This window comes from Bradyrhizobium sp. P5_C12, assembly GCF_054049735.1.
On record NZ_JBFULU010000064.1, the window covers coordinates 1 to 42,346 of the forward strand.

Annotated in this window: 44 protein-coding genes and 2 pseudogenes; 25 read left to right on the forward strand and 21 right to left on the reverse strand. The window is 64.1% G+C overall.

The genetic code is table 11. The features are described from left to right. The first annotated feature begins 2 nt into the window (after window positions 1–2). Complete coding sequence (locus ACXJMY_RS34070) at window positions 3–344, forward strand: winged helix-turn-helix domain-containing protein (protein WP_456623736.1); 342 nt, start codon at window positions 3–5, stop codon at window positions 342–344. 6 nt (window positions 345–350) lie between these two features. On the opposite strand, the gene ACXJMY_RS34075 is transcribed toward ACXJMY_RS34070, so the two are convergent. Continuing rightward, window positions 351–728, reverse strand: coding sequence for a hypothetical protein (locus ACXJMY_RS34075; protein WP_456623737.1), 378 nt, complete (start codon window positions 726–728; stop codon window positions 351–353). A gap of 180 nt (window positions 729–908) precedes the next feature. Between ACXJMY_RS34075 and ACXJMY_RS34080 the strand changes: the two genes are divergently transcribed. After that, window positions 909–2,318: an aldehyde dehydrogenase family protein gene (locus tag ACXJMY_RS34080; protein WP_456623738.1), complete on the forward strand. Its 1,410-nt coding sequence runs from the start codon at window positions 909–911 to the stop codon at window positions 2,316–2,318. Between the two features lie 68 nt (window positions 2,319–2,386). Beyond that, window positions 2,387–2,947: a DUF2478 domain-containing protein gene (locus tag ACXJMY_RS34085; protein WP_456623739.1), complete on the forward strand. Its 561-nt coding sequence runs from the start codon at window positions 2,387–2,389 to the stop codon at window positions 2,945–2,947. 11 nt (window positions 2,948–2,958) lie between these two features. On the opposite strand, the gene ACXJMY_RS34090 is transcribed toward ACXJMY_RS34085, so the two are convergent. Continuing rightward, entirely contained in the window at window positions 2,959–3,537 is a 579-nt protein-coding gene (locus tag ACXJMY_RS34090; RefSeq protein ID WP_456623740.1) for a hypothetical protein, read from the reverse strand. A gap of 151 nt (window positions 3,538–3,688) precedes the next feature. On the opposite strand from ACXJMY_RS34090, the gene ACXJMY_RS34095 reads away from it, so the two are divergent. Together ACXJMY_RS34095 and ACXJMY_RS34100 are read left to right on the forward strand one after the other, a co-directional pair. Continuing rightward, on the forward strand, window positions 3,689–4,627 hold the full coding sequence (locus ACXJMY_RS34095; protein ID WP_456623741.1) for a LysR family transcriptional regulator: 939 nt from the start codon (window positions 3,689–3,691) through the stop codon (window positions 4,625–4,627). 156 nt (window positions 4,628–4,783) lie between these two features. Next, window positions 4,784–5,731 (forward strand): helix-turn-helix domain-containing protein, encoded by a 948-nt coding sequence (locus ACXJMY_RS34100; protein WP_456623742.1) that lies wholly within the window; start codon window positions 4,784–4,786, stop codon window positions 5,729–5,731. A gap of 38 nt (window positions 5,732–5,769) precedes the next feature. Here ACXJMY_RS34100 and ACXJMY_RS34105 read toward each other — a convergent pair whose 3' ends face one another. From ACXJMY_RS34105 to ACXJMY_RS34125, 5 genes are all read right to left on the reverse strand, one after another. Continuing rightward, window positions 5,770–6,354, reverse strand: coding sequence for a TIGR00645 family protein (locus ACXJMY_RS34105; RefSeq protein WP_456623743.1), 585 nt, complete (start codon window positions 6,352–6,354; stop codon window positions 5,770–5,772). 34 nt (window positions 6,355–6,388) lie between these two features. Next, the gene (locus tag ACXJMY_RS34110; protein ID WP_456623744.1) at window positions 6,389–7,027 is read right to left on the reverse strand and encodes a YjbE family putative metal transport protein; all 639 of its coding nucleotides are present in this window, start codon (window positions 7,025–7,027) and stop codon (window positions 6,389–6,391) included. Next, window positions 7,024–7,383: a hypothetical protein gene (locus tag ACXJMY_RS34115; RefSeq protein WP_456623745.1), complete on the reverse strand. Its 360-nt coding sequence runs from the start codon at window positions 7,381–7,383 to the stop codon at window positions 7,024–7,026. Before ACXJMY_RS34115 ends, ACXJMY_RS34110 begins: the two co-directional genes overlap by 4 nt. Window positions 7,384–7,385: 2 nt before the next feature. Continuing rightward, window positions 7,386–7,859: a TerB family tellurite resistance protein gene (locus ACXJMY_RS34120; RefSeq protein WP_456623746.1), complete on the reverse strand. Its 474-nt coding sequence runs from the start codon at window positions 7,857–7,859 to the stop codon at window positions 7,386–7,388. 398 nt (window positions 7,860–8,257) lie between these two features. Further along, on the reverse strand, window positions 8,258–8,638 hold the full coding sequence (locus ACXJMY_RS34125; RefSeq protein ID WP_456623747.1) for a nuclear transport factor 2 family protein: 381 nt from the start codon (window positions 8,636–8,638) through the stop codon (window positions 8,258–8,260). A 65-nt stretch (window positions 8,639–8,703) separates the two neighbouring features. Between ACXJMY_RS34125 and ACXJMY_RS34130 the strand changes: the two are divergent. The 3 genes and pseudogenes from ACXJMY_RS34130 to ACXJMY_RS34140 form a co-directional block, all read left to right on the forward strand. After that, a pseudogene (locus ACXJMY_RS34130) lies at window positions 8,704–8,868 on the forward strand (class II glutamine amidotransferase); the annotation flags it as partial. Window positions 8,869–8,888: 20 nt separating this feature from the next. Beyond that, window positions 8,889–10,115, forward strand: coding sequence for a carboxylate-amine ligase (locus tag ACXJMY_RS34135; protein WP_456623748.1), 1,227 nt, complete (start codon window positions 8,889–8,891; stop codon window positions 10,113–10,115). Window positions 10,116–10,179: 64 nt separating this feature from the next. After that, entirely contained in the window at window positions 10,180–10,365 is a 186-nt protein-coding gene (locus ACXJMY_RS34140; protein WP_456623749.1) for a hypothetical protein, read from the forward strand. 12 nt (window positions 10,366–10,377) lie between these two features. On the opposite strand, the gene ACXJMY_RS34145 is transcribed toward ACXJMY_RS34140, so the two are convergent. Next, window positions 10,378–10,686: a hypothetical protein gene (locus tag ACXJMY_RS34145; RefSeq protein ID WP_456623750.1), complete on the reverse strand. Its 309-nt coding sequence runs from the start codon at window positions 10,684–10,686 to the stop codon at window positions 10,378–10,380. Window positions 10,687–11,105: 419 nt separating this feature from the next. Here ACXJMY_RS34145 and ACXJMY_RS34150 point away from each other — a divergent pair, with 419 nt between their 5' ends. Beyond that, entirely contained in the window at window positions 11,106–12,245 is a 1,140-nt protein-coding gene (locus ACXJMY_RS34150; protein WP_456623751.1) for a hypothetical protein, read from the forward strand. Between the two features lie 224 nt (window positions 12,246–12,469). On the opposite strand, the gene gor is transcribed toward ACXJMY_RS34150, so the two are convergent. Genes gor through rpiA form a run of 3 tightly spaced genes read right to left on the reverse strand, consistent with a single transcriptional unit; the run spans window position 12,470 to window position 15,172 of the window. After that, entirely contained in the window at window positions 12,470–13,858 is a 1,389-nt protein-coding gene (gene gor, locus ACXJMY_RS34155) for a glutathione-disulfide reductase (protein WP_456623752.1), read from the reverse strand. 46 nt (window positions 13,859–13,904) lie between these two features. Further along, complete coding sequence (locus tag ACXJMY_RS34160) at window positions 13,905–14,456, reverse strand: DUF2059 domain-containing protein (protein WP_456623753.1); 552 nt, start codon at window positions 14,454–14,456, stop codon at window positions 13,905–13,907. Further along, window positions 14,453–15,172, reverse strand: coding sequence for a ribose-5-phosphate isomerase RpiA (rpiA, locus tag ACXJMY_RS34165; protein ID WP_456623754.1), 720 nt, complete (start codon window positions 15,170–15,172; stop codon window positions 14,453–14,455). Before rpiA ends, ACXJMY_RS34160 begins: the two co-directional genes overlap by 4 nt. A gap of 153 nt (window positions 15,173–15,325) precedes the next feature. On the opposite strand from rpiA, the gene ACXJMY_RS34170 reads away from it, so the two are divergent. The 6 genes from ACXJMY_RS34170 to ACXJMY_RS34195 all read left to right on the forward strand — a co-directional run bounded on the left by ACXJMY_RS34170 (window position 15,326) and on the right by ACXJMY_RS34195 (window position 21,914). Beyond that, the gene (locus ACXJMY_RS34170) at window positions 15,326–16,012 is read left to right on the forward strand and encodes an HAD family hydrolase (protein ID WP_456623755.1); all 687 of its coding nucleotides are present in this window, start codon (window positions 15,326–15,328) and stop codon (window positions 16,010–16,012) included. Between the two features lie 154 nt (window positions 16,013–16,166). Continuing rightward, window positions 16,167–16,637: a hypothetical protein gene (locus ACXJMY_RS34175; protein ID WP_456623756.1), complete on the forward strand. Its 471-nt coding sequence runs from the start codon at window positions 16,167–16,169 to the stop codon at window positions 16,635–16,637. Window positions 16,638–16,756: 119 nt separating this feature from the next. Continuing rightward, window positions 16,757–17,809, forward strand: coding sequence for a GTP 3',8-cyclase MoaA (gene moaA / locus ACXJMY_RS34180; RefSeq protein WP_456623757.1), 1,053 nt, complete (start codon window positions 16,757–16,759; stop codon window positions 17,807–17,809). Between the two features lie 399 nt (window positions 17,810–18,208). Then, the gene (locus ACXJMY_RS34185; protein ID WP_456623758.1) at window positions 18,209–18,748 is read left to right on the forward strand and encodes a TRAP transporter small permease subunit; all 540 of its coding nucleotides are present in this window, start codon (window positions 18,209–18,211) and stop codon (window positions 18,746–18,748) included. Beyond that, window positions 18,745–20,346, forward strand: a complete 1,602-nt coding sequence (locus tag ACXJMY_RS34190; RefSeq protein ID WP_456623759.1) for a TRAP transporter large permease — start codon at window positions 18,745–18,747, stop codon at window positions 20,344–20,346. The genes ACXJMY_RS34185 and ACXJMY_RS34190 overlap by 4 nt, the downstream gene beginning before the upstream one ends. A 290-nt stretch (window positions 20,347–20,636) precedes the next feature. Continuing rightward, window positions 20,637–21,914 carry a M20/M25/M40 family metallo-hydrolase gene (locus ACXJMY_RS34195; protein WP_456623760.1) on the forward strand — a complete coding sequence of 426 codons (1,278 nt, stop codon included), beginning with the start codon at window positions 20,637–20,639 and terminating at the stop codon, window positions 21,912–21,914. A 272-nt stretch (window positions 21,915–22,186) separates the two neighbouring features. On the opposite strand, the gene ACXJMY_RS34200 is transcribed toward ACXJMY_RS34195, so the two are convergent. From ACXJMY_RS34200 to ACXJMY_RS34230, 7 genes are all read right to left on the reverse strand, one after another. Further along, window positions 22,187–23,503 (reverse strand): sensor histidine kinase, encoded by a 1,317-nt coding sequence (locus tag ACXJMY_RS34200; RefSeq protein ID WP_456623778.1) that lies wholly within the window; start codon window positions 23,501–23,503, stop codon window positions 22,187–22,189. 52 nt (window positions 23,504–23,555) lie between these two features. Then, complete coding sequence (locus ACXJMY_RS34205) at window positions 23,556–24,230, reverse strand: response regulator transcription factor (RefSeq protein ID WP_456623761.1); 675 nt, start codon at window positions 24,228–24,230, stop codon at window positions 23,556–23,558. A 315-nt stretch (window positions 24,231–24,545) separates the two neighbouring features. Next, window positions 24,546–25,634: a TRAP transporter substrate-binding protein gene (locus ACXJMY_RS34210; RefSeq protein ID WP_456623762.1), complete on the reverse strand. Its 1,089-nt coding sequence runs from the start codon at window positions 25,632–25,634 to the stop codon at window positions 24,546–24,548. A 295-nt stretch (window positions 25,635–25,929) separates the two neighbouring features. Then, window positions 25,930–26,379 carry a hypothetical protein gene (locus tag ACXJMY_RS34215; RefSeq protein WP_456623763.1) on the reverse strand — a complete coding sequence of 150 codons (450 nt, stop codon included), beginning with the start codon at window positions 26,377–26,379 and terminating at the stop codon, window positions 25,930–25,932. Window positions 26,380–26,950: 571 nt separating this feature from the next. Then, window positions 26,951–28,039 carry a TRAP transporter substrate-binding protein gene (locus ACXJMY_RS34220; protein WP_456623764.1) on the reverse strand — a complete coding sequence of 363 codons (1,089 nt, stop codon included), beginning with the start codon at window positions 28,037–28,039 and terminating at the stop codon, window positions 26,951–26,953. A 207-nt stretch (window positions 28,040–28,246) separates the two neighbouring features. Next, window positions 28,247–29,389 (reverse strand): Mrp/NBP35 family ATP-binding protein, encoded by a 1,143-nt coding sequence (locus ACXJMY_RS34225; RefSeq protein WP_456623765.1) that lies wholly within the window; start codon window positions 29,387–29,389, stop codon window positions 28,247–28,249. Window positions 29,390–29,442: 53 nt separating this feature from the next. After that, a complete protein-coding gene (locus ACXJMY_RS34230; protein ID WP_456623766.1) occupies window positions 29,443–29,880 on the reverse strand; it encodes a VOC family protein in 438 nt (145 codons plus the stop codon). Between the two features lie 199 nt (window positions 29,881–30,079). Here ACXJMY_RS34230 and ACXJMY_RS34235 point away from each other — a divergent pair, with 199 nt between their 5' ends. From ACXJMY_RS34235 to ACXJMY_RS34255, 5 genes are all read left to right on the forward strand, one after another. Then, window positions 30,080–30,952 (forward strand): NAD(P)-dependent oxidoreductase, encoded by an 873-nt coding sequence (locus tag ACXJMY_RS34235; protein ID WP_456623767.1) that lies wholly within the window; start codon window positions 30,080–30,082, stop codon window positions 30,950–30,952. A gap of 21 nt (window positions 30,953–30,973) precedes the next feature. Then, window positions 30,974–32,251 carry a sodium:proton antiporter NhaD gene (nhaD, locus tag ACXJMY_RS34240; protein ID WP_456623768.1) on the forward strand — a complete coding sequence of 426 codons (1,278 nt, stop codon included), beginning with the start codon at window positions 30,974–30,976 and terminating at the stop codon, window positions 32,249–32,251. A gap of 136 nt (window positions 32,252–32,387) precedes the next feature. Continuing rightward, window positions 32,388–33,983, forward strand: coding sequence for a sensor histidine kinase (locus ACXJMY_RS34245; RefSeq protein ID WP_456623769.1), 1,596 nt, complete (start codon window positions 32,388–32,390; stop codon window positions 33,981–33,983). Between the two features lie 44 nt (window positions 33,984–34,027). Continuing rightward, window positions 34,028–34,231, forward strand: coding sequence for a DUF1289 domain-containing protein (locus tag ACXJMY_RS34250; RefSeq protein ID WP_456623770.1), 204 nt, complete (start codon window positions 34,028–34,030; stop codon window positions 34,229–34,231). Between the two features lie 28 nt (window positions 34,232–34,259). Continuing rightward, window positions 34,260–34,814, forward strand: a complete 555-nt coding sequence (locus ACXJMY_RS34255; protein WP_456623771.1) for a TIGR02281 family clan AA aspartic protease — start codon at window positions 34,260–34,262, stop codon at window positions 34,812–34,814. 24 nt (window positions 34,815–34,838) lie between these two features. Here the strand turns inward: ACXJMY_RS34255 and speB are convergent, their stop codons facing one another. Continuing rightward, on the reverse strand, window positions 34,839–35,801 hold the full coding sequence (gene speB / locus ACXJMY_RS34260; RefSeq protein ID WP_456623779.1) for an agmatinase: 963 nt from the start codon (window positions 35,799–35,801) through the stop codon (window positions 34,839–34,841). Window positions 35,802–36,045: 244 nt separating this feature from the next. Here speB and ACXJMY_RS34265 point away from each other — a divergent pair, with 244 nt between their 5' ends. Both ACXJMY_RS34265 and ACXJMY_RS34270 read left to right on the forward strand, forming a co-directional pair. Beyond that, window positions 36,046–36,960, forward strand: coding sequence for a polysaccharide deacetylase family protein (locus tag ACXJMY_RS34265; RefSeq protein WP_456623772.1), 915 nt, complete (start codon window positions 36,046–36,048; stop codon window positions 36,958–36,960). 252 nt (window positions 36,961–37,212) lie between these two features. Continuing rightward, window positions 37,213–37,875 (forward strand): outer membrane protein, encoded by a 663-nt coding sequence (locus ACXJMY_RS34270; protein WP_456623773.1) that lies wholly within the window; start codon window positions 37,213–37,215, stop codon window positions 37,873–37,875. A gap of 63 nt (window positions 37,876–37,938) precedes the next feature. Here ACXJMY_RS34270 and dusA read toward each other — a convergent pair whose 3' ends face one another. After that, window positions 37,939–38,934: a tRNA dihydrouridine(20/20a) synthase DusA gene (gene dusA / locus ACXJMY_RS34275; protein WP_456623774.1), complete on the reverse strand. Its 996-nt coding sequence runs from the start codon at window positions 38,932–38,934 to the stop codon at window positions 37,939–37,941. A gap of 133 nt (window positions 38,935–39,067) precedes the next feature. Here dusA and ACXJMY_RS34280 point away from each other — a divergent pair, with 133 nt between their 5' ends. Together ACXJMY_RS34280 and ACXJMY_RS34285 are read left to right on the forward strand one after the other, a co-directional pair. Continuing rightward, window positions 39,068–39,910 (forward strand): site-specific integrase, encoded by an 843-nt coding sequence (locus tag ACXJMY_RS34280; protein WP_456623775.1) that lies wholly within the window; start codon window positions 39,068–39,070, stop codon window positions 39,908–39,910. Continuing rightward, complete coding sequence (locus ACXJMY_RS34285) at window positions 39,835–40,161, forward strand: tyrosine-type recombinase/integrase (RefSeq protein ID WP_456623776.1); 327 nt, start codon at window positions 39,835–39,837, stop codon at window positions 40,159–40,161. Before ACXJMY_RS34280 ends, ACXJMY_RS34285 begins: the two co-directional genes overlap by 76 nt. Before the next feature lie 802 nt (window positions 40,162–40,963). Here ACXJMY_RS34285 and ACXJMY_RS34290 read toward each other — a convergent pair. Beyond that, complete coding sequence (locus ACXJMY_RS34290) at window positions 40,964–41,866, reverse strand: GNAT family N-acetyltransferase (protein WP_456623777.1); 903 nt, start codon at window positions 41,864–41,866, stop codon at window positions 40,964–40,966. A 235-nt stretch (window positions 41,867–42,101) separates the two neighbouring features. On the opposite strand from ACXJMY_RS34290, the pseudogene ACXJMY_RS34295 reads away from it, so the two are divergent. Continuing rightward, a pseudogene (locus tag ACXJMY_RS34295) lies at window positions 42,102–42,346 on the forward strand (glyoxylate/hydroxypyruvate reductase A); the annotation flags it as partial.

Sequence of the window (42,346 nt, forward strand, 5' to 3'; positions counted from 1 at the left end):
AGCTGAGCGTTCGTATCGACCTCGACAGCGAGGATCGGATCGGACCCGGCAAGATCGAGCTTTTGGAGCAGATCCGGGAGCAGGGCTCGATTTCGGCGGCCGGCCGGGCCATGGACATGTCCTATAAGCGCGCCTGGGACCTCGTCGACGAGATCAACCGCATCTGCGGACATGCTGCGGTCGAACCGCAGGCCGGCGGCAAGAACGGCGGCGGCGCGATGCTGACGCCCTTCGGTGAGAAACTTGTTGCGCGCTACCGCAAGATCGAGCGCGATGCCGCGCGCGCGGTGCACAAGGAACTCGAAGCGCTCAGAAGCGACATCGCGCGGTCCCGCAAATCCTGATGGCCGCTAGTTCGGCCGCACCGACATCTCCGGCATCGGCTGGGTCAGGGCTTCGCCGAGCAGGCTCTGCTCGGCCTTCGGGATCGAGAAACGGACCTTGAAGCCGTCCTCGGTTTCGAGCGTCATGATGCGCTGGGTGGTGTCGGTCGATTGTTCCAGCACCCAGGACGCCAGCGGATAGGCGTAGCGCAGGCTCTGGTCGCCGTAGCGGGTCCGGAGCGCGGCCTCGAGCAGACCCGGAAGCGTCATGATCAGCGCGCCGACCTGGTTCAGCGAGACGCTGACAGCGGCAGGATTGCCCGTCACATCCTCGAAACCCAGCGAGATCGCACCGCCATCGGACGCTACCTCGCAGGTCGTCAGCGACCTCACCTTGATTTCCATGGCAAATCCCGGAACACTCTTCGCTATATCCAACAGGATATATCGATATGTCCACCAACGTCCAGCTCGCTTTTCTGGAATTGATCGAGCCGGCTGCCATGGCCGGTTCGACCGTACCGTGATATACAGTTAGATATAACGAGGCCAGAACGGCCCGTTCTTCAAGGGAGCGCAAAGCCAATGAGCGACTACAATCTTCTCATCGACGGCAAGATGGTGCCCGGAGACCTGACCATGCCGGTTCTCAATCCCGCGACCGAAGAGGTGCTGGCACAATGCCCGCGGGCTTCGAAGACGCAGCTCGATGCGGCGGTTGCCGCGGCGAAGGCCGCCTACCCGGCATGGGCCGCGACGTCGATGGAGGATCGCCGCAAGGTCGTGATCAAGATGGCCGAAATCATCGAGGCGAATTCCGGCGAGCTCGCGCGCGTGCTCACGTCTGAGCAGGGCAAGCCGCTGGCGGACGCGAGCGGCGAAGTGCTCGGCATGGCCGCCTTCTTCCGCTATCTCGGCTCACTCGAATTGCCGATGAAGGTGATCGAGGACTCCGGCGACCGCAAGGTCGAAGCCTATCGCCGTCCGCTCGGCGTCGTCGGCGCCATCATTCCCTGGAACTACCCGCTGCTGATCCTCAGCTTCAAGCTGCCGTCCGCGCTGCTCGCCGGCAACACGCTGGTGGTGAAGCCTGCCCCGACCACGCCGCTCGCCACGCTGCGCTTTGCCGAGCTGATCAAGGACGTCGTGCCGAAGGGCGTGCTCAACTTCATCACCGACGCCAACGATCTCGGCGGCGAGATGACCAAGCACCCTGACATCCGCAAGATCTCCTTCACCGGCTCGACGGCCACGGGACAGAAGGTGATGGCGAGCGCAGCGCAGACGCTCAAGCGCATCACACTCGAGCTCGGCGGCAACGATGCCGGCATCGTGCTAGACGACGTCGATCCGAAGAAGGTCGCGCCCGGCATCTTCGAAGGCGCCTTCCAGAACTCCGGCCAGGTCTGCCTCGCCATCAAGCGGCTCTATGTGCACGAATCCGTCTATGACGAGCTCTGCGACGAGCTGGTCGCGATCGCCAAGAACACGGTGGTCGACGACGGCTCCAAGCAGGGCACCAAGCTCGGGCCGCTCCAGAACAAGATGCAGTACGAGAAGGTGAAGGCGTTCCTCGCGGACGCGCACAAGAACGGCAAGGTGGTCGCCGGCGGCGCCGCGATGGACCGTCCCGGCTATTTCATCGAGCCGACCATCGTGCGCGACATCCAGGAAGGCTCGAAGCTGGTCGACGAGGAGCAGTTCGGTCCCGTGCTGCCGCTGATCAGATACTCCGACAAGGATGACGTGATCCGCCGCGCCAATGCCACGACCTACGGCCTCGGCGCCTCGGTGTGGTCGTCCGACATCAAGCGCGCCCACGAGGTCGCGACTCAGCTCGAGTCCGGCACGGTCTGGATCAACAAGCATCTCGACATGGCCCCGCACATTCCGTTCGGCGGCGCCAAGCAATCGGGCATCGGCACCGAATTCGCCGAGGAAGGCCTCGCCGAATTCACCCAGCTCCAGATCATCAACGGGCCGCCGGCGGCCTGATCCAAAACCCGGGGTCGCGGCGAAACCGCCGCGGCCCCGATCTTCTTGCAGCGAAACGGAGGCCGACCATGTTCGATGCGCAATGCGATCTCGCCGCCCTGGTCTATGAATCGCATCAGGATCCCGACGCGGTCCTGCGCAGCTTCGCGGCGGACTTGAATGCGCGCGGCTTTCGCGTTGTCGGCATGGTGCAGGCCGGCCAGTGCGCGGACTCCAGCCTCTCTGCGGTGCTGCTTCACAGCGGCGAGACGCTGCTCCTGGCGCAGGATTTCGATCCGGCCGCGCAGGGCTGCCGGCTCGACCTTGCCCGGCTGCAAAACGCGGGCGAGCGGATCGCGGACGCGCTGGCGCACGGCGCCGATCTCGTCATCATCAACCGCTTCGGCAAGCGCGAGCGCGGTGGCAAGGGCCTGTTCTACCTGATCGAGCGCGCGCTCGATGCCGATATTCCGGTGGTGATCGCGGTCGGCAAGGACCATTTCGCCGACTGGATCAACTTCGCCGGCGGCATGAGCGTCAAGCTCGGCTGCGAGCGCCATTTGCTGGACGCCTGGTGGCAGCGCATCTCTGCAGGCGAGCCGCAGCCTGCCCCCGGAGCGCATCAGACAGTTTGCGAGGTTCTCAAATAGGCCGCGCCCGGTCAGATCACGGGCTCGTCCTTCAGCGCCGACACCACCTGCTCGCCCTGCGCGGTCAAACGATAAGTCACGAGCGGTCGGCTCGACGGCGGCTTGCGCGCGACTTCGACGATGTAGCCGCGGACCATCAGGGCCTCGAAACTTCCGTAGTAGCCGAACATGCTGATCTGGTTCTGCTTCAGCACCTTGAATTCGCGCAGGAGATTGATCTCGTTGCCCGACAGCAGTGACCTTCGGACACGCTCGACGAATCGCGCGCGCTGCTCGAACCACGCCTGGTCGGGAAGCTCGCGCGAAGGCGGCGCGGGGTCCCGTTCACAGGGACGCATCTCGGCGGAGACATCGACCGAGACCGGCGGCAGGCACGGGATGCTGCTGCCGACCGCTGCTTTCGCGACATCGAGCAGAGCAATCGGCCAGCGCCGCTTGTTGTCCACCATGACCGGCGGCGGCACGACGTTGTCGCGCACCAATTGCTCGAAGCGGCCGGCGGTCACGCCGACATAAGCGGCCGCGCGGCGGCGATCGACCAGACGGGTGTCCGGCCCGTGCTCCAGCTCGCGAGCGATATTCTCGTTCACCCCAATAGTCCCCTGGCGCGTCGTTGCGCAGGCCTGGCGCCCCCGCCCAAACCGCGCGCGAACCTAGGTGGTACCAGCGCTCTCGAAAAGCACAGAATTTCGTACATGTTGATGCCGTTTCGGCAACGGCTATAGTCCGGCTGGGGGTCCCATGCGATTTCACTCACCTTCTATCCAGTACTTCCACGCCGTCCGTCGCACCGGCTCGATCCGGGCCGCGGCGCGGGTCCTGAACGTCGCCTCCTCCGCGGTCAGCCGCCAAATTCTCAAGCTTGAACAAGAGGTTGGATCGCCCCTGTTCGAGCGCAATGCGCGCGGCCTGACGCTGACGACGGTCGGCGAGATGCTGGCGCGGCACGTCATGAACGTGCTCCAGGACCTCGACCGCTTCCGCTCCGACGTGCAGTCGCTGTCAGGCACCTGGCACGGCACCATCAGCATCGCCTGCATCGAGTCGCTCACCGAATCGGTGCTGCCGGACCTGATCGCCGCGCATCGCGGCCGCGCCCGCCGCGTCAGCTTCACCACCGAGGTGAAGGGATCATCGGACGTGCTGGAGGCCCTGAGCCGCGGTGAAGCCGACATCGGCATCGCCATGGCGCTGCGGCATCCGCCGGATCTGCGCCAGGTCGCGTTGAAGCGCTTTCGGCTCGGCGCCGTGGTCGCGCGCGAGCATCCGCTGGCACGCCGCAAGACGGTCACGCTGGCCCAATGCCTCGCCTTCCCCGTCATTCACGCGCTGCCGGAGCTGTCGATCTATCATTTGCTCCAGCCGCTGATCGCGCAGCTCTCCGAGGCGCCGGAGCCGGCGATCCAGGCCAATTCGATCGACCTGATGCGCGAGCTCGCGGCGCGCGGCGTCGGCGTCGCCTTCCAGACCCAGCTCGGCATCGGGCGGCTGTCGCGCGACAGCCAGCTCGTCTTCCTGCCGCTCGACAATGCCGGCAGCCCGGTGTGGTCGGATCTCGGCATCTATGTCCGCGCCGAACGCACCCTGCCCGCCTACACCGACTCGTTTCTTCAGGAACTGGTGCGTGAATTGGGCGAGCGAGAGCGAAAGGAAAACGCGGCGTACCCGCAAGTTGCGTGATGAAGCAAACCAACTCTCGATGCGCTCAGACGTGATCGCGCACACCACGGAGCATCGCTGAACTGGCAGTAGTTTTCCGGAATATGGCCGATGGTCGGCCATCTGTTAGCTTCCGCGGGTTCAGCCCGCTCACCCCGGACGTCCGAGGATTCCGAAATGCCGGTACGTCGGCTGACGCCTTCGCGGGTCCTCGGCATCGAGCGCTTCTCGGATTTCAGCGAGTTTCGCGCCAACGAGGTGCTTGGCCTCGGCACCAGCACACCGCTCCGCCCGCGCGATTTTTCCTTGTCCCGTGCCATCCTTCCACTCCAGGACGGGCTCTTCGTGTTCCAGCGCGCCTTCGCCCGCCGGCTCGAGGTCGATGTCGGCACCGACCATGGCATCGGCCTCGTGGTCCCGTTCTGCTTTCATTCGATCAGCAACGGCCGCGAGATCGGCAATTCGACGGTGGGCGTCGTACGCGGCAAGGTCCCCGTCCTGTCTGTCGAGCACCACCCCAACACTTACCTGATGATGCGCTTCAATTCGGACATGCGCCATCGCGGCTGGGCGGATTACGACCACGGGCTCGGGTACTTCCGCTCCCATGACGTGCCGCTGGAGCGCCTGCGCGCCGCGATCCTCAACATGTTCTGCCTGGCGTCGGAGCACGACGATCCCAGACAATTCGAAGCGCTCAACCGGCCGATCCAGGAGACGCTGCTCGCCTGCCTCGACGCCACGCTCGTGCCGGCCGGCGCGCTGGCCGCGCGACGCGGATCATTCGACAAGCACCGCAAGCTGATTGCCCACCTCGACGAGGTCGTCGCGCTGTTCGGCAGCAAGCCGCTCTACAGCGACGATCTCGCCGGCGCGCTCGGCGTCTCCGTGCGCACGCTTCAGATCGCCGCGCACGCCGTGCACGGCGTCAGCCTGCATCACTACCTGCGGCTCAAGCGGCTGTGGTCGACCCGTATCCAGCTCATGACCGGAAGCGCTGGCGCGACCGTCAAGGCCATCGCACTTGGCAACGGCTTCTGGCACATGGGTGACTTCTCGAAAGGCTACCGCATGACGTTCGGCGAGACGCCCTCCGAGACGCTGGCGCGGGGCCGGCGCCTCTGAACACGGCCTTTGGCCGTCCGACGCGCCGGATCGCACGCTCAGCCGTGGCCGGCCTCCTTGCGGTGCCCGCTCTCACCGAGGCGGTCGACCCAGGCGATGCCGATCGCGGAGATGATGAAGGTCAGGTGGATCAGCACCTGCCACATCACGCCGGTCTCGGTGAAGTTGCTGCGTGTCGTGCCGAGATTGCCCGCCTCGATAAAGGTTCGAAGCAGCGAGATCGAGGAAATGCCGATGATCGCCATCGCGAGCTTGATCTTGAGCACGCTGGCATTGACGTGACTGAGCCACTCAGGCTCGTCCGGATGACCGCTCAGGTTCAGGCGCGAGACGAAGGTCTCGTAGCCACCGACGATCACCATGATCAGGAGGTTCGAGATCATCACGACGTCGATCAGCCCGAGCACGACGAGCATGATCTGCTGCTCGCTGGCGTCGAACGAGTGGAGGACCAGGTGCCAGAGCTCCTTCAGGAACAGCAGCACGTAGACGGCCTGTGCGATGATGAGGCCGAGATAGAGCGGCACTTGCAGCCAGCGCGAGCCGAAGATCAGCTGGGCGACCAGGCCGATCGCCGGCGGCGGCAGGGGCGCCGCCGAAGCTGCTTTGGGTTCAGACGTCATTGATCACTCCGGATTGCGCGCAGGAAGCGTCGCCTTAGAGACTTGCGATCACCGGCGCAAGCTCGAGCGAGCCGCGATAGATCATCTCGAAGGCGACGTAAATGATGATGGCGAGGCCGACATAGGCAATCCAGCGCTGCTTCTGGAGCACGCGGCCGAGCAGATCGGCGGCGACGCCCATCATCGCGACCGACAGCAACAGGCCGAAGGCCAGGATGTAGGGATGCTCGCGCGCGGCGCCCGCGACCGCGAGCACGTTGTCGAGCGACATCGAGACGTCGGCGGCGACGATCTGCAACGCCGCCTGGCCGAAGGTTTTTCGCGGCGCCGCCGCAGCGCTTCCGCTGCCGCCATGGCCGAACGCGAGCTGGTTCGCATGTGCGGCGTGCTCCCGCAGCTCGCGCCACATCTTCCAGCAGACCCACAGCAGCAGCACGCCGCCGGCGAGCAGCAGGCCGATCACCTGGAGGAGCTGGGTCGCGACGCCGGCAAAGACGATGCGCAGCGCGGTGGCGGCGATGATACCGACCACGATGGCGCGCCGGCGCTGCGCGGCCGGCAGGCCCGCCGCGGCAAGGCCGATGACGACGGCGTTGTCGCCGGCCAGCACGAGGTCGATCAGGACGACCTGGAGCAGCGCGGACAGCGCGTCTGCGGTGATGAATTCAGTCATGATTGATCATTTTTGGCTGCGGACGAATCGAGCCAATGCGGCTTGCGCCGCTCGATCCAGTCGAAGACTTTCGAACGGGACGAGCGGAGCGCGGGTACGTCCTCGGCGAGCAACGCAAGACCCAGCGGTAGCATCCAGATGCCGAGCACCGGCAGGAAGGAGAGCACGCCGCCGACGATGAGCAGCGCGCCCGAGGGGATCCTGACCCAGCGGCTGGATGGTTTCAGCAGATAGGTGACGGTATTGGCGAGACGGGGCGGCAGCCGATGAACGAGCGCATCAAGGCGCGGGTCGCCACCGGCTGGCTCGCCGGCGGGACCGCTGGCCGTTTTTCGCTCGTCCGAAGCTATGCTCATGCTCACTCCGCGGAGGCTGCACGCTGTTCGGCGTGCGCTGCATTGGGGCCGACCTGCCTGGCGCGCGGCAACACCAGCGTCAGCAGGCGCAACAGCTTGATCGCCTGCACTTCGTGGGGATGCACGTCCTCGTCCGCAGCCGCGACGCGCTCCGAGAGCTCGATCAGGTGCGACGAGAGCGGCAGATTCGAGACCGGCCGCAAGGTGTCGATCACCACATTGGCAAAGTCCGGCTCCTCGAGCCGTTCGGCGAGTTCGTCAAACATCGCGAACAGCCGGTCGTCGGTGACGTGCGGCGCCAGGTTGCGGTCCCTGATGAAACGGACCACCTCGTCGCGCTCGACCGGCGAGACCCGCCGGTCGGCCACGGCGACGAGCGCGCCGACAATCACCAGCGCCACCGCAGCCTGCTCATTGAGGCTGGACGGTTCGGTGATCTCGATCTCGACCGGATTTGAATGCTTGGCGTCAGACATCGATGCTCCCTTACTTTGCGAAATGGCCGCACGGAGCTGCGATGGGGACGATTGAGTCGGAGGGAACAGAGAGGACCCGACGATCGGCCGATCCATCGCATTCGCGCGGGACAGGTCATCCGACATCGCGAGGTTTGCCGACGTCGTCGGCGGCCTCGCCAGAGGGGCCCGGATTCTTGTTCTCCCGAGACATAAAGATGGGTCCGTCGGAATCAAGGCGGCCAGCGTGCGACCAGCCGCCGCATCGGTTCCAGTTGCGGCGCGCTATCCTCGCCGTCGTCCCGGCGAAGGCCGGGACCCATACCGCGAGGTCTATCGACCTCCATCAACACCGTCATTGCGAGCGCAGCGAAGCAATCCAGCGTGGCACCGAGAAGGCCAGGCCAGACCGAATCGAACTACCCCACGCGCTCGACAAGATGTGCACGCGAGGGCGCGGGATCGAACCGGTCGCCGAAATATTGCGTCTCGTGGGCGACCAGTCCCTCGCGAAATTCCATGATGCTCACCACGTAGGACGGCACCCCGTCATAGGTCAGGACGAGCTCGGTGATCCAGAGATCGCCGCCTCCGATGATCCGCCGCACCGTGAAGCGCTTCTTGTTTGGCTGCACGGAACGGCTCTCCTGAATGTTGCTCCGGCCATGGATCCGCTCGCCCGACTGCGGATAATCGAGCACCGCGTCCTCGCGATAGATGTCATGCTCGACCTCGAAATCGTTTGCGTCCGACGCATCCCAATGACGCCTGAGCGCCGCCAATTTGGCTCGGTCGTCCATCTCGACCTCCAATCCGGGCTTGTCTCACCCTAGCATCGAAGCTGGCTTGGGTCGCGCTCCCCGGCACTTTCGACAAGGAATCGGATTGGGCCGAAGTGCCGCCCAATCACGCCCTGATCGCGCGCGCGTCCGAAACCGTGAAAATTGTTCCGCTCATCCTCGCAATTTCCAGTGAGCCCGCGGCGGAACCCGTTCCTGTCCGAAGGATTAATGCCGGCAACACTCGTTGATCCCTTGCCGGGTGGGTACGATGACATTTGCATCGGACGTTTTGAAATTGCTGCGGCTCGATTCTTCCGACGACAGGCAGCGTCTCGTCATTCGCTCGGCCGGCGGCCGCGGCAAGGCGGCCGAATATTCATTCGGCATCGAGGAGGAATATTTCCTCGCCGATCGCCGCACCTTCGAGGTCGCGATCGAGACGCCCAACGAGCTGTTCGAATCGGCGAACTGGTCGACCGGCGGCCAGGCCATGCGGGAGATGCTGCAATCCCAGCTCGAGGTCGCGACCAACGTCCACGTCGACGTCAATGACGCGCGCGAGGAGCTGCGCTTCCTCCGCCGCGAGGTCGCGGGCGTCGCCGCGCAGTACGGCTACGTCATCATGGCCTGCGGCACGCATCCGACCGCGGTCTGGCGCATGTCGCAGCCGAGCCCGAAGCCGCGCTACGAGGAGATGATCGAGGATTTGCGCAGCATCGGCCACCGCAACATGATGTGCGGCATGCACGTGCATGTCCAGCTGCCCGATCCCGAGACGCGCATGGCGGTGATGCGGGCGATGCTTCCGCACCTGCCGCTGTTCATCGCGCTGTCCGCGTCCTCCCCGTTCTGGAATTCCCACAAGACCGGACTGAAAGGCTACCGGCTCGCCGCCTATTCCGAGCTGCCGCGCACCGGCCTGCCCGAATTGTTCGAGAGCAAACACGACTACGACGAATATGTCGGCGCGCTGCAGCGCTCCGGCGTAATCCCCGATGAAAGCCACATCTGGTGGGCGATGCGCCCGTCGATGCGGCACCCGACGCTCGAGCTTCGCGCGCCCGACACCTGCACCTTCGTCGACGACGCCGTCGCCATTGCTTCGCTTTACCGCTGCCTGACGCGCCACCTCTATCGGAGGCCCCATCTGTCGAGGGAGGTCACCGCCGTCGAGCGCGCGATCGCGGTCGAGAACAAATGGCGGGCCCAGCGCTACGGCACCGATTGTATTTTTGCCTCCAGGGACGGGCCGGTCACGATCTCGGAGCTGCTCACCCGCGTGATCGATGATGTCGCCGAGGACGCGGCTGCGCTGAATTGCACCTCCGAGGTCGAGCACTGCCGCACCATCGTGGACCGTGGAAGCTCGGCCGAATTCCAGCTTCGCGCGTATCGCGACAACGGGGATGACATCGCCGCCGTGTCGCGTTGGATCGCAGCGGCGACATCGGAGATGCGCGCCGCCGTCAGCGCCGACCTTCAAGCGCCGTCATAGTGCCCGCGCAAGCTTCGGGAACGAAAACATCGTTGCTGAATTTGCTGTGTCGTGGAGGAAATGCATGAACGCCATCACCTGTTGCGCCGGCTGCGGCCATGGCCTGGTCCCCATCCTGTCCAAGAACGGCCGCGCAGAGCCCAGCTGCTTGTGGTGCGAGGGCATTGATGCGCGCGCGATGGACATGGCGAAGTGGGCGGACAGCCCGTCCGGCAAGCCTGAGCTGACCACCCGCCAATCCCTTGAATGAGCTCTCTCCGCGTCAAATCCTCCCCGCCAGGGTTGGACGGGGCGCAAAGCTGTCGTTGTGGGGACGTGCCGCCGCGGGCTTTCGTGCCGGCCGGCGCCGCGGCACGAACAGGCAGCTCACGAGGATCGGCTCGTCGTCGCCGAGCGTGGTTCGCTCTTTGGCGAGCAGGCTCATGACCGAGCGCATCTTGAGGATTTCCTGCGCCACGAAGCTGCAGTCCTCATCCCGATTGATCTGCTCGCGCATTATGGCTTCAGCCTCCAGCATGCTGACGCGGAGCGCCCTAATGGTTCTGCGGATTTCGTTGATACGGTTGTCCATCGCCACCTCCATCTCGGGAGCAGCATAAGAACAAATCATGAACAAACTGTCAATCGGCACGCTGGGCGATCTCACCCGATTTGCTGATGGCTCCCCGGATACCAGAGCGACCGGCTGCCATGCGGCGCCGATCCCGCCATCTGCAAAACTGCACGCGCCTTGGCGAGCTTGCCGACAAATTAGACAATGCGGATCAGGTGACGTCCTGAACTTGCGAGGCTTTGCGCGCAGCACAGCGCGGCGAGCGGCTGATCTAACCTCCAGTGCAACCTGGATTTTTTCCTAACAGGGCGCCCCGCATCTGGGCCAGGCGCCCTCGTGCCTGTTCGCAATCTCAAGTGGCCCAGAATTCGCAATGCAGCATCAGGCCCGATTCCCGGCACTCCCCTCTCAGCGGATTGCCCAGATTGGAGGATGTCATGAACGTGCATGCTGCGGGCGATCTCAAGATCACTGGCCTCACCCACCCGAACGGCGCGCCGCTCCGCCTCAACACTCAGGATTTCGTGGCGATCGACCGCGACCGGAATGCGAAGTACGAGGCGACGTACCGTCCGCAGGCCCTCTACAACCGCGCCAACGAAGGCTTTCACGCCAACAACGAAACCTTCCTGCTGCACGAGGTCGCGACAAATCTGCCGATCTACCTTCCCGACACCGGACCCACCGATTTCCATCTTCATCTTCCACCAGGCGGCTTTCAGCTGGTGCTGGTCACGTCGGGCGCGTTCACCTTCGACTATGACGGGCGCTGGTACAATGTCGGCCCCGGCGCGGTGATGCTGCAAAGCGCGATCGTGCACCGCCAGCTGTTCTATACCTGGTCGGGACTGTCGACAGAAGAGAACCTGAAGACACCGCAGACGGTGGTGCCCGATCCGATCTCGATGGGCTATTCGGGCAAATTCCTTGAAGCCTTCATCACCGATCCCACGACCTTTCCGAACCCGACCATCGTCGGCCCGGATCAGATCAATGAAGACGAAACGCCGCGCGTGGCCTGGAGCCACCCGCTACATGACCGGCCCGCCGATGCCGGCTTCTGGCTTCAGGATCCCTTGGCGCTCGATGCGCTCTACAAGCCGCTCACCGACAGTTCCGTCAAATCGGCCATGCCGGTTTACGTGCGCGATATCGGCATCGAGGTTCCGAGCGGGCATCTCGTCACCGGCCACATCATCGCAACCGACCCGCGCGGGCACGCACTCTTGCCGAAGAGCACGTCTGCCGCAGCGGACGCGACCTGTTTCGCCAAGGGCGAGGTCGTGATCTATCGCGTCATTCGCGGCACGGCCGAATTCAAGAAGAAGTCCGGCGAAACCTTCGAGCTTTCGGCTGGTGACGTCGTGACAGCGGGCAAGGAGTCGATCAGCCTTGTCGGCGTCGGCGAAAACACCCAGGTCCTCCGGCTCGGCCTGCTCAAGGGCATGAACGAGCTGCGCGGCTGGACGCCGACGCAGCGCGACGAGATCGACGGCCTCGCCGGCCAGATCATCACCCACAAGGACGTCCGTCCCCTGCGCACCGAGGGCAAGCCGGTCGGGTACCTTTACGGTTAGGCGCTACTCCGCCAAGGCTATCCGGCTATGAAAAACAACGTGGCGGGAATCTCACTTGCGGCCATCCTTCGAGACGCCCGCCTAAGGCGGGCCCTCAGGATGAGGTCGCGTGTTACGGCGAGATTTTAGACCCTCATGGTGAGGAGCCCGCCAAAGCGGGCGTCTCGAACCATACAGGCCGAACTCGTCCGGCAGCCTCCAACTGCCCTGGGCGATGGCCGCCCCTACTCCGCCGCCTGCCGCACATGGCGCGCGGTCGGCGTGCGCATCGTGACGAGCTCTTCGGCCGCGGTCGGATGCAGCGCGATGGTGGCGTCGAAATCGGCCTTGGTGGCCTTCATCTTCACCGCGATCGCGACCGCCTGGGTGATCTCGGCGGCGCAATCGCCGACGATGTGACAGCCGAGCACGCGATCGGATGAGCCGTCGACGACCAGCTTCATCAGCACGCGGGTGTCGCGGCCCGACATCGTCGCCTTGATCGGGCGGAAGGTCGCCTTGTAGATGTCGACGTGGCTGAACTGCGCGCGCGCCTCGGTCTCGGTGAGGCCGACGGTGCCGACCTCCGGCTGCGAGAACACCGCGGTCGGAATGTACGAATGATCGACCTGCACCTCGCGCTTGCCGAACACCGTGTCCGCGAAGGCGTGGCCCTCGCGGATCGCGACCGGCGTCAGATTGTGGCGATGGGTGACGTCGCCGATCGCGTAGATGCTGTCGACCGAGCTCCTGGAGAAATGGTCGACCGCAATGCCGCCATTGTTCGGATTGATGGCGACGCCGGCCTTCTCCAGGCCGAGATTGGCCACCGCAGGATGGCGGCCGATCGCGAACATCACCTGGTCGGAGGCGACGCTCGAGCCGTTCGACAAATGCGTGGTGAACTCGTCGCCGTGGCGATCGACCTTGGTCACGGTGCAGCCGGTGAGGATGGTGATGCCCTGCTTCTCCATCTCGCTGCGGACATGGGCGCGGACGTCCTCGTCGAAGCCGCGCAGGATATTGTCGCCGCGATAGATCACCGTGACGTCGGAGCCGTAACCGGCAAAGATGCCGGCGAATTCCAGCGCGATGTAGCCGCCGCCCTGGATCACGATCCGCTTCGGCAGCGTCTTCAGGTGGAATGCCTCGTTGGAGGAGATCACGTGCTCGATGCCGGGAATCATGGCGCCGTGGTTCGGCGCGCCGCCGGTGGCGATCAGGATGTACTTTGCCGTGATTGTCCTGTTGTTCTCGCGCAGGCGGACGGTGTGCTTGTCCTCGATCACCGCGCGGCTCTTGACGATTTGCGCGCCCGACTTCTCGACGTTCGTCGTGTAGGCCGCCTCCAGCCGCGCGATCTCCTTGTCCTTGTTGGCGATCAGCGTGGCCCAGTCGAAGCTCACGGGCGGAATGGTCCAGCCGAAGCCGGCGGCATCCTCGATCTCGTGACGGACATGCGAGCCGATCACGAGCAGCTTCTTCGGCACGCAACCGCGGATCACGCAGGTGCCGCCCATGCGGTACTCTTCCGCGATCATCACGCGTGCGCCGTATCCGGCCGCGATCCGGGCGGCGCGCACGCCGCCCGAACCGCCACCGATGACAAAGAGGTCGACGTCGAATTCAGCCATTGTCCTCTCCGACCTCGTTCAGGGATCTCTGACTAGATAGGTGCTGTCAGATTTCCTTGCCACGCTTGCGCATCTCGGCGCGGAAGGCACCCATCACGGTTTCGGAGAAGTTCTGGGCCCAGGAGTTCATGAAGGCCATGCTCAGGCCGATGGCGCGCGGCTCGGCGTCGATCAGCTTCTTGCCCAGCGGCGACTTGTAGAAGGTGACGAGATCCTTCAGCTCCTGCTCGGTGAACTCGCTGGCATAGATCTGCGCCATGCCATCGCCGATCTCGTTCTGGCGGCCGTTGAGCTGCTGGGCGACGACCCCTGCCACCTCGTTGAGTTCCTTCTGATAGTTCAGGTTCTGCTGGATCAGCGCGATCTTGGTCTTCTCGACGAGGCCGGGCACGGCGCCTTGATACATCGCCGTCGCGTTCTTGATCTGCAGAATTTCCCTGGCCGCCGCAACCGCCGCCGGCGTGGCCCTCGGCTGGGCCGGCGCTGCAGCAGCCTTGGGCTGGGCCGGCGCGGGCTGCTGCGCGATGGCCGGAGCGGCCGAAAGCGCCACACCCGCAGCGAGGGCCGCGGCCGGCAAGAATTTCAAAACGCTCTTCATTCCTGGTCTCCTTTCGGCTTACGCCGTTCAATCACGCGAATTCCTTCGCCGCCCGCCAAAACGGCCGAGCTGGCCAAGCCGATAAACAACCCGTGCTCGACGACGCCGGGGATTGCGCTCAACGCCTTGGCGAGGGTTGGCGGATCCACGATACGTCCGAGCTGGGCATCGACGATCCAGTGGCCGCCATCGGTGACGAAAACGTGGCCGTCCTTGCCCTTGCGGACCGCCATTTGCCCGGAAACGCCGCATGCCGCAAATGCCTTCTCGATCGCGCGGCGCGTTGCGCCGAACCCGAACGGGATGACCTCGACCGGCAGCGGAAAGCGGCCAAGCGTCGGCACCCATTTGCTGTCGTCGGCAATCACGATCATGCGATCCGAGGCGGCCGCCACGATCTTCTCGCGCAGCAGCGCGCCACCACCGCCCTTGATCAGGTTGAAGTCGGGATCGATCTCGTCGGCGCCGTCGACGGTGACGTCGAGACGGTCGATCTCGTCGAGCGTGGTCAGCGGCACGCCGCAGCGCATCGCATCAAGACGCGTCGCCTCCGAGGTCGGTACGCCGATCACCCTGAGCCCGGCGCGCACGCGCTCGCCGAGCAGCTCGACGAAATGCTTTGCGGTCGAACCGGTGCCGAGCCCGAGCTGCATGCCGTCCCGCACCTCCTCGAGCGCGCGCGCCGCAGCCTGCCGCTTCAACTGGTCCATGTTCACGATGCGCCCGCCTCTGATCTAAGAGTGTACCGCCGGTATAGGTCGCTTGCGGCGGCCTATGTAGCCTCGTTTTCCGCGCGGGAACAGGCCTATAAGCTGATCTTATGGGCCCGCCCCTTGCGCCGGCGCGGCCGGACCGATAGCGCTTCCAACATGACCTCTTCCAAGTCCTCCCCTCACACCATCGTCTTCGATCTCGACGGCACGCTCGTGGATACGGCGCCCGACCTGATCACCGCGCTGAATTACGTGCTGGACCGCGAAGGGCTGCCGCCCGTGCCGATGCAATCGGCCCGCAACATGATCGGCGCCGGCGCCCGCAAGCTGATCGAACGGGGGCTGGAGGCCGAGGGCCGCACCGTCACGCCTGCCGACATGGACCGGATGACGGCGGATTTCATCGCCTATTATGCCGACCATATCGCCGTCGAATCCCGGCCCTTCGAGGGGCTGGAGGCGGCGCTCGACCATTTTGCGGCGCAAGGCCATCTCCTCGCGGTCTGCACCAACAAGCTGGAATGGCTGTCGAAGCGGCTCCTGGACCAGCTCGACATGAGCCGCCGCTTCGCGGCGATCTGCGGCGCCGACACCTTTGGCGTCCAGAAGCCTGATCCGGTCATCCTGCGGCAGACCGTGGCGCGGGCCGGCGGGGACATCAAGACCAGCATCATGGTCGGCGACGCCGGAACCGACGTCGGGGTCGCCCGGCGGGCCGGGGTGCCCGTGATCGGGGTCAGCTTCGGCTATACGGACGTGCCGATCGCCGAGCTGAAGCCGGACCGGCTGATCCATCACATGCGCGACCTGCCGGCCGCAGCCCACAGCCTGATGATGGCCTAAAGACCGCAAGATACTGATATAGCTAAATTATTCTCTGGAACTCTGCGTTAACCATCCATTGACCATGCGCGGCGCGCCGGTTGCCTGCCCCAAACGACACTCCTATGGTCCGGCCCGGGGATGTGGCGGTTCGTCGCAGTACAAGTGGGTGGTCATGCGTCGTGTCATCGCGATTGCGCTAGCGGGAGCGAGCCTGGGTGGCTGCTCCTCAATGTCTTGGGACATGTTCAAATCGGCGCCGCCGACCGTCCAGGTCCGGCTTGAATCCAATCCTCCGGGGGCTGACGCCACGACCTCGCTCGGGCCGGGCTGCAAGACGCCCTGCTCCGTCTCGGTTCCCGCCCCCGACACCCCCTTCACGGTCGCTTTCGCGCTGCCCAAGTTCCAGCCGGCGAGCGTGCCGGTGAACGTGATCAAGAACCCCGGCGATTTCACCACGCCCGCCTCGGTCACCACCGATCCGAATCCGGTGTTCGCGGAGCTTCAGCCGGCCACCCCGCCAAAGCCGGTCCGCAAGCCGCACCGGCCGAAGAAGCCCAAACCGGCGGCGACCGCCGCTGCCCCGGCTGAGGCCACCCCTGCCGCCGGTTCGCCGTTCCCCGATCCGAACGCAGGCAAACGCTGATCCAAGCGCTGACTTACGTATACCACCCGATTGTCCTCAGCCTGTCCGATGCTTAGATTGCTTCCAGAGCACCGCTGAAGCAAAGGTGCGCCGTCGCCGTCAGTGACAAGGCATTTGGTATGAACGGATCTTCCGCGAGCCCTCTCGCAACAGCGAGCCCTCTCGCCGCGCTGTCGAGCCCGATGACCGATCCGTTCGGGCGGACCATCAGCTATTTGCGCGTCTCCGTCACCGACCGCTGCGACCTGCGCTGCTTCTACTGCATGTCGGAAGACATGACGTTCCTGCCCAAGGCGGACCTGCTGACGCTGGAAGAGCTCGACCGGCTTTGCTCCGCCTTCATCGCCAAGGGCGTGCAGAAGCTGCGGCTCACCGGCGGCGAGCCGCTGGTCCGCCGCAACGTGATGTCGCTGGTGCGCTCGCTGTCGCGCCATCTGACCAGCGGCGCCTTGCGCGAGCTGACGCTGACCACCAACGGCACCCAGCTTGCGAAATACGCCCAGGAGCTCGCCGATTGCGGCGTCCGCCGCATCAACGTCTCGCTCGACACGCTCGATCCCAGGAAGTTTCGCGAGATCACCCGCTGGGGCGAGATCGACAAGGTGCTGGAGGGCATCGAGGCAGCGCGCGCCGCAGGCCTTGCCGTGAAGATCAACGCGGTGGCGCTGAAGAACCTCAACGAGGACGAGCTTCCCGACCTGATGCGCTGGGCCCATGGCAAGGGCATGGGGCTGACGCTGATCGAGGTGATGCCGATGGGCGAGATCGGCGCAGGCCGCATCGACCAGTACCTGCCGCTGTCGCTGGTGCGGGCTCGGCTCGCCCAGCAATTCACGCTGACGGACCTAAGCGAGACCACCGGCGGGCCGGCGCGCTATGTCAGCGTCGCCGAGACCGGCGGCAAGCTCGGCCTGATCACGCCGATGACCCATAATTTCTGCGAATCCTGTAACCGGGTGCGCGTCACCTGCACGGGAACGCTGCACACCTGCCTCGGCCACGAGGATGCCTCCGATTTGCGCAAACCTCTGCGTGCGTCGAGCGAGGATGCGCTGCTTGCGGATGCGATCGACCGCGCCATCGGGCTGAAGCCCAAGGGCCACGATTTCATCATCGACCGCCGCCACGACCGCCCCAGCGTCAGCCGCCATATGAGCGTGACCGGCGGCTGACGATTCGCCAGCGCCGCTAACCTAAGCTGCTGGCAGCGCGTCAATTTGCCCATTTTCCGATTGACGGCGATCAAGCCCGCTGGTTTGGTGCAGCCGCCTTTGCTTGCCCGGCAACAATAAGCCGGCCCGCCCCTTCGGCGGTCGCGGTCAAGACGGCAAGGCACGAGGGGAGGACTGACGCCGCAATCGCTCCGGAAAACGAGCCATGTGGTCGCGTGCCTTTTGCACGCGAGCCGAGCGATGCGTGCCGATGCCTTCCGTGATGTCTGAAGCGCGATGAGATGAGGATGTATCATCATCTCATCGCGCTTCAGGTTGTTGTTCGAGCATGATCTTTTTCGGAAAACCGCGTCACACTTTTCCGGATCATGCTCATGGCCGCGACGGAGAGAAAGTAAGATGCGTCCCTTGCTGGCGCTGAGCAACGCCATCGACCTCCTCAATGAAAAGATCGGGTACGTCTGCAACCTGCTTGTGTTGCTGGCCTGTCTGGTCAGCGCGGCCAACGCCATGATCCGCTACGCCTTCAGCAATTCGTCGAACGGCTGGCTGGAGCTGCAATGGTACATGTTCGCCATCCTCGTGATGTTCGGCGCGTCCTACACCTTCAAGCGCAATGAGCATGTGCGGGTCGAGATCTTCTATTTGACGCTTTCGGAGCGCGGCCAGCTCTGGCTCGACATGATCGGCACGCTGTTCTTCCTGATCCCCTCCTGTCTGCTGCTCGCCTATCTGTCGTGGCCGTTCTTCATGCAGGCCTACAATGTCGGCGAGGTGTCGGGCAATGCCGGCGGCCTGATCCGCTGGCCGATCAAGTTCGTGATCCCTGCCGGCTTCGTCCTGCTGGCGCTCCAGGGTGTTTCCGAAGTCATCAAGCGTATCGCGGCTCTCCAGGGCTATGTCACGATCGACGCCAAGTACGAGAGGCCGACCCAATGATTACGCTGGAGATGATGCCGCCGATGATGTTCGGCGGCCTGGTTCTGGCGATGCTGATCGGCTTCCCCGTGGCGTTCACGCTGGCGGCGGTCGGGCTCTCGTTCGGCTTCCTCGCCATCCATCTCGGATTCTTCGACCTCAACTTCCTCCAGGCGATTCCCGGCCGCGTGTTCGGCAGCGTGCTCTCCAACGAGCTCCTGCTCGCGATTCCCTTCTTCACCTTCATGGGCGCGATCCTGGAACGATGCGGCCTCGCCGAGGACATGCTGGATTCGATGGGCCAGCTGTTCGGCCCGATCCGCGGCGGCCTCGGCTACTCCGTCATCATCGTCGGCTTCATCCTCGGCGCCATCACCGGCACGGTGGCGGCCCAGGTCATCGCCATGGCGATGATCTCGATGCCGGTGATGATCCGCTACGGCTACAACATGCGCTATATCACCGGCGTGCTCGCCGCCTCCGGCACGATCACGCAGCTGGTGCCGCCCTCGCTGGTGCTGATCGTGCTCGCCGACCAGCTCGGCAAGTCGGTCGGCGACATGTATCTCGGCGCCWGGGGCCCCTCGGTGTTCCAGATCATGCTGTTCGCCGGCTACACCTTCGTGCTCGGCCTGATCAAGCCGGACCACGTGCCGCCGGTGCCGAAGGAAGCGCGCACGCTGACCGGCTGGGCGCTGTGGAAGAAGTGCCTGATGGGCATCATCCCATCGGCGGTGCTGATCTTCGTCGTGCTCGGCACCATGATGATGGGCCTTGCGACCCCGACGGAAGCCGGCGCGATGGGTGCGATCGGCGCCATCGTGCTCGCCGCGATCCATCACAAGGACTTTTCCTCGGCAGGCCGCAAGATCCTGATCCTCGGCATCGTCGCCGCCGGCGTTGGCACCATCGTCGCGATGCTGTTCACCGAGAACCTGATCTTCAGGCTCGCGTTCGCGGTCACCTATCTCGCCGTGACCTGGATCTGCATCGAGGCCGCGCGCATCCCCGACCTGCGCGACCTGATCAAGCAGGGCTACGAGACCACCATGCGCATCACCTGCATGGTCACCTTCATCCTGATCGGCTCGACCTGCTTCTCGGTGGTGTTCCTGGGCGTCTCCGGCGGCGTCTGGCTCGAGCACCTGCTGACCTCGCTGCCGGGCGGCGTCTGGGGCTTCCTGATCTTCATCAACCTCTTCATCTTCTTCCTGGCGTTCTTCCTCGACTTCTTCGAGATCGCCTTCATCATCCTGCCGATGATCGCGCCGATCGCGCAGAAGGTCCTCGCGCCGGTGGTGGGGCCGGATGCGGCGCTGATCTGGTTCGGCGTGATGCTCTGCGTCAACATGCAGACCTCGTTCCTGCATCCGCCGTTCGGCTTCGCGCTGTTCTATCTGCGCGGCGTGGCGCCGAAGGAAGTGAAGAGCTCCGATATCTATTGGGGCGCGATCCCCTGGATCGGCCTGCAGATGATCATGGTCCTGCTCGTGATCGTCTTCCCGGTCACGGTGACGGGCCTGCTCGACAAGCCGCTCAATGTCGACCTCGACAAGGTCAAGATCGAGGTGCCGCAGATCGACCTGCCGCCGCTGGACCTGGGACCACCGCAGAAGTAGCGGCCGCGCTTTCTTCCTTCTCCCCTTGCGGGAGAAGGTGGCGCGCGTAGCGCGCCGGATGAGGGGTTGCTTCCGCGCACTCAACTGAGAATAGGACTCGCCGAGGCAATCCCTCACCCGTCTCGCCGCTATCGCCCATAGCCGATGCAAAGCATCGGCGTTATAAGGACGGCGGCCGAAGGCCGCCTATGCCACCCTCTCCCACAAGGGGAGAGGGTTTGGCGGCGCGCGTGACAAGCGCGGCAAACACGGGCATACCGGGCCATCCTCCAATTGATGGACCGCCGCGCATGTCCCGATCGTACTTTGCTCCGTCGCTGTTCGCTTCGCTCTGGCTGGCATGTGCCGCAACAATGGCGCACGCGGAACCGATCGCCGAGATCCATGCGCTGGCGCAAAAGGAGCAGCAGCCGCTGCTCGACACGCTGCGCGATCTCGTCAGCATCGAATCCGGCAGCAAGGACATCGACGGCCTGAACCAGATCGCCGAGCGCGTTGCCGGCCAGCTCAAGCAGCTCGGCGGCACGGTGGAGATCCTGCAACCCACCGACGTCTATCGCCTCGACGACACGCCCGAGAAGATCGGCCCGGCCGTGCACGCCGTGTTCAAGGGCACCGGCAGTAAGAAGATCATGCTGATCGCCCACATGGACACGGTGTACCTGAAAGGCATGTTGAAGGACCAGCCGTTCCGCATCGACGGCGACAAGGCCTACGGCCTCGGCATTTCCGACGACAAGCAGGGCGTCGCGCTCATTCTCCATACCGTGGCATTGCTGCAGAAACTAAGCTTCAAGGATTACGGCACACTCACGGTGCTCACCAATGGCGACGAGGAGATCTCCTCGCCCGGCTGGCGCAGCACCATCACCAAATTCGCCGCGGATCAGGACGTGGTGTTCTCGTTCGAGGGCGGCGGCACCGACGGCACGCTGCGCCTCGCCACCAGCGGCATCGGCTCCGCCTATCTCACGGTGCAGGGCAAGTCCTCGCATGCGGGCGCACGGCCCGAGGGCGGCATCAACGCGCTGTACGAGCTCTCGCACCAGGTGCTGCAGATGAAGGACCTGTCCAAGCCCGAACAGGGCCTGAAGCTGAACTGGACGGTCTCCAAGTCCGGCACCAACCGCAACGTGATCCCTGCCGAAGCCACGGCCCAGGCCGATGCGCGTGCGCTCAAGGTGGCGGATTTCGACGAGTTGCAGAAGGCGCTGCAGGAGAAGATCAAGAACCGCCTGCTCCCCGACTCCAAGGTCGACCTGAAATTCGAGGTGCGTCGCCCGCCGCTCGAGGTCGACGACGCCTCGCGCCGCGTCGCGGCCTACGGCAAGAGGCTCTATCAGGAGCTCGGACTGTCCCTCAAGGTCGACGAGAAGGCGACCGGCGGCGGCACCGATGCCGCGTTTGCCGCGCTCAAGACCAATGGAGCCGTCGTGGAAGGCATGGGCCTGTCGGGCTTCGGTGCGCACTCCAACGATGCCGAATATGTGCAGATCAACAGCATCGTGCCGCGTCTTTATCTGGCGACACGCATGATCATGGACCTGTCCACCGGCAAGCTGAAATAGCCGCCGCTTTTCTTCCTTCTCCGCTTGCGGGAGAAGGTGGCGTAGGCCGCCTTTGGCGGCCGTCCTAAAGTGGCCGCCGAAGCGAAGCTCGGCTACGGCGCCGGATGAGGGGTCCTCCCCGCGCACGCATCTGCGAGAGACAGACTCGCAGAGACAGACCCCTCACCCGTCTCGCCGCTAGCGCCATAGCCGATGCAAAGCATCGGCGTTATGAGGACGGCGGCCGAAGGCCGCCTATGCCACCCTCTCCCACAAGGGGAGAGGGTGCAGTGTCAGTGCCGCACTGGTTTCACCCCAGCGTCGCCCGCTTTCTCCGCCAGCCTGAACCGCAGCGTGAACTGTGCGCCGCCGTCCGGGAGATTTTCCACCGCAACGGTCGCGGCATGATCATCCGCGACGGCGCGCACGATCGACAGCCCGAGGCCCGCGCCGTCGGTACGCTGGCGGTCGGCGCGCCAGAAGCGCTGGAAGATCAGGTCGCGCTCGGCCTCCGCAATGCCAGGGCCGCGATCGCGCACATGCACCGAACCGTCGTCGCGCACCTCGACGTCGACCGACGTGTCCGTCGCGGTGAACTTGATGGCGTTTTCGGCGAGGTTGAAGATCGCGCGCTGCAGCATCTCGGAATTGCCGTGGATCATCACCGGCGCATCCGTGCCCTTGAGCGCGATGTCCTTGTGGCGGGCGAGCGCGAACGGGGCGATCGCGCCGACCACCTCGGCGCAGACCGCGCGCAGGTCGGCGGTCTCGCCGGGATCGAGCACCAGCGTGTCGAGCTCGGCGATCTCCAGGAGCTGGGCGACGATCCGGCTCATGCCCTCGATGTCGGCATGCAGCACCTCGCGCGCGGCGCCGTCATGAAGCGTCTCGATCCGCGTGCGCAGGATCGCGAGCGGCGTGCGCAATTGATGGGCGGCATCGGCCGTGAACTGCCGCTGCACCCGAAAGCCGTCCTCGAGGCGGTCCAGCGCCTGGTTGACGGCGGTGACGAGCGGCATGATCTCGCGCGGGATCTGTTCGGTGGGCAGGCGGATGTCGGTGCGCGACGGACCGATATTGCTCGCCTCCTCCGAGGCCTTCCACAACGGCGCGACCGCGCGACGGAAGATGATGATGTCGGCCGCGAGCAGGATCAGCAGGATCGGGATGGTGATCCATCCGACCCGCCGGAAGAAGTTCGAGACGATGTCGTCGATGATGACGTCGCGATGGGAGAGATCCTCGGCAACGCGGATGCGCACCAATTTGCCGTCGATGATGCGGGTGACGCCGGCGCCGGAAATCGTCTCGGACAGCGTCGGCGCCGCAGCGGCTGCGCCGGTCTTGCGGCGCGATGAAAACAGCAAGCGGCCGTCGGCATCGCGGATGTCATACAGATAACGGCCATAGGCCTCCGAGTAGAGGCCCTTGAGACTGTCAGGCAGGTTGAACGTCAAGAGGCCGTCCGGCTGCGCGACGATGCGCTCGGCGAGCACTTCGGCCTGCGCGCGCATGGCGTCGCGGTGCAGCTGGTCGATCTCCGAATTGAGCAGCCAGAACAGCACCAGCGGCAGGAAGATCGCGACCATTGCGACCGCGACGATGTGCATGAAGACGATGCGCGAGATCAGCGATTTGAAGGTCGGCGACCTCTGCGGCACGCTATTTCTCCTCGGCCATGAGATAGCCGACGCCGCGAATGGTGTGGATCACGACCTTGGCGCCGTGCTCGGCAAGCTGCTTGCGCAGCCGCGACACATAGACCTCAACCGCGTTGGAGGCGACCTCGCCTTCGAGGCCGAAGATGTGGTCCTCGACGTTCTTCTTCGGCACCACCCGCCCCTGCCGGCGCAACAGGATCTCCAGCACCGACGCCTCGCGCGCGGAGATGATCCGCGGCTGGTCGTCGATGAAGATCTGGCGGCTTTCGGTGTCGTAGACCAGGTTGGCGAGGCGCAGCGAACGCCCGAGCAACTGGCCCGGGCGGCGCAGGATCGCCTCCAGCCGCGCCACCAGCTCCTCCATGGCGAACGGCTTTGCGAGGTAGTCGTCCGCGCCGCTGCGCAGGCCGCTGACGCGGTCCTGCAAGCCGCCGCGCGCGGTCAGCACCAGCACCGGCAGCGGATCGGTCTGGCGGCGCAGCTCGCGCAGCACCGACAGGCCGTCGCCGTCGGGCAGGCCGAGATCGAGGATCATCGCGGCATAGTTGACGTTGCGCACCGCCTCGCGCGCCTCGGCTGCGGTGCTGACGATGTCGCTCTCATAGCCGGCCGCCGAAAGCCCGCTGGCCACGAGCCGCGACAGCTCGGCATTGTCCTCGACGATCAGAAGGCGCATCGCAATCTCGCCGGATGTTCCGGTGTCACCACACGGCTCGCGCCGCTTCCTCGCTCTCTTCCACCATCCGTCCGGTTTCAGCCAGCAAAAAGGCAAACATCGCCAGCCTTTTCGTACCTGTCAGGTTCGCGTAAGGCAATTTGGAGGCCCCTGATGCGGCCGCGCGGTCGGCTGTTGAGCCGCAAGCCTATCAGCGCTTAAGAGGCACGCCTGGCATTCGCGAATAGGCAGGTTGTCGTCTGCTTGTTGGCGCGTCGCGAAGCGCAAAACCCCGGAGCCTTCGCTCCGGGGCCTTGCACGCGATAGGTGACGCGATCAGCTCTGCGACCGCCGCGCCATGAAGATGTCGTATCCGACCTCGGCGACCTGGAACCAGGAATAGCTGTCGTTGGAGAATTTGGTGAGGGACTCGTACACCTTCTTGAAGTTGGGGTTGGTCGCCGAGACCTCGTCATGCAGCTCCTTGGCCGCCTTGTAGCAGGCATCCATGATCGGCGGCGAGAAGGCGTGCAGCTTGGTATTGTTGGCGAGCAGCTTCTTCAGCGCCAGCGGATTGGCCTGGTCGTAGCGCGCCATCATGTAGTTGTTGGCGTAATGGCCGGCCTGTGTGAGCACGCTCTGGTAATATTTCGGCAGCGCGTTCCACTTGTCGAGGTTGACGAAGGCCAGCAGCATCGGGCCGCCCTCCCACCAGCCGGGATAGTAGTAGTGCGGCGCGATCTTGTAGAAGCCGAGCTTCTCATCATCGTAGGGGCCGACCCATTCGGCGGCGTCGATGGTACCCTTTTCCAGCGCCGGATAGATGTCGCCGCCGGCGAGCTGCTGCGGCACCACGCCGAGCTTCTGGAGCACGCGGCCGGCAAAGCCGCCGATGCGGAATTTCATGCCCTTGAGATCATCGGGCGTGTTGACCTCTTTCCTGAACCAGCCGCCCATCTGGCAGCCGGTGTTGCCGGCGAACAGCGAGACGACGTTGTAGCTCTTGTAGAACTCGTTGAGGACTTCGCGTCCCCCGCCCTGCATGTACCAGGCCTGGTTGATGCGCATGTTCGGCCCGAACGGCACCGCCGAGCCGAAGGTGAAGGTCGGGTCCTTGCCGAAATAGTAATACGAGGCGGTGTGGCCGATCTCGCAGGTGGCGTTCTGCACGGCGTCCAGCACCTGGAGGCCCGGCACGATCTCGCCGGCCGCGAAGATCTGGATCTGGAATTTGTTGTCGGTGGCTTCCGCAACCATCTTGCACATCATCTCGGCGCCGCCAAAGAGCGTGTCGAGCGATTTCGGCCAGCTCGTCGGCATGYGCCATTTGATTTCCGGCATCGACTGCGCGATCGCCGGAGCGGCGAGCGTGGCGGCGCCGGCCGCACCAAGTCCTGTGACCTTGATGAAGTCTCTTCTCTTCATGATTTCCTGCCCTGATGGATCTGATTGTGAAGCCTTCTTGCCGAGGCTTGCGGCCAGCATGGCGCAACGGCACGCCGAAAGCCATCCCGATCGCACTGAGGCAAAGAAAAAGCCCGGCCTCCAAGGGAAGCCGGGCTTTGCGGTCTTGCGACCCTTTAGCCTAAACTTTCATCAGCCACGGGTGCGCGAGCGGATCAGGAACTGTCGGGGGCGGGGCAGTCCATTCTCAATCGCTGAGTTCGTCGCGCGTGATTCGAGGCTCCGGTTTCGGAGCTTGAAGCACGTCGCGGGCGCGTCAGCAGATTTTCTGGAAGCGCGGCCGCCAGCGCGGCAGTTCGACCGGCGGCAGCACGTACCTTTTGCCCTCGGCCGAGATCGTCAGCGGCTGCCCGGAGTCCAGAAGATCGAAGACGCGATTTTCCAGCGCGCGCCATTTGTCTTCGGCAAGCTCGGGATGGCCGAGGTCCGGCTGGTTGAACATTGTGGTGTTCGGCGGGAAGGACTCGGGACCGGCGTAGGTGAAGCCGGCGAAATCCATCTGCATCTTGCCGTTGGCGATCGTGATCGAGGCCTTGGTGTGGTCCTGTTTCGGCGCTTCCCCCGGATAGACCGCGTCCATCTCGAAATGCGCGCCGCAGCCGATGCGAAATACTGTCTTGCCGCTGGTGTCGTAATAGCCGAGATACGGCCGATCCTGGCGATCGATCTCGAATTTCCAGGCACCTTTCAAAATATCTTTCGACATACCGCCGGCCGCCGATGCCGCGGACAACCCGAGCCACGTTACAGCGACAACGAGTCCAAGCAGCCTTGCATGCGCCATCACGGCAAGCCCCCAACGCGATCCGCGATCGTTCCTTCAGGGATCGTCGGACCGATTTCGGATTATGCGATTATGGCTTTGTGCCACTGTTTTGCCCGACGAGTCAAACGGCCTCGTTGCTCGGCCGAGCCCGTCTCTATCCGCTCGTCATTGCGAGCGCAGCGAAGCAATCCAGAATCGTTCCGCGGAGGGACACTGGATTGCTTCGCTGCGCTCGCAATGACGATGAGGCGGCAGAGGTGCGCCAAACGCCGGCGTCGTCTGGCAAATCACAGCGTCGGCACTGGCGGCGCAATGATTGCGCCATCCCGCCGATTTACCCCGACGCGTCAGACTGTTGGCCGCGTCCGCCGGCGGATATCCCCCGCACCCCATTTCTACTTTGCATGGGGTTGTTTTCCATATTTTTTGTTTGGCACCCGCCCAAGAGCAAAGAAAAAGCCCGGCCTCGCGAACGAGGCCGGGCCATTCAGTCTGACAGCTTGGTCGGCGATCAGCCGCGGGTGCGCGAGCGGATCATGAAGCTGTCGTAGGTGTATTCGGCGACCTGCCACCACAGATATTCGTCGGAGCGGTAGGCCTGCATGGCGTCGATCGACTTCTTGAAGTCGGGGTTCTTGGCCGAGGTTTCCGCCCACAGCTCGTTGGTCGCCTTGAGGCAGGCTTCGAGCACTTCGTTGGTGAAGGGACGAAGCTGGGTGCCGCCGGCCACCAGACGCTTCAGCGCCGACGGATTCTGCATGTCGTAGCGCGCGGCCATCCAGCTGTTGGCGTTGGCCATCGCGTTGGTGAGGATCGCCTGGTAGTTCTTCGGCAGCCCGTTCCACTTGTCGAGATTGATGAAGGAGTGCACCGTCGGGCCGCCTTCCCAGAAGCCCGGATAGTAGTAGTACTTGGCGACCTTGGCGAAGCCGAGCTTCTCGTCATCGTAGGGACCGACCCACTCGGCCGCGTCGATGGTGCCCTTTTCCAGCGCCGGGTAGATGTCGCCACCGGCGAGCTGCTGCGGCACCACACCGACCTTCTGGAGCACCTGGCCGGCGATGCCGCCGATGCGCATCTTGAGGCCGGAGAGATCGGCAACGGTCTTGATCTCCTTGCGGAACCAGCCGCCCATCTGGGTGCCGGTGTTGCCGCAGGGGAAGCCGATCACGTTCGACTTCTTGAAGAACTCGTTGGCGAGCTCGTTGCCGCCGCCCTGGTAGAGCCAGGAGTTCTGCTGGCGCGCGTTGAGGCCGAACGGCACCGACGCGAAGATCGCGAAGGTCGGGTCCTTGCCGACATAGTAGTAGGACACGGTGTGGCACATCTCGACCGTGCCGTTCGAGGTCGCATCGAGCGCCTGCAGGCCGGGGACGACTTCGCCGGCGGCGAACACCTGGATCTGGAACTTGTTGTCGGTCATCTCGGCGACGTACTTCGCCACCTGCTCGCCGCCGCCATAGATGGTGTCGAGCGACTTCGGGAAGCTCGAAGTCAGGCGCCACTTCACCTCGGGCGAGGATTGCGCGATCGCCGGCGAGGCCACTGCGGTCGCCGCCGCGCCTGCTGCCGACACTTTCAAGAAATCACGACGCTTCATCTTCAGGTCTCTCCTTGCTGGGGCGTTTGTTTCCCCTAGACTTCCTCTTTGCCGCCGCTCATTCCGGCGACGCGTTTGGGCCGCGTCGAACCGAAGGGGCTTGACTGCCGTGGGCCTTTAACACGGAAGCCCCGGTTTCGGAACGCGACATTGGCATGACGGGGCTCTACGAAAGTCGCATGGCCCCGCGGGCTCGGCGGGGCCGGCTCAGGCCGCGGCGATGACGCCCTTGAGCTGGTCCCGGACCTGGCCCGCAATGGCGCGATAGATCGCCGCATGGGGGCCGTCCGGCTCGCTGTCGACCACCGGGCTACCGGCGTCCGAGCTGGCGCGAATCGCCATGTGCAGCGGAATCTCGCCCAGGAACGGCACGCCGAGCTTCTCGGCCTCGTGGCGCGCGCCACCGTGGCCGAAGATGTCCGATTTCGTGCCGCAATGCGGGCACTGGAAATAGCTCATGTTCTCGACGATGCCGAGCACGGGCACGTTGACCTTCCGGAACATGGCGAGCCCCCGCCGCGCGTCGATCAGCGACAGGTCCTGCGGGGTCGAGATGATGACGGCGCCCTTCAGCGGCACGTTCTGCGCCAGCGTGAGCTGGGCGTCGCCCGTGCCCGGCGGCATGTCGACGACGAGCACGTCGAGTTCGCCCCATTCGACGTCGCGCAGCATCTGCGTCACCGCCGACATCACCATCGGGCCGCGCCAGATCATCGCGGTCTCTTCCTCGACGAGGAAGCCGATCGACATGATGGCGAGGCCGAAACGCCGCAGCGGAATCATCTTGCGCTCGCCGTTCAGCTCCGGCTTGTCGCGCAGGCCGGTCAGCCGCGGCACCGAGGGGCCGTAGATGTCCGCATCGAGCAGCCCGACCTTGAGGCCGAGGTCGCGCAAGCCCAGCGCTAGATTGAGCGCGGTGGTCGACTTGCCGACGCCGCCCTTGCCGGAGGCCACCGCGATCACCGCGGCAACGCCCGGGATCTCGGACTGCCGCGCCATCGGCGAGGTACCGCCCTGCGGCGGCTTGTGGGCATGGACCGGCTGCACGCCCGGCGTGCCGCGGCTCGGCGTCGGTGGCGGTGGCGGTGGCGGCGCAGCGCCGGGCTTGCGCTCGGCGGTGAGCGCCACCATGACCGTGGTGACGCCGGGAATGGCGCGCACGGCTGCCTCCGCGTCGGCCCGGACGGACTCCCAGGCCCGCGCCTCGGCGGCATCGACATTGATCGAGAAGAACACCTTGCCGTCGGACGCGCTGATCGCGCTCAGCACATTGGCATTGGTGAGCGCGACCCCGCGCGGCGACTTGATCCGGCCAAGGCTGTCGAGAACCTGCTGCTGCGTCACGCTCAAAGCGCATCTCCTAGAGTTCAGGATGCCCCATTAGAGCGGAAACGTCCAAAAGGCTACTGCCTGCCGATATCGTCAGCCATCTCGGCCGGCGCCGCCCCCTGCTCCTTGGCCGCCTCGTAATTGAGCTCGATCATCACCCCGTTGGGGTCGTGGACGAAGATCTGCCAAAGGTCGCCGCCAGGCACCTGGCGGGACTCGAACTTCATCCCCTTCGACGCCAGGCGCTGCTTCATGCCGTCAAAACCACGGCTGACGAAGGCGACGTGGTGGACAACGCCGGAATCCGGCTTTTGTGGCTCCGCCGTCGGAGAAATATCGACGAGGTGCACCACCGGCCTTCCCTCGCTGTACATCCAGGCGCCGGGAAAGGCGAAATTCGGCCGGGCGCCATTTTCCAGGCCCAGCACGTCCTCGTAGAAGCGGACCGTGTCGGCCAGATTCCGGGTCCGGATGTTGAAATGATCGAGGACGCCCACGCTCACGCCGCCCATGCCTTCGCTCCCTCTTTATGCAAGTCCCGAGGCCCGCCATTCTAGCACAGGCGGCTGCCAAACGAAGCCGTTGCCCTCTCGCCTCAAGGGTTTATGGTGCGCTCCTAATCCGCCCTCACAGCGGAACTGCAAAAACGCCGTTTGGCGCCCCCCGCCCGGCAAGAACCGTAAAACCCAAACTACGGACAAGGTTACAAACATGGCTAAAGTCGCTTTCCTCGGTCTCGGCGTGATGGGCTTCCCCATGGCCGGACACCTCGTGAAAAAAGGGGGCCATGAGGTCACCGTCTACAACCGCACCGCGGCCAAGGCGAAGGAATGGGCGGACAAGTTCGGCGGCAAGACCGCGGCGACCCCGAAGGCCGCCGCCGAGGGCCAGGATTTCGTGATGTGCTGCGTCGGCAACGACAATGACCTGCGCGCGGTCACGATCGGCCCCGATGGTGCCTTCGCCGGCATGAAGAAGGGCGCGACCTTCGTCGACCACACCACCGCATCCGCCGAAGTCGCCCGCGAGCTCGACGCGGCCGCCACCAAGGCCGGCTTCAAGTTCATCGACGCGCCGGTTTCCGGCGGCCAGGCCGGCGCCGAGAACGGCGTGCTGACAGTCATGTGCGGCGGTGCGGCGGACGCCTATGCCGGCGCCGAGCCGATCATCACGGGCGCCTATGCGCGGATGTGCAAACTGCTCGGGCCCGCCGGCTCCGGCCAGCTGACCAAGATGGTCAACCAGATCTGCATCGCCGGCCTCGTGCAGGGCCTCTCCGAGGGTATTCACTTCGCCAAGAAGAGTGGGCTCGACGTTGCCGCCGTGATCGAGACCATCTCCAAGGGCGCCGCGCAGTCCTGGCAGATGGAAAACCGCTACAAGACCATGAACGAGAACAAGTACGATTTCGGCTTCGCGGTCGAATGGATGCGCAAGGATCTCTCGATCTCGCTGGCCGAAGCCCGCCGCAACGGCGCCAATCTGCCGGTGACTGCGCTGGTCGACCAGTTCTACGCCGAGGTCGAGAAAATGGGTGGCAAGCGTTGGGATACGTCGAGCCTGCTCGCGCGCCTTAACCGCTGACAGTGACGAACTGACCCTGCCTTGCTGATCGCACTCGCCGCAATCTTCGTCCTCGCCTATGCGGCGATCGCGCTCGAGCACCCGATCGGGGTCAACAAGAGCGCGTCCGCGCTGTTGGCTGCGGGGCTGCTCTGGACGGTCTACGCGACTGCGACGGGCGACCACAATGTGGTCGGCCGTCAGCTCGATGAATCCGTCGCCTCGACCGCGCAGATCGTGTTCTTCCTGATCGGCGCGATGACCATCGTCGAGGTGATCGACGCCCATGACGGCTTCGAGGTCATCACCTCCCGCATCAGCACGACCAGCCAGGTCAAGCTGATGTGGTTGGTCGGGTTCGTGACGTTCTTCCTGAGCGCGATCCTCGACAATCTGACGACCACGATCGTCATGATCTCGCTGATCCAGCGACTGATCGCCCGGCGCGAGGACCGGCTGCTGTTCGCCTCTCTCATCGTCATCGCCGCGAATGCCGGCGGCGCGTGGACCGTGATCGGCGACGTCACCACGACCATGCTGTGGATCGGCGGGCAGATCACGCCGCTGAAGATCATGAGCAACGTGTTCCTGCCCTCGCTGGTCAATTTGCTGGTGCCGCTCGCGTTCATCGGCCTTTCGCTGAAGGGCAAGACCATCGCGCCGCCGCCGAAGGACCACGGATTGCTGAGCGTCGAGCGGTTCGAACGCAACCTGATGTTCTATCTGGGCCTGGGCGTGCTGATCGCGGTGCCCGCCTTCAAGACGGTCACGCATCTGCCGCCCTTCATGGGCGTGCTGTTCGGGCTCGGCCTGGTCTGGCTGGTCGGCGAGATCGTTCATCGCCACAAGGACGAGCATGTCCGCCGCCCGCTGACGCTTGCGCACGCGCTGACGCGGATCGACATGGGCTCGATCGTGTTCTTCGTCGGCATCTTGCTCGCGGTCGCCAGCCTCGATCATGCCGGCCTGCTCTCCCTGGTCGCCAAATGGCTGGACACCGTGATCGGTCGCCAGGATGTCATCGTCGTCGTGCTCGGGCTGCTCAGCGCCGTCATCGACAACGTGCCGCTGGTGGCCGCGACCATGGGCATGTACGATCTCGCGCACTATCCGCCCGACAGCTTCCTCTGGGAGTTCATCGCCTATTGTGCCGGCACCGGCGGATCGATCCTGATCATCGGCTCGGCCGCCGGCGTCGCCGCCATGGGGCTCGAGCGGATCGAGTTCCTCTGGTACGCCCGCCGCATCGCGGTTCCCGCGCTCGCCGGATATCTGGCCGGGGCCGTGGTCTATGTGGCGCAGCATGCGCTGCTGCACTGAGCGGCGTGGACAGGATTCGAATTAACGCCCGGTTAACGTAATTCTTTAGCTCCTTAAGGCACCTCTTAAGGATTTATTGCCACAGATAGACAATGCAGAAGGCCCGTCTCGCGCGGGCAGGAATTGTTGTTGTGCGATGAGTAACCCCGCTGAAAAGCCCGAGGTTGTGCAGCTTCCGGCCGCGCCGGTGAGCGCGCCGTCGGCGAGCAGTCGCCGGGCCGCCGCGCAGCGGGTGCGCGAGGCGCGCGACAAGTTAACGTCGACCAGCGGAACCCGGCCCGCCTTCGACGCCGAGTTGCTCCGTCAATATGCCCAGACAAGACTGTCCGCCTCCTATGTCGTGATGCTGCTGGTGGTGGCGACCGGCGTGCTGTTCGGACTGTGGATGCAGCCGATCCCGGCCGTGGCCTGGACCTGCGGCATGCTCTGCATCCACGGCGCGATGGTCCGCAGCTGCCGGCGGTTCCTGGCCGAGGCGTCATCGCCCACGGCGACGCGTGCATGGCGGACGCGCTTCGTCGTGCTCGACCTGCTCTATGGCCTGTGCTGGATGGCGATCATGATCCATCCCGTGCTCGACATGGTCACGGAAACGCTGATGATGTTCCTGATGCTGCTGGTGATCGCAGTGTCGAGCATGCTGGCGGCCAATTTACCGATCGCAGCCCTCGCCGCCACCGCGCCCGTTGCCGTCGCGATGGCGCTGAGCTTTGCAATGATCGGCTCGCTGGACAATTACATCCTGGCGGCGCTCGCGCTCGCAGCCGAAGGCTATTTCGTGCTGCTGGCGCGCCAGCTGCACGCCTCGACCTTCGCGACACTGGAAGCGCGTGCCGAGAAGGACGCGCTGATCGGCGAGCTCGAGCAGGCCAAGGCGATCTCGGACGAGGCGCGTCACCGCGCCGAGTCCGCCAACGTCGCCAAGTCGCGCTTCCTCGCGCAGATGAGCCACGAGCTGCGCACGCCGCTGAACGCGATCCTCGGCTTCTCCGAGGTGATGAAGAGCGAGATTTTTGGCGCGCACGCGGTGCCGGTCTACAAGGAATATTCCGCCGACATCCACAATTCCGGCGTGCACCTGCTCAACCTCATCAACGAGATCCTCGATCTGTCGCGGATCGAGGCCGGCCGCTACGAGCTCAACGAGGAGGCGGTGGCGCTGGTCGGCATCGTCGCCGACTGCCACCACCTGATGAAGCTGCGCGCATCGAGCCGCGGCATCACCATCCACGAGGTGTTCGAGCAGGCCATGCCGCGGCTCTGGGCCGACGAGCGCGCGATCCGCCAGGTCGTGCTCAACCTGCTGTCCAACTCGATCAAGTTCACGCCGCAGGGCGGCGAGATCTGGCTCAAGGCCGGCTGGACCGCATCGGGCGGACAGTATCTTTCGGTGAAGGATACCGGCTCCGGCATTCCGGAGGACGAGATTCCGGTCGTGCTCGCCTCGTTCGGCCAGGGCTCCAACTCGATCAAATCGGCCGAACAGGGCGCTGGCCTCGGCCTGCCCATCGCGAAGAACCTGATCGACCTGCATGGCGGCACGTTCACGCTGAAATCGAAGCTGCGCATCGGCACCGAGGTGATCGTCACCTTCCCGCCGGAGCGGGTGATGAGCGCGCTGGCGCCGCTGTCAGATGATTCTCCGCCGCTCCAGCCGGAGGGCTCCCTCGTGCCTGACGAGAAGCGCCGGCCGCGCCACAAGCCGATCATGAGCGCAGGTACGGGCTCTTAAACACATGCTTGCAGAAATGCCCGACGATCCCCCACTATGTCACAATGAGCAAAGAAACGCCGTGCGTCGCCGTCTGCATGATCGATCCCAAGACCAAGCTGTGCTTCGGCTGCGGCCGCACATTGCCGGAGATCGCGCGCTGGCATGCGATGGAAAGCGCGGAACGGCTGGCGGTCATGGCGATGCTGCCGGCGCGCATGACGGAAGCCGGTTTGCAGCCGATCGCGGGATCGCCGAAGCGCAGTTGAGCTGCGTGCGCCCTTGTGGAGGCGCGCGATGATCCGCTTCCTGCTCGTCCTCATCATGCTCGCCGGCACCGCCGGTGCCGTCGTCGCCTATGGCGATCCCGATCAGATCGCGCGCGCCAGCCACAAGGTCTCGCACATGTTCCGCGGGCAGGCCGCCTCGCCCGCTCCCGCGGTGCAGATCCAGCGCGGCCAGGGCGGCGAATTCGCGTTGCGCGCCAAGATCAACGGCGTTGCCGCGCCAATGGTGATCGATACCGGTGCGACCTCCGTGGTGCTGACCTGGGAAACCGCGAAAGCGATCGGGCTGCCGCTCGAGATGCTCGAATACGACGTCGACCTCGAAACCGCGGGCGGTCACACCAAGGCGGCCCGGCTCACCCTCGACCGTCTCGCCGTCGGCCACCTCGTCGAGAAATCGGTTCCGGCCCTCGTCGTGCAGCGCGGACAGATGAAGACCAACCTGCTTGGCATGAGCTTCCTCGATCGCCTGGAAAGCTGGGGCGTGCGTTCCGACAAGCTGATGCTCACCGGCTACCCGGAGCTTCAGAGCAGCCATCGCCGCTCGCGGCTGGCGGTCGATTAGGGCACGTGGCGGCGGGACGGCTGTTCACTTTCGCTGCGAACGCGCTTCGAAGATATAGCCAAGGAAATTCATCAGCACCTGTGCCGCAAGAATGCCGGTCACGCCCGCGGGATCGTAGGCTGGAGCGACCTCGACGAGGTCGATCCCGACGACCTCGCCTCGCTTCGCGAGGCCCTGAAGAATCTCCATCACCTCGTAGTATTGAAAGCCCCCATGGCTCGGCGTTCCCGTTCCCGGTGCGATCGAGGGATCGAAGCCGTCGATGTCGATCGTCACATAATAGCGGGCGCCGTGCGGAATCCGATCCAGGACGCCGTCGGCGCCGAGCTTGCGTGCCTGGCGCACCGAGAGGATGGTGGAGCCGCGCGCACGGGCATCCTCATAGCCTTCGCGGGCGGTCGACGACACGTTGCGGATGCCGATCTGGGTCAAGCCCGTGACATGGGCCTGCTCGGCCGCGCGTCGCATTGGATTGCCATGTCCCTCGCGCACGCCATGCCTCACGTCCACGAAATCGAGATGGGCATCGATCTGGACGATATGGATCGGGCCATGCCCGCTGAAGGCCCTGACGCAGGGAATGTTGACGGCGTGGTCGCCGCCAAGGACCACGGGCATCGCGCCTCGTTCGAGGATCTTTCGGACTGCCGCTTCGGCGTTGGCATGGCTCCTGGCCGTATCGGTGTGGACAATGTCGGCGTCCCCGACGTCGACGATGCGCACCTTGTCAAGCGGCAGATAGGTGACGTCATCCTCATGATCATAGGCGCCACCATGGCCGAAGGAGAAAAGGGTCGAGGCTTCGCGGATGGCGCGCGGCCCGAACCTCGCGCCCGAACGGTATTGCGTGCCCATGTCGAAGGGCACCCCGAGCACCGCGACATCGGCGTCGAGCCTGTCCCACTCAAGGCAGACGGGCCGCTTGCCGAAGGTGCAATGCCCGACAAATGGCAGATCAAGTCTGCCGTCTTCATACCCGTGTGCCATCTTTCCTCCGATCGGCAAATACTCGGAACGGGATGGCAAGGCCATTCTCGGAACGGGCCATCCGTCCGCGGTGTCGATGCAAGTGGAAGCAGGTTCTGTTCCAGTTGATATGACAATTCCGCGGCGGCGACCGGCATCAGCGCGCTGGAGGGTGGTGGCATGCCCAATGCATGGGCTCGAAACCGCCGCCGGCTTCGAAAGAGCTGAGCGCTTGAATGGCAGACCGACTCCGGAGGCGCCACGAATGATCGCCAACCCCGTCCGCTGGCCCAACGGAGCGAAGTGCGCCTGCTGCCTGACGTTCGACATGGATGCCGACAGCCTGATCCATGTCGAGCACCCCGGTGACGGCAATCACCGCGTCTCGGGCATTTCCATGCTGCGCTATGGGCCGACCGTCGCGGTGCCGCGCATCGTCGAGACCTATCGGCAGCTCGGAATCAAGCAGACCTTCTTCGTTCCGGCCTGGTGTATCGAACAGTATCCCTCCGCCATCGAGGCGATGCTCGCCGGCGGCCACGAGATCGGGCATCACAGCTATATTCACGAGAACCCGCTCGACCAGACACGGGAAGAGGAGGCCTATTGGCTCGATCTCGGCATCGACATCATCCGCAAGGCGACGGGACAGGCGCCACGCGGTTGGCGGGCGCCCCTCTACAATTTCTCGCATCGCTCCCTCGACCTGCTGCTGGGAAGAGGCTTCACCTATGATGCTTCGCTGATGGGTGATGATGTGCCCTATGTCATCAAGAGCAGGGCGAACAGCGGCGAGCTAATCGAGCTGCCTACGCATTGGGGCCTCGACGACTGGCCGCAATATGTCCAGTCCTTCGACCTCGACTACTTCATGCCCGTGCGCAGCCCCAGCAACGGCTTTGCGGCTTTCCTGGAGGAATTCCAGGCGGCCTACGCTTATGGCGGGTTGTGGATCCCGACGCTGCATCCCTTCGCGACGGGACGGCTCGCGCGTTGGCACGTGTTCGCCGGCTTCCTCGAGCGGACGGTCGCGCAAGGCGACGTCTGGTTTGCACCGATGGAAGAGATCGCCGCGCATGTCCGGCGCGAGATCGACGAGGGGCGCTATGTGCCTCGCGTTGAGCTCCTTCCGCAATATCCCGAACCAGTCGGCCGGATCTTTCCGCGACGTCAGCCGTAGATCGGGAGGGATATGCAGAGCTCAGCCATCCGCTTCGTCATGGCGGGCATCGCCTGGCCCTGCAACAGACCACCCCCTGACAAAGGCAGTAGCTAACACCCAGCATTCGGAAGCGAGTTGCTCCGAACGCGTGCCGGTGTGGCATTTCCGTCATTTACAAACCGCCCAGTCGGTTTATAAGAGAGCCATTCCCGGATCGGGGTTGGACAAGGGCTGCTCCCTGACGGAGGCGGCCAAGTGGGAGATTGAGACATGACTGCCAAAGCCGCCTTACGTCGCGCGATGAGCGCCCTGCCCTTTGCCATCGCGTTCGCCGCGGGCAGCGCGGGCGCAGCGGACCTGTCGCCGCGCTATGCGGCGCCTGCCTATACGGCACCGCAGCCGGTCTATTCCTGGACAGGCCTCTATGCCGGCTTCAATGCGGGCTACGGCACGAGCGCCGACGACGCCTTCAACAATCTCGTGGGAACCAGCGGCGGCAAGATCAAGGGCGCCGTCGGCGGCGTGCAGATCGGCTACAATTACCAGATCTCGCCGATGTTCGTGGTCGGCATCGAGAACGATTTCGAGGGCACCGACCTGAAGAACCACGACGCCGTCAACAGCGCGGCCGTCAGCCTGCCCTGGTACATGACCGGCCGCGCCCGCGCCGGCATCGCGACAATGGATTCACGACTTCTGTTCTTCGGGACCGCAGGTCTTGCCACCGGCGAATTGAAGGACGGCGGCCTCAACAAGATGAAGATGGGCTGGACCGCGGGCGGCGGCGTCGAATGGGCGTTCCTGCCGAAATGGTCGGCCAAGGCCGAGTATCTCTACACCGAGTTCAAGCACGACGATCTGCCGGACTGGAACGCCGCGAAATTCCACACCTTCCGCGTCGGCGTGAACTATCACTTCGACCTATTCCGCTGAGCGACCACGCTCCGAAGCGCCGAATCCCTCATCAGGCCCTTCGGAGCACTCCGCGCAAAGTGGCTACGCAGCGGCCTCGGCCGGCGCGCCGCTGCCGATCCGGGCGATCGCATCGCGCAGCACGGTGGTGCCCGCGCCCGGCTTCACCCCCAGCTCGGCGAGATGGCGGCGGAAGGCGCGCGCGCCGGGTACGGCGTGGAACGCGCCCACGAAATGCCGCGTGATGGCGTGCAGCCGCGTGCCGCGCGCGAGCTGCTCCTCGATATAGGGCATCATCGCCTCGAGCGCGTCCTGCATGGTCGCATGCGGCGCCGCCTCGCCGAAGATCTCGGCATCGACGGAGAGCAGGCGCCACGGATCCTGATAGGCAGCGCGGCCGAGCATCACGCCGTCGACGTGTTCGAGATGTGCTTTCGCCGCGTCGATGCCCGGGATGCCGCCGTTGATGATGACAGGCACGTCCGGCATCGCGCGCTTGAGGCGATAAACACGATCGTAGTCGAGCGGCGGGATGTCGCGGTTCTCCTTCGGCGACAAGCCGTTGAGCCAGGCTTTCCGGGCATGCACGATCAACGCGTCGCAGCCGGAGGCGACCACCGCACGCGCCAGCGTATCGAGCGCCACTTCCGGATCCTGGTCGTCGATGCCGATGCGGCATTTCACGGTGACGGGCACCGCGACCACACGCTTCATCGCATCGACGCCCCTCGCCACGAGCTCCGGCTCCGCCATCAGGCAGGCGCCGAAGCGGCCATCCTTCACGCGGTCCGACGGGCAGCCGACATTGAGATTGATCTCGTCATAGCCGAACTCCTCGCCGATCCGCGCAGCCTGCGCGAGCTCGCGCGGGTCCGACCCGCCAAGCTGAAGCGCCACCGGATGCTCCACCGCGTCGAATCCAAGCAGCCGCTCCCGGTCGCCATGAATGATGGCGCCGGTCGTCAGCATCTCCGTATAGAGCAGCGCCCGACGGGTCAGGTGACGGTGGAACACCCGGCAGTGCCGGTCGGTCCAATCCATCATGGGGGCGACGGAAAAACGATAGTCTTGCGATTTCAAACGTTTGCCCTACTATCTCAATGGGATGGAAGAAGAACGTGTGCACTCCAAACTAGCCGAAATTGCACACGTTTGTACCCGTTTTGACCTCTCGGTGCACACATAGTGCACACGAAAGCCGGAGTGCACACGCGTGGCGACCTTCACTCAATTGGCATCTGGAAACTGGCGCGTCCAAGTCCGCCGCAAGACCCGTTATGTGGCCGAGACGTTCCGACGACGCAAGGACGGAGAAGAACGGGCGCTCGAGATGGAGCGCAACATTGACCGCAACGGATCGTCAAAGCCACGCGTAGTCCGGAACATTCGCACATTTGGCGACCTGATCGACCTGCACGACGAAGACATGCGCGAAGTTGGAAAACCCCCTCGCCGATCAAAAGCTGCCGTGATGGCGTCGCTCAAGACGGAGCTCGGCAGTGTGAAGCTGCCCGCTCTCAATCGAGAGCGGCTCATCGAGTTCGGAAGAAAGCGTGCCAAGCAGGGTGCTGGCCCCGCGACGTTGGCGATCGATTTGTCTTTCATCCGCACAATCATAACGCATGCCGCCGCTGTGCACGGCATCGAGGTTTCAGCCGAGGAAGCCCGCCTCGCGCGCGTCGCTTTAAGTCACCTCAATTTGGTTGGAAAGAGCAAAGAGCGTGACGGACGTCCCACACAAGACGAACGCGATGAACTAATCGAATACTTTGAGACGAACCATCGGCAATTTATACCGATGGGACGGATCGTCAGATATGCCGTGGCGACGACTTTGCGCCAGGAAGAGATCTGCAAACCCGAGTGGCCACTGGTTGACATGAAAAAACGATTGGTGGTCATTCAAGACAGAAAGGATCCAAGGAATAAGGATGGAAATGACCAGAAGGTCCCTTTGCTCAACCTAACCGGCTATGACGCGTGGGAGGTCGTGCTTCAGCAGCGGATTGTGACTCGAGGCTATGGACGAATCTTTCCCATAACCACAGATCCGTAAGCGCGGCATTCACCCGGGCATGCGATGAACTCAAGATCGAAGACCTGCATTTCCACGATCTGCGTCACGAGGGAACGAGCCGCCTGTTCGAGGCAGGACTCCCAATTGAAAAGGTAGCACTGGTCACCGGTCACAAAGATTGGCGACAACTCCAGCGCTATACCAATCTCAAGGTTGAAGATCTTCTTAAGCTGCAATACGCACAGCAGCCGTCAATGGAAGAATTCATTGAGACGCTAGCAGCCTCCTAGAGGTCCACAATGTTGCGAGACGGTCGCGAGCCGCGTCGCACGAGAGTTGCGCTCGCAACTCGACGCGGCGCCCGGAGAGCCAGAATGCAAGAAGCAGGTCCACTCGTCCAATCTCTGCGAGTTGGCCGGGGCCGTCGCTGGTGCCACTTGGCGAAAATGATCACGCACATCGTCAACGAGTCTCGAAACCCGTCGACCGACACTAGGATCCCATCACGCCGTACCCAGCAACTTGCTCCGGCGTCGAGGCATTTAGTCGCTTTCGTTCCCCGCATCGGGCGCCATTTCGCCGTCCATCCGCCACGCAACTGTGCGATGGAGACGCGGCCGCGGACGGCAACATACCGCACTCTTTAACATCAACTGATAAGCTTTGCGACCAAAGCTTATCAGTTGGCAATTTGCTCCATTTGTCGGTTTCCCTTATCAATTCGCCAGGTGAATCCAGGCGCAGTCAACTGGTCAGCAGATAGCCGACTCGCGACTTTTCACACAGCCAGGGTCAAAACGAGACTTGCTGGACTGCTAGCGCCTCGTCCGCTTCTCGTAAGATTAACCGATTGAAAGACTTACATTCTCGCTCCAAGCCATCATGGGGAAGTTTGAGCTAGGTCCAGCCAGCAGGAGCCATTGAGATCCAATATGTACACTCCAACGGCCGCTTTGCGCCAAAAGCTGCCGTTTAGATACACGATCCGTATGCCTTTCCGTACAGAGCGGATCAGGCGCTTAGGGCCGTTACAGTTCGCTTAAAGAAAGCGATGCTCAAAGCGCTCCCGCGGCGAACACCCATTGATTTGCCTCAACCAAGCGCCTGGCTTGCCAGTGCGTAGGTTACGGGCATGCTTCCAGAATGCTCGTTGGGGTCACGGAAGTCTCCTCCCAGCGACATCGTCGTAACGGTGTCAAAAACAGCAAGGCCTGCTCGCGCCACGAAGGAGGAGAACTCGCCCTTGGCGAGGTGGCTATCGATTCGCAGAAACTCTCCCTCATGGGCAGTCATGTGCGGTGCGATTACGACGATCGCGTCCTTGTCATTTGACGCCACCACGGGCCCGATGACATGACCGCGTCCAAACGGGCGGCACAGCGCAAAGGCCTCGAGGCGGTCATGCCGGTAGAGTCCGAGCCCAGCTGATTGCTGCAAGAGAGCAGCAAGCAGCTCTGCGCGCGATGCGCCAAACCCCCGCGCATCGAGTTCAGCGACAGCCGCAAGATCCCCCTGGTCCAGACGACGCAGCTCGGCGCCTTCCGGAGTGCGGGGCATCTCGTCGGACCGCTGCGCCTCAGCTTGACGTTGAAACACCGTCCTCTCGGGACGGAAGCCTAGCGAACGATAGAGCTTGCGCGCTGCGCGCGTGGCATTGAGACGGAGATTGCGTTCCTTGCACTCGGAAAAAACGCGCTTCATGAGCCACTGTGCCGTGCCGCGTGCCTGAAGCCGGGGAGAGGTGATGACCATGCCAACAGTGGCAAAATCCGAGCCATGGGGAAACCACATCGCTGAGCCCAGTGCCCGTCCAATCTCATCGTGAGCGACGATGCCGTGGCCGACGTCCCGCAGAAACTGCCAATCCTCGGCGCGGTGCGGCCAGCCGACGCCGATCGAGAGCGCATGAAGCTGGTCCAGGTCGACCGTGTCGATGTCGACCGCACGCGCCTGGAACGCATCGATCGTCCGCGAAGCGGAACCGCGACTTTTCATGTCGTTCCTCTGATCGGCATTGGACGCCGCTCGAATGGTGGCAATTCGGACTCGTTACAAGGCATCAGCCAATCTCAGCATAGATCAGGCGTCGCGGCAGAATACATTTCAGAACGGCTGCCTCACGAAACAATCCACCAAATCGCCACCGCATTCGGCATGAAACCAGGGCGCCGCCCGTTACGATGGCTCCGTCCGGCGAACCCCGCCATTCTCTGCGCCTCAAGATAGACCCATGACTTTTCTCTTTAATTCCGACGCGCAGCGTGAGGCGGTGTTTCGCAGCGCCTTCGCCCGCGAACTCCCGGACCTTTCCTTCGCGAATGATCCGGCCACGGTCGATTCTGGCCTGGTGCGCTATGTCATCAGTTGGACGGTGCCGGAGGGGCTTGAGCGGTACCGCAATCTTGAGATCCTGTTTTCGGTCGGGGCCGGGGTCGACCAATTTCCGCTCGCGGCGCTTCCACCCGAGGTGAAGAT

Excerpts from the sequence above, each read along its gene's own strand:
- moaA (WP_456623757.1), top strand. The coding sequence starts at position 16,757 with ATGAACGGATCTTCCGCGAGCCCTCTCGCAACAGCGAGCCCTCTCGCC.
- ACXJMY_RS34170 (WP_456623755.1), top strand. The coding sequence starts at position 15,326 with ATGACCTCTTCCAAGTCCTCCCCTCACACCATCGTCTTCGATCTCGAC.
- speB (WP_456623779.1), bottom strand. The coding sequence starts at position 35,801 with ATGGCACACGGGTATGAAGACGGCAGACTTGATCTGCCATTTGTCGGG.
- ACXJMY_RS34120 (WP_456623746.1), bottom strand. The coding sequence starts at position 7,859 with ATGTCTGACGCCAAGCATTCAAATCCGGTCGAGATCGAGATCACCGAA.
- ACXJMY_RS34270 (WP_456623773.1), top strand. The coding sequence starts at position 37,213 with ATGACTGCCAAAGCCGCCTTACGTCGCGCGATGAGCGCCCTGCCCTTT.
- ACXJMY_RS34140 (WP_456623749.1), top strand. The coding sequence starts at position 10,180 with ATGAACGCCATCACCTGTTGCGCCGGCTGCGGCCATGGCCTGGTCCCC.
- ACXJMY_RS34215 (WP_456623763.1), bottom strand. The coding sequence starts at position 26,379 with ATGTCGAAAGATATTTTGAAAGGTGCCTGGAAATTCGAGATCGATCGC.
- ACXJMY_RS34195 (WP_456623760.1), top strand. The coding sequence starts at position 20,637 with ATGTCCCGATCGTACTTTGCTCCGTCGCTGTTCGCTTCGCTCTGGCTG.
- ACXJMY_RS34160 (WP_456623753.1), bottom strand. The coding sequence starts at position 14,456 with ATGAAGAGCGTTTTGAAATTCTTGCCGGCCGCGGCCCTCGCTGCGGGT.
- ACXJMY_RS34100 (WP_456623742.1), top strand. The coding sequence starts at position 4,784 with ATGCCGGTACGTCGGCTGACGCCTTCGCGGGTCCTCGGCATCGAGCGC.
- ACXJMY_RS34235 (WP_456623767.1), top strand. The coding sequence starts at position 30,080 with ATGGCTAAAGTCGCTTTCCTCGGTCTCGGCGTGATGGGCTTCCCCATG.
- ACXJMY_RS34220 (WP_456623764.1), bottom strand. The coding sequence starts at position 28,039 with ATGAAGCGTCGTGATTTCTTGAAAGTGTCGGCAGCAGGCGCGGCGGCG.
- ACXJMY_RS34085 (WP_456623739.1), top strand. The coding sequence starts at position 2,387 with ATGTTCGATGCGCAATGCGATCTCGCCGCCCTGGTCTATGAATCGCAT.
- ACXJMY_RS34080 (WP_456623738.1), top strand. The coding sequence starts at position 909 with ATGAGCGACTACAATCTTCTCATCGACGGCAAGATGGTGCCCGGAGAC.
- ACXJMY_RS34250 (WP_456623770.1), top strand. The coding sequence starts at position 34,028 with ATGAGCAAAGAAACGCCGTGCGTCGCCGTCTGCATGATCGATCCCAAG.
- ACXJMY_RS34135 (WP_456623748.1), top strand. The coding sequence starts at position 8,889 with ATGACATTTGCATCGGACGTTTTGAAATTGCTGCGGCTCGATTCTTCC.
- ACXJMY_RS34150 (WP_456623751.1), top strand. The coding sequence starts at position 11,106 with ATGAACGTGCATGCTGCGGGCGATCTCAAGATCACTGGCCTCACCCAC.
- gor (WP_456623752.1), bottom strand. The coding sequence starts at position 13,858 with ATGGCTGAATTCGACGTCGACCTCTTTGTCATCGGTGGCGGTTCGGGC.
- ACXJMY_RS34265 (WP_456623772.1), top strand. The coding sequence starts at position 36,046 with ATGATCGCCAACCCCGTCCGCTGGCCCAACGGAGCGAAGTGCGCCTGC.
- ACXJMY_RS34175 (WP_456623756.1), top strand. The coding sequence starts at position 16,167 with ATGCGTCGTGTCATCGCGATTGCGCTAGCGGGAGCGAGCCTGGGTGGC.
- ACXJMY_RS34290 (WP_456623777.1), bottom strand. The coding sequence starts at position 41,866 with ATGAAAAGTCGCGGTTCCGCTTCGCGGACGATCGATGCGTTCCAGGCG.
- ACXJMY_RS34255 (WP_456623771.1), top strand. The coding sequence starts at position 34,260 with ATGATCCGCTTCCTGCTCGTCCTCATCATGCTCGCCGGCACCGCCGGT.
- ACXJMY_RS34230 (WP_456623766.1), bottom strand. The coding sequence starts at position 29,880 with ATGGGCGGCGTGAGCGTGGGCGTCCTCGATCATTTCAACATCCGGACC.
- ACXJMY_RS34125 (WP_456623747.1), bottom strand. The coding sequence starts at position 8,638 with ATGGACGACCGAGCCAAATTGGCGGCGCTCAGGCGTCATTGGGATGCG.
- ACXJMY_RS34145 (WP_456623750.1), bottom strand. The coding sequence starts at position 10,686 with ATGGACAACCGTATCAACGAAATCCGCAGAACCATTAGGGCGCTCCGC.
- ACXJMY_RS34115 (WP_456623745.1), bottom strand. The coding sequence starts at position 7,383 with ATGAGCATAGCTTCGGACGAGCGAAAAACGGCCAGCGGTCCCGCCGGC.
- ACXJMY_RS34075 (WP_456623737.1), bottom strand. The coding sequence starts at position 728 with ATGGAAATCAAGGTGAGGTCGCTGACGACCTGCGAGGTAGCGTCCGAT.
- ACXJMY_RS34095 (WP_456623741.1), top strand. The coding sequence starts at position 3,689 with ATGCGATTTCACTCACCTTCTATCCAGTACTTCCACGCCGTCCGTCGC.
- ACXJMY_RS34200 (WP_456623778.1), bottom strand. The coding sequence starts at position 23,503 with ATGCACATCGTCGCGGTCGCAATGGTCGCGATCTTCCTGCCGCTGGTG.
- ACXJMY_RS34205 (WP_456623761.1), bottom strand. The coding sequence starts at position 24,230 with ATGCGCCTTCTGATCGTCGAGGACAATGCCGAGCTGTCGCGGCTCGTG.
- ACXJMY_RS34245 (WP_456623769.1), top strand. The coding sequence starts at position 32,388 with ATGAGTAACCCCGCTGAAAAGCCCGAGGTTGTGCAGCTTCCGGCCGCG.
- ACXJMY_RS34110 (WP_456623744.1), bottom strand. The coding sequence starts at position 7,027 with ATGACTGAATTCATCACCGCAGACGCGCTGTCCGCGCTGCTCCAGGTC.
- ACXJMY_RS34185 (WP_456623758.1), top strand. The coding sequence starts at position 18,209 with ATGCGTCCCTTGCTGGCGCTGAGCAACGCCATCGACCTCCTCAATGAA.
- ACXJMY_RS34105 (WP_456623743.1), bottom strand. The coding sequence starts at position 6,354 with ATGACGTCTGAACCCAAAGCAGCTTCGGCGGCGCCCCTGCCGCCGCCG.